This window comes from Psychroflexus sp. MES1-P1E (assembly GCF_002836055.1).
Lineage (GTDB): Bacteria > Bacteroidota > Bacteroidia > Flavobacteriales > Flavobacteriaceae > Psychroflexus.
In genome coordinates this window covers 57,672-115,342 of the sequence record NZ_PJBS01000348.1, presented here as the reverse complement: position 1 = coordinate 115,342, position 57,671 = coordinate 57,672, and the positions used below count along the sequence as shown (strand labels likewise).

At 35.6% G+C, this 57,671-nt stretch carries 50 protein-coding genes and 1 tRNA gene (2 of these 51 cut by a window edge); 24 read left to right on the top strand and 27 right to left on the bottom strand.

The features are described from left to right. Both CXF67_RS16225 and CXF67_RS16220 read right to left on the bottom strand, forming a co-directional pair. Positions 1-978, bottom strand: partial view of an ABC transporter permease gene (locus CXF67_RS16225; protein WP_102089691.1) — the 5' portion only. 267 nt of this gene lie to the left of the window's left edge; the window shows 978 of its 1,245 coding nt (coding positions 1-978); its start codon is at positions 976-978; the stop codon falls past the left edge of the window. Then, positions 971-1,672 carry an ABC transporter ATP-binding protein gene (locus CXF67_RS16220; protein ID WP_102089690.1) on the bottom strand — a complete coding sequence of 234 codons (702 nt, stop codon included), beginning with the start codon at positions 1,670-1,672 and terminating at the stop codon, positions 971-973. The genes CXF67_RS16225 and CXF67_RS16220 overlap by 8 nt, the downstream gene beginning before the upstream one ends. 156 nt (positions 1,673-1,828) lie before the next feature. Between CXF67_RS16220 and folB the strand changes: the two genes are divergently transcribed. Continuing rightward, on the top strand, positions 1,829-2,188 hold the full coding sequence (gene folB, locus CXF67_RS16215; protein WP_102089689.1) for a dihydroneopterin aldolase: 360 nt from the start codon (positions 1,829-1,831) through the stop codon (positions 2,186-2,188). Between the two features lie 63 nt (positions 2,189-2,251). Next, positions 2,252-2,322, top strand: a tRNA-Cys gene (locus CXF67_RS16210). 46 nt (positions 2,323-2,368) lie between these two features. Here CXF67_RS16210 and CXF67_RS16205 read toward each other — a convergent pair. The 6 genes from CXF67_RS16205 to CXF67_RS16180 all read right to left on the bottom strand — a co-directional run bounded on the left by CXF67_RS16205 (position 2,369) and on the right by CXF67_RS16180 (position 13,385). Continuing rightward, positions 2,369-3,061, bottom strand: a complete 693-nt coding sequence (locus CXF67_RS16205; RefSeq protein WP_102089688.1) for a LysE family translocator — start codon at positions 3,059-3,061, stop codon at positions 2,369-2,371. A gap of 43 nt (positions 3,062-3,104) precedes the next feature. Continuing rightward, positions 3,105-4,799 (bottom strand): single-stranded-DNA-specific exonuclease RecJ, encoded by a 1,695-nt coding sequence (recJ, locus tag CXF67_RS16200; RefSeq protein ID WP_102089687.1) that lies wholly within the window; start codon positions 4,797-4,799, stop codon positions 3,105-3,107. A gap of 12 nt (positions 4,800-4,811) precedes the next feature. Next, entirely contained in the window at positions 4,812-7,514 is a 2,703-nt protein-coding gene (locus tag CXF67_RS16195; protein WP_102089686.1) for a PD-(D/E)XK nuclease family protein, read from the bottom strand. Between the two features lie 61 nt (positions 7,515-7,575). Further along, the gene (locus CXF67_RS16190) at positions 7,576-8,949 is read right to left on the bottom strand and encodes an OmpA family protein (RefSeq protein ID WP_102089685.1); all 1,374 of its coding nucleotides are present in this window, start codon (positions 8,947-8,949) and stop codon (positions 7,576-7,578) included. Between the two features lie 73 nt (positions 8,950-9,022). Next, a complete protein-coding gene (gene kbl / locus CXF67_RS16185) occupies positions 9,023-10,225 on the bottom strand; it encodes a glycine C-acetyltransferase (protein WP_102089684.1) in 1,203 nt (400 codons plus the stop codon). 22 nt (positions 10,226-10,247) lie between these two features. Next, positions 10,248-13,385 carry a UvrD-helicase domain-containing protein gene (locus tag CXF67_RS16180; protein ID WP_180957995.1) on the bottom strand — a complete coding sequence of 1,046 codons (3,138 nt, stop codon included), beginning with the start codon at positions 13,383-13,385 and terminating at the stop codon, positions 10,248-10,250. A gap of 213 nt (positions 13,386-13,598) precedes the next feature. On the opposite strand from CXF67_RS16180, the gene CXF67_RS16175 reads away from it, so the two are divergent. Next, complete coding sequence (locus tag CXF67_RS16175; RefSeq protein WP_102089682.1) at positions 13,599-14,207, top strand: superoxide dismutase; 609 nt, start codon at positions 13,599-13,601, stop codon at positions 14,205-14,207. A 63-nt stretch (positions 14,208-14,270) separates the two neighbouring features. Here CXF67_RS16175 and CXF67_RS16170 read toward each other — a convergent pair whose 3' ends face one another. The 3 genes from CXF67_RS16170 to CXF67_RS16160 all read right to left on the bottom strand — a co-directional run bounded on the left by CXF67_RS16170 (position 14,271) and on the right by CXF67_RS16160 (position 16,921). Beyond that, positions 14,271-15,308 (bottom strand): glycosyltransferase family 9 protein, encoded by a 1,038-nt coding sequence (locus CXF67_RS16170; RefSeq protein WP_102089681.1) that lies wholly within the window; start codon positions 15,306-15,308, stop codon positions 14,271-14,273. Between the two features lies 1 nt (position 15,309). Beyond that, positions 15,310-15,918 (bottom strand): DUF4254 domain-containing protein, encoded by a 609-nt coding sequence (locus tag CXF67_RS16165; RefSeq protein ID WP_102089680.1) that lies wholly within the window; start codon positions 15,916-15,918, stop codon positions 15,310-15,312. A gap of 76 nt (positions 15,919-15,994) precedes the next feature. Next, entirely contained in the window at positions 15,995-16,921 is a 927-nt protein-coding gene (locus tag CXF67_RS16160) for a DUF6427 family protein (protein WP_102089679.1), read from the bottom strand. Between the two features lie 46 nt (positions 16,922-16,967). Between CXF67_RS16160 and CXF67_RS16155 the strand changes: the two genes are divergently transcribed. Next, positions 16,968-17,216, top strand: coding sequence for a DUF6341 family protein (locus CXF67_RS16155; RefSeq protein WP_102089678.1), 249 nt, complete (start codon positions 16,968-16,970; stop codon positions 17,214-17,216). Here CXF67_RS16155 and purD read toward each other — a convergent pair. After that, positions 17,208-18,491: a phosphoribosylamine--glycine ligase gene (gene purD, locus CXF67_RS16150; RefSeq protein WP_102089677.1), complete on the bottom strand. Its 1,284-nt coding sequence runs from the start codon at positions 18,489-18,491 to the stop codon at positions 17,208-17,210. The two genes, CXF67_RS16155 and purD, sit on opposite strands and share 9 nt — an antisense overlap. Positions 18,492-18,861: 370 nt before the next feature. Between purD and pdeM the strand changes: the two genes are divergently transcribed. Then, positions 18,862-19,491, top strand: a complete 630-nt coding sequence (gene pdeM, locus CXF67_RS16145; RefSeq protein WP_102089676.1) for a ligase-associated DNA damage response endonuclease PdeM — start codon at positions 18,862-18,864, stop codon at positions 19,489-19,491. 2 nt (positions 19,492-19,493) lie between these two features. On the opposite strand, the gene CXF67_RS16140 is transcribed toward pdeM, so the two are convergent. The 3 genes from CXF67_RS16140 to CXF67_RS16130 all read right to left on the bottom strand — a co-directional run bounded on the left by CXF67_RS16140 (position 19,494) and on the right by CXF67_RS16130 (position 21,439). After that, entirely contained in the window at positions 19,494-20,147 is a 654-nt protein-coding gene (locus tag CXF67_RS16140; RefSeq protein WP_102089675.1) for an HD domain-containing protein, read from the bottom strand. Positions 20,148-20,157: 10 nt separating this feature from the next. Beyond that, positions 20,158-20,895, bottom strand: coding sequence for a lysophospholipid acyltransferase family protein (locus CXF67_RS16135; RefSeq protein ID WP_102089674.1), 738 nt, complete (start codon positions 20,893-20,895; stop codon positions 20,158-20,160). Positions 20,896-21,028: 133 nt separating this feature from the next. After that, the gene (locus tag CXF67_RS16130; RefSeq protein ID WP_102089673.1) at positions 21,029-21,439 is read right to left on the bottom strand and encodes a BrxA/BrxB family bacilliredoxin; all 411 of its coding nucleotides are present in this window, start codon (positions 21,437-21,439) and stop codon (positions 21,029-21,031) included. Positions 21,440-21,587: 148 nt separating this feature from the next. Here CXF67_RS16130 and CXF67_RS16125 point away from each other — a divergent pair, with 148 nt between their 5' ends. Then, entirely contained in the window at positions 21,588-22,364 is a 777-nt protein-coding gene (locus CXF67_RS16125) for a TerB family tellurite resistance protein (protein WP_102089741.1), read from the top strand. A 2-nt stretch (positions 22,365-22,366) separates the two neighbouring features. On the opposite strand, the gene CXF67_RS18985 is transcribed toward CXF67_RS16125, so the two are convergent. The 4 genes from CXF67_RS18985 to gdhA form a co-directional block, all read right to left on the bottom strand. Next, a complete protein-coding gene (locus CXF67_RS18985; protein ID WP_257984729.1) occupies positions 22,367-22,522 on the bottom strand; it encodes a hypothetical protein in 156 nt (51 codons plus the stop codon). Between the two features lie 5 nt (positions 22,523-22,527). Further along, complete coding sequence (gene recO, locus CXF67_RS16120) at positions 22,528-23,085, bottom strand: DNA repair protein RecO (RefSeq protein WP_257984728.1); 558 nt, start codon at positions 23,083-23,085, stop codon at positions 22,528-22,530. 7 nt (positions 23,086-23,092) lie between these two features. Then, complete coding sequence (porZ, locus tag CXF67_RS16115; protein ID WP_102089672.1) at positions 23,093-25,384, bottom strand: type IX secretion system anionic LPS delivery protein PorZ; 2,292 nt, start codon at positions 25,382-25,384, stop codon at positions 23,093-23,095. A gap of 123 nt (positions 25,385-25,507) precedes the next feature. Further along, a complete protein-coding gene (gene gdhA, locus CXF67_RS16110) occupies positions 25,508-26,857 on the bottom strand; it encodes an NADP-specific glutamate dehydrogenase (RefSeq protein ID WP_102089671.1) in 1,350 nt (449 codons plus the stop codon). A gap of 986 nt (positions 26,858-27,843) precedes the next feature. Between gdhA and hemF the strand changes: the two genes are divergently transcribed. After that, on the top strand, positions 27,844-28,746 hold the full coding sequence (gene hemF / locus CXF67_RS16105; RefSeq protein WP_102089670.1) for an oxygen-dependent coproporphyrinogen oxidase: 903 nt from the start codon (positions 27,844-27,846) through the stop codon (positions 28,744-28,746). A 41-nt stretch (positions 28,747-28,787) separates the two neighbouring features. On the opposite strand, the gene accC is transcribed toward hemF, so the two are convergent. From accC to CXF67_RS16070, 7 genes are all read right to left on the bottom strand, one after another. After that, a complete protein-coding gene (gene accC, locus CXF67_RS16100) occupies positions 28,788-30,149 on the bottom strand; it encodes an acetyl-CoA carboxylase biotin carboxylase subunit (RefSeq protein WP_102089669.1) in 1,362 nt (453 codons plus the stop codon). Between the two features lie 44 nt (positions 30,150-30,193). Further along, a complete protein-coding gene (gene accB, locus CXF67_RS16095) occupies positions 30,194-30,688 on the bottom strand; it encodes an acetyl-CoA carboxylase biotin carboxyl carrier protein (protein WP_102089668.1) in 495 nt (164 codons plus the stop codon). A 19-nt stretch (positions 30,689-30,707) separates the two neighbouring features. Beyond that, a complete protein-coding gene (locus CXF67_RS16090; RefSeq protein WP_102089667.1) occupies positions 30,708-31,703 on the bottom strand; it encodes a beta-ketoacyl-ACP synthase III in 996 nt (331 codons plus the stop codon). 222 nt (positions 31,704-31,925) lie between these two features. Next, positions 31,926-33,479: an L-piperidine-6-carboxylate dehydrogenase gene (gene amaB / locus CXF67_RS16085; RefSeq protein WP_102089666.1), complete on the bottom strand. Its 1,554-nt coding sequence runs from the start codon at positions 33,477-33,479 to the stop codon at positions 31,926-31,928. Positions 33,480-33,540: 61 nt separating this feature from the next. Next, entirely contained in the window at positions 33,541-34,074 is a 534-nt protein-coding gene (locus CXF67_RS16080) for a 3-hydroxyanthranilate 3,4-dioxygenase (RefSeq protein ID WP_102089665.1), read from the bottom strand. Positions 34,075-34,141: 67 nt separating this feature from the next. Further along, positions 34,142-35,875 carry a M14 family metallopeptidase gene (locus CXF67_RS16075; RefSeq protein WP_102089664.1) on the bottom strand — a complete coding sequence of 578 codons (1,734 nt, stop codon included), beginning with the start codon at positions 35,873-35,875 and terminating at the stop codon, positions 34,142-34,144. 3 nt (positions 35,876-35,878) lie between these two features. Continuing rightward, positions 35,879-37,492 (bottom strand): M14 family metallopeptidase, encoded by a 1,614-nt coding sequence (locus CXF67_RS16070; RefSeq protein ID WP_102089663.1) that lies wholly within the window; start codon positions 37,490-37,492, stop codon positions 35,879-35,881. A 119-nt stretch (positions 37,493-37,611) separates the two neighbouring features. Here CXF67_RS16070 and CXF67_RS16065 point away from each other — a divergent pair, with 119 nt between their 5' ends. From CXF67_RS16065 to CXF67_RS15990, 16 genes are all read left to right on the top strand, one after another. Further along, entirely contained in the window at positions 37,612-39,087 is a 1,476-nt protein-coding gene (locus CXF67_RS16065; protein ID WP_102089662.1) for a DUF5687 family protein, read from the top strand. Positions 39,088-39,096: 9 nt separating this feature from the next. Beyond that, positions 39,097-39,801, top strand: coding sequence for an ABC transporter ATP-binding protein (locus tag CXF67_RS16060; protein WP_102089661.1), 705 nt, complete (start codon positions 39,097-39,099; stop codon positions 39,799-39,801). A gap of 96 nt (positions 39,802-39,897) precedes the next feature. Beyond that, positions 39,898-42,426: a type IX secretion system periplasmic lipoprotein PorW/SprE gene (gene porW, locus CXF67_RS16055; RefSeq protein ID WP_102089660.1), complete on the top strand. Its 2,529-nt coding sequence runs from the start codon at positions 39,898-39,900 to the stop codon at positions 42,424-42,426. 1 nt (position 42,427) lies between these two features. Beyond that, positions 42,428-42,832 (top strand): bactofilin family protein, encoded by a 405-nt coding sequence (locus CXF67_RS16050; protein WP_102089659.1) that lies wholly within the window; start codon positions 42,428-42,430, stop codon positions 42,830-42,832. Continuing rightward, complete coding sequence (locus tag CXF67_RS16045) at positions 42,807-43,022, top strand: AtpZ/AtpI family protein (protein WP_102089658.1); 216 nt, start codon at positions 42,807-42,809, stop codon at positions 43,020-43,022. Before CXF67_RS16050 ends, CXF67_RS16045 begins: the two co-directional genes overlap by 26 nt. Before the next feature lie 6 nt (positions 43,023-43,028). Continuing rightward, on the top strand, positions 43,029-43,424 hold the full coding sequence (locus CXF67_RS16040) for a DUF6168 family protein (protein WP_102089657.1): 396 nt from the start codon (positions 43,029-43,031) through the stop codon (positions 43,422-43,424). 243 nt (positions 43,425-43,667) lie between these two features. Beyond that, entirely contained in the window at positions 43,668-44,756 is a 1,089-nt protein-coding gene (atpB, locus tag CXF67_RS16035) for a F0F1 ATP synthase subunit A (RefSeq protein WP_102089656.1), read from the top strand. A gap of 28 nt (positions 44,757-44,784) precedes the next feature. Beyond that, entirely contained in the window at positions 44,785-45,009 is a 225-nt protein-coding gene (atpE, locus tag CXF67_RS16030; RefSeq protein ID WP_015024380.1) for an ATP synthase F0 subunit C, read from the top strand. Positions 45,010-45,087: 78 nt separating this feature from the next. Further along, positions 45,088-45,582 (top strand): F0F1 ATP synthase subunit B, encoded by a 495-nt coding sequence (locus tag CXF67_RS16025; protein WP_102089655.1) that lies wholly within the window; start codon positions 45,088-45,090, stop codon positions 45,580-45,582. A gap of 9 nt (positions 45,583-45,591) precedes the next feature. Continuing rightward, positions 45,592-46,122, top strand: coding sequence for an ATP synthase F1 subunit delta (atpH, locus tag CXF67_RS16020; protein ID WP_102089654.1), 531 nt, complete (start codon positions 45,592-45,594; stop codon positions 46,120-46,122). Between the two features lie 41 nt (positions 46,123-46,163). After that, entirely contained in the window at positions 46,164-47,744 is a 1,581-nt protein-coding gene (atpA, locus tag CXF67_RS16015; protein WP_102089653.1) for a F0F1 ATP synthase subunit alpha, read from the top strand. 10 nt (positions 47,745-47,754) lie between these two features. Further along, positions 47,755-48,624: an ATP synthase F1 subunit gamma gene (gene atpG, locus CXF67_RS16010; RefSeq protein WP_102089652.1), complete on the top strand. Its 870-nt coding sequence runs from the start codon at positions 47,755-47,757 to the stop codon at positions 48,622-48,624. A 131-nt stretch (positions 48,625-48,755) separates the two neighbouring features. After that, on the top strand, positions 48,756-50,009 hold the full coding sequence (locus CXF67_RS16005; RefSeq protein WP_102089651.1) for a peptidoglycan DD-metalloendopeptidase family protein: 1,254 nt from the start codon (positions 48,756-48,758) through the stop codon (positions 50,007-50,009). 211 nt (positions 50,010-50,220) lie between these two features. Next, positions 50,221-53,481 (top strand): TonB-dependent receptor, encoded by a 3,261-nt coding sequence (locus CXF67_RS16000; RefSeq protein ID WP_102089740.1) that lies wholly within the window; start codon positions 50,221-50,223, stop codon positions 53,479-53,481. Between the two features lie 189 nt (positions 53,482-53,670). Beyond that, complete coding sequence (locus CXF67_RS15995; protein ID WP_102089650.1) at positions 53,671-54,810, top strand: ATP-binding protein; 1,140 nt, start codon at positions 53,671-53,673, stop codon at positions 54,808-54,810. A 1-nt stretch (position 54,811) separates the two neighbouring features. Beyond that, complete coding sequence (locus tag CXF67_RS15990) at positions 54,812-55,540, top strand: metallophosphoesterase (protein WP_102089649.1); 729 nt, start codon at positions 54,812-54,814, stop codon at positions 55,538-55,540. Here CXF67_RS15990 and CXF67_RS15985 read toward each other — a convergent pair. After that, positions 55,537-57,315 (bottom strand): 1-deoxy-D-xylulose-5-phosphate synthase, encoded by a 1,779-nt coding sequence (locus CXF67_RS15985; protein WP_102089648.1) that lies wholly within the window; start codon positions 57,313-57,315, stop codon positions 55,537-55,539. The two genes, CXF67_RS15990 and CXF67_RS15985, sit on opposite strands and share 4 nt — an antisense overlap. Positions 57,316-57,463: 148 nt before the next feature. Here CXF67_RS15985 and CXF67_RS15980 point away from each other — a divergent pair, with 148 nt between their 5' ends. Further along, a protein-coding gene (locus CXF67_RS15980; protein WP_102089647.1) for a nucleoside deaminase crosses the window boundary here: on the top strand, positions 57,464-57,671 show its 5' end (the start). It continues 242 nt past the right edge of the window; 208 of the gene's 450 nt are visible here — the first part of the coding sequence; it begins with the start codon at positions 57,464-57,466; the stop codon falls past the right edge of the window.

The following is a 57,671-nucleotide window of genomic DNA, read 5'->3' as shown; positions in this document are numbered from 1 at the left end:
AGCTCCAAGAGCTTTTCTGATCCCAATTTCTTTGGTACGTTCTTTTACGATAATAAGCATAATATTACTTACTCCAATAATCCCAGCAAGTAAGGTGGCAATCCCAACACCCCAGAAAAATATTTTCATGGCATTTATCAGCAGATATATTTCTTTAGTATTTACTATATTATTGCTTATAAATAGAGCACTTTCATCTTTAGGATCTATCTGTAGTTTAGATTTTAACATTTGCTCGATCTGTGCTGCAAAAGCATTAGATTGCTTTAAAGCTAGGTCATAATTCTCTTCTTTAGGAAGGGTATAGCCCATAGATCTAATATCTGTTCCCGCTCCAAAAACAATTTGAGCTGTTGAAATAGGAACGTAGACTCTAGTTTCTTCTCTATCCCCACCTGGATCCGTAAATACCCCAATGACTTTAAAATTAAGTCCCGCTACGTCTATATATTCTCCTATTGGTGACTTATCTTTAAAAAGGTCTTTTTTGGCTCTGTTACCTATAATAGCATACTTTTCTTTAGCCTTTACATCGTTGATGTTGATAAATCGCCCTTCTATAATGTCTGCTTTCTCCAAAAATTGATAATCTGGTAAAATGCCTTCTACACGATAACTTCCAGACTCATTCCCATAAGATACTAAACCAGCAAAAATCTGATATAAGGGAGAGGCAAATTCAATTTCTTGATCGGTTTCTTTATTGACCAAAGCATAGTCTTCATTTGTAAATTGGATGCGGCGATCTTTATTAAATCCTTCATAAGCAATACTGGTTGAACCTGGATAAATATTGATAATATTCTCAGCATCACCCTGAAATTGTTTCTCAACACCATTTTGAAACCCTTCACTTACACCTAATAACACTACTAAAATGAATATCCCCGAACCAACGGAAACCCCGGTAAGAAAAGTCCTTAACTTATTTTTTGAAATGGTTTCAAACACCTCTTGCCAACGTTCTAAACTAAACATTTTGCATTGCTCTTACTTGGGTTATTTTTTTATCCTCTATAATGACACCATCTTTTAGGTTCACTATTCGCTTAGTCATTTGAGCGATATCTTTCTCGTGAGTGACTATTAAAACAGTCCTGCCTTCATCGTTTATTTTTTGGATTAAATCCATAATTTCATAGGATGTTTTCGAATCTAAAGCTCCGGTTAGTTCATCCGCAAGTAGAACTTTTGGATTACTCGCCAATGCTCTTGCAATGGCAACTCTTTGTTTTTGTCCTCCCGACAATTCATTAGGCTTATGAGTAGCCCAATCTGCAAGGCCTACTTTTTCAAGATAAGCCATAGACCTTTCCATCCGTTTAGCTCTTTTCATACCTTGGTAGAACAAAGGAAGAGCGACATTGTCTATAGCAGACTTGTAATTGATTAAGTTGAAAGACTGAAAAATAAACCCTAAAAACTTATTTCTATATTGAGCGGCAAGCTTCTCATTAAGATTTTTAATTGGCACACCGTCTAACGTATATGATCCTTGGTCTGCTTCATCTAGCATTCCAAGAATGTTAAGAAGAGTAGACTTACCAGATCCAGAAGATCCCATGATCGCAACTAATTCTCCTTCTTCTACGTTAAAATTAATCCCCTTCAACACATGAAGAGAATTCTTTCCCATTTTATAGGACTTATGCAAATCTTTAATTTCTATCATAATTCAGTAGTTACTTCTTCTAAGACTTATAGATGGCATAAACGTTACAGAGTAGCTTGTTATAAAATTGTTAAAATTATAATAATATTTATGAAACTATGTACGTTTAAAGTTTAGATAAATTGAAAGCAGCGTTATCTTTGCTTCAAAAAACATTTGGATACAATTAATTTAAACAACATAAGAGTTTATGCTTACCACGGGTGTTTACCAGAAGAAACTAAAATAGGAAGTGATTATAGAGTGGATATAAGCGTTGATGCAAACCTAGATATATCAGCGGAATCCGATGAGCTATCTGATACAGTAGACTATGTTCATCTCAATAAAATTGTAAAAGAAGAAATGGCTACAGCCTCCAAACTTCTGGAGCATGTCGCTAAGCGTATTTTAGATAGAATCTTCGCTGAACTCGAAATAGTGAAAAAGGCAAAAGTTAAAGTTGCTAAACTAAATCCTCCATTGGGAGGTGATGTGGAGGATGTCAACATTACTTTATCTAAAAAAAGAGGTTAAATCTAATTCATAGATTAGCATTGGGGATAAAAAAAAATTCTTAAATTTGCACTTCTCAAAAAAGGTGTCGTGGCCGAGTGGCTAGGCAGTGGTCTGCAAAACCATCTACAGCGGTTCGAATCCGCTCGACACCTCTCCTAACTAACTAAAAAGCCCAAAAAATAGTGGGCTTTTTTACATCTAAAGGTTATCGACCTTGTAAGAAACATTTTCTAAATCTTTTTCAATCTTTTCTATCTCCTTTGGAATGAGACCTCTCAGAATCAAAATCAATCCAAATATGATTAACAGAAAACTGATTCCCTTTTTAAATAATGTGATTCGCCTAGGAGTAAGTTTATTATTCAGTTTTTTAGCTAGTAGTATTTTTAAGACATCAACGAGTAAATACGTCACAATTATACTTGTAAAGAAAATAACTAGTCTTGATGCTTTCATTTCTAAAGAGGGGCCGAATATGATAAGTAGTCCTAGCCAAAATCCTAAAACCCCTATGTTGATAAAATTAATCAAAAACCCTTTAGCGACAATTCCAAGGTAGTCTTTGCGCTTCAGCTTTTGGACTTCAAAATCGGCATTGGTATAGGTGGCATTTTTAGCTTTTATGTAAGCGATAAGACCGTAAATAGTTAATACACCTCCTCCAAATATAAACAGGCCAGGGTCATCTTTTATGCTGCGAAGTAATTGATTTGTGCTAAAATAAGCGATAAATATAAAAACAATATCTGCAAGTATAACACCTATATCAAAGGTGAAAGCGGCTTTAAAGCCCCTTATGGCTGCAGTCTCTAAAAGAATAAAAAAAGCAGGACCAACCATGAAGGCTAAAAAAACCCCCAAAGGGATTCCTGAAAGTATATCTTGCAACATTTAGTTAGATCTATAAAGTTATTTCAAAGTTAGTAAATTGCTGCTAACTTGGTTTTTTTATATCCTTTAGATTCAGTTGTAATGTGACGTTTCCATCCCACTCATTCTCTTCTATAGTATATACAATATCAAACTTTTCATCTTCTTTCATCAGATCTTTTTTATCTCCCAGTCCAAACCCTATCGCTGTAAACACAGTTTCGCTTTGCGTTAAATTGGTTTTTAGATGTAGGCCGTCTTCTCCCAAGGTCTTTACAAAACCTGTTGTTGATACATTTCTAGACACAAAAGTGGGTTTCATATTTCTTGGTCCAAAAGGGGCAAACTGCTTGAGGATTCTTATAAGTTTAGGAGTAATATCTTTAAAAGTGATTTCAGAATCATATAAAATTTCTGGAATTAGAAGCTGAGGATCTATAGTTGATTTAACGACATCTTCAAATTTTCTTTTAAAATTTTCAAAATGTTTCTCTTCCAAAGTTAAACCAGCAGCATACTTATGTCCACCAAACTGCTCAATAAACTCAGATGAGCTTTCTAAAGCATCATAAACATCGAAACCTTTTACAGATCTAGCGGAGGCCGCTAACTTTTCTCCACTTTTTGTGAATACTAATGTAGGCCTGTAATAAGTTTCAGTGAGCCTTGAAGCGACGATACCAATCACTCCTTTGTGCCAATGAGGTTGATAAACGACTGTGGTACTTCTTCCTTCTTCCTTTTGCTCCTTAATCATATCGAGAGCCTCTTTGGTAATCGACTTGTCTGTCTCTTTGCGGTTAGAGTTGTATAACTCAATGTCTTTAGCCAAGACTTTCACTTTTTCGTAATCGGTTTCACACAGGAGTTCTGTAGCTAAAAGACCGTGCTTCATCCTTCCTGCAGCATTTATGCGAGGACCAATCATAAAAACAACATCGGTAATAGTCAGTTCTCTTTTCTTTGTGTTTTCTAAAATAGCTTTAAAAGCAGGGCGTTTTCTTGAGTTAATGAGTTTTAGTCCAAAATGAGCGAGGACTCTGTTCTCTCCAGTTATGGGGACAATATCAGAACCTATTGCCGTAGCCACAAGATCCAAATAAGTATAGATTTCTTGTTGTGGTCTATCGAGCTTCGTTTGTAGAGCCTGGACGAGTTTAAAGCCTACTCCGCAACCGCATAATTCATCGAAAGGATAGTGACAATCAGTTTGTTTTGGATCCAATACAGCTATAGCATCTGGAATACTTACTCCTGGTCTATGGTGGTCACAGATAATGAAATTTACGCCTATCGATTTCGCATAATCAATTTTATCAATAGCTTTTATACCGCAGTCTAAGGCAATGATTAGGTCTATTCCTTGTGCTTTGGCACAATCGATTCCTTGATATGAAATACCATAACCCTCATCGTATCTATCTGGTATATAGCTAACGACATCAAACCCTAACTTTTTGAGATAAGTAGTCATTAAAGCCACGCTAGTAGTCCCATCCACATCGTAGTCACCAAATACCATAACAGGTTTATTGCTTTCTAAGGTTTCTAAAATATGTGAAGTTGCTTTTTCCATGCCTTTCATTAGAAAGGGATCGTGGAGATCGTCCAAACTAGGTCTAAAAAAGGTTTTGGCTTTTTCAAAAGTTTCGACGCCTCTTTTAATGAGAAGTTCTGCTATGGGCAGACTTACACCAATAGCTTTCTGAAGGTGTTCAGCTTTTTGAATATCAGCTTCTTGAGTTACAGTCCAACGCATGATAGATTTCGATTAAACAAGTTTTTCTTTAAATGGGATTTCTGGATCTAAGATCTCCAAAATTAAAGATTTTAATTGAATTTTAAAATCTGGAAGAAGTGCTTTCAAGTTTAAATTTGTTTTGGTTTGAGAACACGTCATAAATCCGGATTTTAAATTCCTTAACGAAATGATTCCTGCCATTCCATTTTCTCCCAAGTCTTCTTCTTTCAGTAAAGAATAAAACAAGACTTGAAAGGCTTTAGAATATTTATAGTCCTCTATAAAATCAGTCCAATTTTCAGCAATTTTCAGATCATTACTCACAACTCTCCCCGTTTTATAATCGATAATTCTCAGTTGGTTGTTGCACAAATCTATTCTATCTACCGTTCCTTTCAATTTAATCGAAAAATCGATATCGTCAATAGTAATTGATTTTTCAGCTATATTCTCTAGTTCTAAAATTACTACTTGATTTGACTTTACAACCTCTTTTTCTTGAACTAAAAAACGCTTGATTTGTTGTTTAGCAATTTTAAAATCAATTAGATTTTTGCCATTTTGGAGAGCTTCTTTAGGAAACTTCTTTTCAAATAAAGTCTTGATAACGTTAGGGTATTCTTTAAGCATCCAGTCAATATCACTAGAGTCGAGGAGCTTACCCTTATAATTGCTATATAAAAAATCCAGACAATCATGAATAACAGTTCCATGTGCCCTGAAAGAAATATCTTCTTCGATATGGTCTACTTCTTTAATGTCCAAAACATACCTGCGATAAAAGTCAATGGGATTCCTGATGTAAGCCGCAAGCGCAGATGGAGAAATGCCATATTGAAAAAGTGACTCCAATTTTTCTATCATTGGAGGCGTTTTACGAACCTCTTTCAGAATGGTTTTCCTTTGCTGTGTGTTGGAAACTGCAGTGTGGTTCTTCACCGAATGTTGAGGGGCTTTAAAAATCTCCAATTGGGTCAGAAACCGACTTTTTTCCGCTTTTTCAATTCCTGAAGTTGCATTATTATAAATAAAGTGACAGTGACTAGAGCGTTGTATAAGCCTAAAAAAGTGGTAAGCATAAATAGCATCTTTTTCTTTGTAAGTAGGGAGGTTGTAAGCCTTTTTCAGATCAAATGGAATAAAGCTATTTTGAGATTTTCCAGAAGGTAAAACACCTTCATTTAAAGAGGTAATAATAACGTTTTTGAAATCTAATACTCGACTTTCCAGCATTCCCATTATTTGCAGCCCCTCGTATGGCGACCCTTCAAAATCTAGGGTTTCAGAAGACAATATGTCCATATAAATGAGGTGAAATACCTTGAAGTCTTTGACTAACTCTGAAGACTCCATCAAATTCTTTAATTTTGTAAAAAGTTTTTTAAACCCAAATAGATATTCCAGTTGAAGGACATCAGAGGAAAAATTTGGTTTCAAAATCTCAATGATTTTTAGGCAATTTGTAAGAAATTCATCAACAGAGCAATCTTTTATGAAAATACTAAGTTTGAAAATCAGTATCAAATCAGAATCAAAAGACCAGCAAGATTTTAAAAAGTCCTCTTTAGATTGAAAAATAATGTTGTTTTTATGTATTCGGGTCTCAATAGATCGGAGCTCTTTTTGATATGATTTTCTAAGGACAGGATGTCCACTTAGCTCCAACAGCGTTTTAAAATATAATCGATCTTCGTTTTGGGACCTTATTTTGAATAAGACTTCAAAAAAGGATACCATATTGGTCTGGTGTAATGGCAATCCCATGGTGACGTTCACTTTTTTTATATTGTCTGGGAGTGAATTGAGGATAGGTTGTAATAATGTTTCATCTCCTAAAATCAAAGCGGTTTCATTAAGCTCACCTTCACTCATTTTGGATAGAAGGTCACCTACAAGTTTTGCTTGTCCTATTTTTTTAGGAACTCCATAGACATTTATTTCTTTTTTATTTAGGTAGGAATTAGTTGAGGGCACCAAGCTTTCACGAGAATAGTAGGGCCACGTTTTTGAATAGTGTCTTAGAAACATGCCAGCAATGTGGTTATCATAAAGATAATTGTCGATATCCCAAAAAACCTTTCCCCTATTTTGGTCAATAATAGTTTGAAAGATGACTTCTTCGCAGGTATTTAGGGCGTTGAAGCCTAGTAAATAAAAGTTCCTTGAAGAGTTTTTGGAATAAGCTTCGATGTTTTTGACAGCTTCAAGATAGGCCATACCTTGGTAGGCCTTATTTTTTGATTTTAAGTTAGCCTTTAATTCATGGTAATACTTAGGTAATCTCTCCCAAAATTCAATATAATTTTCGACCAAATCTGTTTTCACATCGGACTTTGACCAATGTTCAATATCTTTTATAGCTTTAATATTACCAAAAAACTGATTTGCATCTATTTGATAGCGGTCTATTTCATTAAAATCTTGGATGATAGATTGACCCCAATTGTAAACGTGATCTATGGGTTCTTGGTGGTTTGGGTCTGTACAGTCTTTATAGACGTTATAAAATTCAAATAAAGTTTCCAAGTTGTTGATCAGTTGTACTTCAGAAACATCTTCGATGAATTCTTCAATACTTTGAATTGGTGGAACAATAAAGCTTTCGCCTTGATTTCTCTGCAACAATTCTTTTGAAAAGGCTTGCGCAGCCCTTCGGCTGGGTAGGACAAACCGGCAATGATCTAAGTTGACATCCTTTAATTGAGAAACCACGTGAGCTATAAAACTTTCCATAGGTTAAAAATAAAAAAACACCCCATATTGGGGTGTTTTAAAAATTATATTTTGAAATAAATTACTTCTTCAAGTTAATTTCAACTCTTCTGTTTTCTGCTCTACCCGCTTTAGTATCATTACTCTCAACAGGTTTTTGTTCTCCAAAACCTGCAGATGATAATCTAAATTCATCTACACCATTTTTAACAAGGTAAGATTTCACAGAAAGAGCTCTAGCTTCAGAAAGACTTTCGTTGTTTTTAGCACTACCTACACTATCAGTATGTCCTTCCACTGTAAATTTAGCATTAGGAAATTCGTCAAGAATTGATATGATAGCAGCTAAAGCTTTTTCAGAATCTTTAGAAATTGTTGTTTTACCAGTTTCGAAATTGATGGTTTTAGCATACTCATTCAATTCTTTTTGAATTTCTTCAGTAACTTCTGGACAACCATTATTTGCTTCAGTACCAGCCACATCTGGACACATATCATCTTTGTCTAATACACCGTCTCCGTCTGTATCAGGATAAGGACATCCGTTGTTTGCTTTTGGTCCAGCTTCATTTGGACAGTCATCATTTTTATTGGCTATTCCATCGTTATCTGCATCTGGACATCCATTTAAAGCTTCAGTACCCGCTTCGTTTGGACAATCATCATTTGGATCTGCAATACCGTCACTATCAGAATCTGCACAACCGTCAAATTCTTCTAATCCAGCAGTATCAGGACATTTATCGTCCTTATCAGTAATACCATCACCATCAGAATCTGGACAGCCGTTAAATTCAGCTAAACCTGGTACATCTGGGCACATGTCGTTTTTATCGTAAACACCGTCTCCGTCAGAATCCGTTCCACCAAATGCAATAGTTAAACCAGCAGAATGCTGGAAATAATCGAAATTATCATCTTCAAAAGCTGTTTTGAAAGATGATTTTACAGTGAATGCGACATTATCTGTAAACCAAAAATTGATACCTAAATCAGTATCAAACGTGGAGGCTCCATTATCCTCCATCCAATAATATCCAGCACCAACTCCTAAAAAAGGATCAATAACAGATGTGTTTAGAAGGTTTTTAAAATTATATTGAACACCAGCACCTAAATTATAAAAACTTAAGTCATCGGTAGAGATAGTTCCTAACTGATCAATTTGATTAAGGGATCCACTTAGTTTAGCAGAGAATCCATCACCAACATATCTTTGAATCTCGAGGTAAGATACCGATGGTAAGAAATTCCAATTATCGCTAGCATTAAAATATTCACTAAACAGGCTTCCACTTGACATTTCGTCTGGTATAAAGCCATTATCAGCAGCATAAAAATCCACTGCATTAGTTCCGATAACAACAGCCCAGGGGTTATTTTCATCTTGTGCTTGTGTACTAAACACGCCTAAAGAAAGTGCAAGTACCAAAAAAAGTTTGTTCAATTTTTTCATGTTTTTTTTAGTTTTAGTTTATTTTAAAATATAACAATAATTAACAAATGTAAAATTAAAATTTCTAAAAGCATTAACTTTCAATAACTTTTAAATGCTTACCTACTCTTATAAAGGCATCAATAGCTTTATCAAGTTGTTTTTGATCATGTGCAGCAGATAACTGGACACGTATTCTAGCTTTTCCTTTAGGGACAACTGGATAGAAAAATCCAATGACATAGATACCTTCTTCCAGAAGCATAGCAGCCATTTCTTGGGCTAATTTAGCATCATAAAGCATAACAGGAACGATAGCAGATTCTCCATCAATAATGTCAAATCCTGCATTTTTCATATGGGTTTTGAAATAAGATGTGTTTTCTGTGAGTTTTTTTCTTAAAGTGTTGTCATTTTTGAGAATATCAAAAACTTTTATAGAAGCTCCTACTATTGATGGCGCCAAAGAATTTGAAAATAAATAAGGACGGGATCTCTGTCTTAAAAGATCAATAACTTCTTTTTTACCAGTTGTATAACCACCCATAGCACCCCCTAAAGCCTTACCTAAGGTTCCTGTTATAATATCGACACGACCCAAAACCCCTTTTTCTTCTAAGGTTCCAATTCCCTTATCGCCTATAAAACCAGTAGCATGGCATTCGTCGATCATAACCAATGATTCATATTTATCTGCTAAATCACAAATTTTATCTAAAGGAGCAACTAAGCCATCCATAGAAAAGACACCGTCGGTTGCGATTAATATATGTCTAGCCCCCTCATTTTTGGCTTTTTGTAATTGTAGCTCTAGATCTTCCATGTCCCCATTTTGATATCGATATCTAGCAGCCTTACATAACCTCACTCCATCAATAACTGAAGCATGATTGAGCGAATCTGAAATGATTGCATCTTCTTTGGTCAGTAAGGGCTCAAAAACACCTCCGTTTGCATCGAAACAGGCCGCGTAGAGGATGGTGTCTTCAGTTCCATAAAATCCAGCGATTTCATGTTCCAGAGTTTTGTGTATGTCTTGAGTTCCACAAATAAACCTTACACTAGACATCCCAAAACCATGGGTGTCTAATGTGTCTTTTGCAGCTTTAATCACGTCTGGATGAGAAGATAAGCCTAAGTAGTTATTTGAACAAAAATTTAAAACGCTTTTACCAGAATCTAAAGTGATTTCCGCTCCTTGTGGAGAAGTGATAATACGTTCTTTTTTATAAAGCCCATCATCTTTTATATTTTGTATTTCATCTGTAAGTTGATGTTTTAGTTTATTTGAATACATATATTTTCATTTTATTGCAAATTTAAACAAACTTTACTTCAATGGATTCATTTAGATAAACGAGCAGTTTATTCTTAACATTATATTTTAAAGCTATCAAAGATTCAGCATACTTATTGATCTGATTAATATGTTGATTTGATGTTTTTCCAGTTTTATAATCGATCAGAACAGCATTTCCTCCTTTAATGTTCACCCTATCGGGTCTTAAAAGTTGATTTTTAAAAAAAACATCTTTCTCATTCCATATTTCATAGCCGTTGGAGAAGTAATCCTTGAGTTCATTATGTGTGACTATATTATTAAGTAATTTTCTATAAATACCTAGTTTCTCCTCTTCAAAAAATCCATTGGCATAATGCCATTCTAATGATGCATTAATATCGCTTGGAACATGTATTTTGGATAAAAGGGAATGGATTAAATTTCCTTTTTGAAGGGCATCTGTAAGATCTTCATTCCATAGTTTTCCAGCAGTTGTTACAAGATTTAGACTTAGGCTTGGGGAAGGAGAATGAAATTTAAAGCTGATGTTCTCTACTTCAGAAACTTGCCCTTTTTTAGGCAGAGTACTTTTACCCCATTCATATTCAATTAAGACCTTAATGGTTTCACCTTTAGATTCTAGGTAACTCATAAGTAATCCTGAGTAAGTATTAGGTTTTATCTTTCCACTCTTATCTCTATCATCTTCCGAAAGGATAAACAACTCTGACGCAGCTCGGGTCAAAGCCACATAAAGAATATTTATGTTTTCCATTTCTAATCCGTTTACTAAGTTGAGATAGCTGTCTGTATAATCAGGGTTATCTATATCTCTTCCAGGCTTAGTGATAAGAGCAAATGGGATTTGGAATTTTTCTGGTAGTTTTACCCAAAGATGACTTGTCCCCGTATAATCTATCTGTTGTTTAGCATAAGGGAAAATTACAACTGGAAATTGAAGTCCCTTACTTTTATGAATGGTCATGATTTGTACAGCATTTTCACTTTCTGTGCTCACGATGCTTTTACTGTTACCTTGGTTTGACCAATAGTCTAGAAAAGCATTTAGATTTCCATTCTGCTTTTGCGTGAATTCAAAAACTTCATCAAGAAAAAATTGGAGATATGCACTTGCAAATTTTTGAATTTGAAACCTGTGGATAAGATATTCTACAGCATCATAAAAGGGTAGGGTATGGAAGTGTTTGGAGTTAAAGGTGAAGCCGAACCGTTTTAAATTTTCCCAGAAGACATCTTCTCCTTTATGGAGTGTGGTTCTTAAAATAGTAAAATGCTCCTCTTCTGAAAATGATAACCTTGTCAAGATTTTCTCTAGAACCTCTGCTTTAGACAGCTCGTCTTTATCATCATTTAAAACATGTAGAAGAGCTAAAACAAACTGAACTTGATCGTCTGATTTAATCAGTAAAGTTTCAGAAGAAATTATTGGAATATTCTGCTGATTTAAATATTCTGCAATCGCAATACCTTCAGATTTTTGTCGAATTAAAATACAAATGTCACCTAGTGGAAAACCTTGTTCTTTCTTTTGAAGTATTATTTTTAGAATTTCTTCTGGATATACTTCGGCTCTTTCTTCATTGCTTGAGGCTTCTAAAAATCTAAGATTAACATATCCTTCTTCCGTTTTATGCCTCTTTTGTTTTAAGTGTTTTTCGCTAAACAAAATCTTTAGCTTTTCATCATTAAGCTGATGGCCAACAAATTCAAAAAAATCATTATTGAAAGAAACAATAGCCTTACTACTCCTAAAGTTACTGCTTAAGGTTTCCACACTTTGTTTTGTGGAGAATGGGGAATCACCTTGAGAAAGATCTATAAATTGATGAGCATCTCCACCTCGCCAAGCGTAGATGGATTGCTTGGCATCCCCAACAAGGGTTAAGGTGCCAGGTTTTTCGTCATCAAATAAAGCAGAAAGGGCATTTGCTGTTAATGGAATCAAATTATTCCACTGCAGCCTCGAGGTATCTTGAAACTCATCTATAAAAAAATGCTGAAATTTCTCTCCTAAGCGTTCAAAAATAAAAGGGGCGGGTTGCTTCTTTATTTCCTCACTTATTTTTTTGTTAAAATCTGAAATAAGCATGATATTTTGCTCCTTTTTGAGGAGTTCCATTTCCCCCTTAACGGCACCTAGTAAAGATAGTTGAGTGATGTTTCGGTGTACTTTCTCGTATAGTTTCTTATTGGAATAAAGAGATTTAACCGCTTCAAATTTTTCTACTATAATGCTTTTCATAGAAAATACCCTACTTTTTATTTCATCGTTAAGCTTTTTGGTGACATAGGTCTCTTCATCTTCTAGTGTGTTTTGCCATTGTGCAGAAAAAGTAAGCGTAGCGGTATCTTCGGTAAGCTTTTTAAAAAATTTTGGAATATAACCACCTTTGAAATCTTTTGCCTCTAGTCCATTATCCTGCATTCCGTTTAGAAAGGCGTTTCCGATAGAAAGCAGATGTTCATCGATCGACAAAACTTCTTTTTTAAGCTTAGTTTTAAGCTGTTTAAAGTCCTTCAGACTGTAATCTTTTAAAATAGCAATATAGGCTTCGTCTTTTTCACTTAGGAGAAGACTTGAAGCATTGATAATATCTAAAGTTATATTTCCGCTTTTATCATCTTCCACTTTTTCTGCAGCAAAATCAATGAGAACATCGGTTAGCTCTTCCTCTTTCCCTGCCTTTTCAACAACTCGTTCTACAGCCAGTTCCAAAACTTGCTTGGTATCCATTTCTATATCAAAATTCATAGATAGGCCTAAGTCTTTCGCGAAAGTTCTTATAATTCTATGCGTAAAAGCATCAATAGTAGAAACTTCAAAAGCGGCATAATTATTTAGAATTGCCTCAAGGACTCTTTTAGATTTCTTCTGAATTTGCTCTTTGGTTAAGCCCGTGCTTTTATGAACTAATAGGAGCATAGGATCTTTTTTCAAGGAGGTCTTACCTTCAGAAAAACTCACGAGATACTCCAAAATTCTAGATTTCATTTCTCCAACGGCTTTATTGGTAAAAGTGATGGCCAAAATATTTTGAAAGCTACTATTTTTAGGAGAAGAAAGAAGCAAGTTTAGGTAGCGCTCTGCTAATTTGAAGGTTTTACCAGATCCTGCAGAAGCATTATAAATGCTAAAATTCGACGTTGTCAACATCATTTAAATTTTAAGGGAAGGTATTAAATTTGATTTAAAAATCTTAAACCCTTTTTAATATTTCATTGAGAGTTTAATTTTCCTGAGGCTTGATCTGAGATTCTGAATTTAGGGTGTATAATCTGTTTTAAGTAAATAATAACATCAAAAAAAGTAAAAACAAAGTCTTAATACTTACTTTTGATTGTAATATATTAACAAAAAAATAAGATTATGGCTTTTGAATTACCAAAATTAGATTACGCTCATGACGCACTTGAGCCACATATTGACGCAAAAACGATGGAAATTCATCATGGTAAGCACCATGCTGGATACACCCAAAAATTAAATACTGCTTTAGAAGGTTCAGATTTGGGTGGCAAAACTATTGAAAACATACTTATTAATCTAGACCTATCTAATAATGCGGTGAGAAATAATGCAGGAGGTTTTTATAATCACAGTTTATTTTGGAAAGTAATGTCTCCAAAAGGTGGTGGAAAACCATCTGGAGAATTAGCAAAAGCTATCGATGAATCTTTTGGATCTTTCGATTCTTTTAAAGATGCTTTCTCTACAGCTGCTGCAGGACAATTTGGTTCTGGATGGGCTTGGTTAACCGTTCATAACGGTGGTAAGGTAGAGGTTTGCTCTACAGCAAATCAAGACAACCCGTTGATGCCTAACGTAGGCGAAGGGGGAACCCCTATTTTAGGATTGGATGTTTGGGAACACGCTTACTATTTAAATTATCAAAATAGAAGACCGGACTACATTAATGCATTTTTTAATGTCATCAACTGGGAAGAAGTTTCAAAACGCTATTCAGAAAATAAATAAGTCTTACAACTATTTATTAAAAAAGCTGCTTACATCTGTAAGCAGCTTTTTTGTTTTAATAGCCTAGTCTAAATAAGGTTTTAGTTTTTGAAAGACCTCATTAGGAGTGATGTCGTGCATGACCTTCTTATAAGCGGTTACTTTTTTATTCCCATAAACGGAAGTTGGTAACAAAGGATATTTTTTTAAATCGGGCAATAATTGTTGATCTTCAGTTTGTCCATAGGGGGCAAACCCTGTATGAGGATGAGTTGCGCCCCACAAAGTGATAACATCTACTCCAAACATAGCTGCCAAATGTCCATTTCCACTATCCATAGACAGCATAACTTCTAAATTTGAAATGAGCTGTAATTCTTCAGGAAAACTAAACTTCCCCGCGATAGAACAACATTTCTTAAAATCTTTAGCGAGAGATTCCAAGCGTTTTCTTTCTTTTGACCCACCACCGAATAACAAAACTTGCACCCCTTTTTCATTCAATTTTGTAATGACCTGCTTCATGAGCTTTAAAGGGTATTGTTTTGGAGAATGTGCTGCAAACGGCGCAATACCAATCCATTTCTGAGAGGTGTCTAGTTCCTTAGAGGAAGACATAGCTTTAGAAAGAACGAGTCTTTGCTTCTTTATTTGAAAAGTTTTATCCAGAGGCAAATTTAGCTTTTTGAATACCTCTGCATAACGTCTGTGTGTTGATTTCAGTGGCCTAAAAATTTTATTATCTGCGCGTGTTAAAGCTTTTTTCTCTGCTCGACCTTTGTATATCCTGTAGTAGTCATGCCCTTTAATTTTTAAAAAACCACATAAAATGCGAGACCTTAAAACATTGTGCAAATCTGCAATAGAATCAAATTCTAAATGATGAAGGCTTTTCGCTAATACCCAAAGTCCAGAAATCCCTTTATGTTTGGTTTTCACTTCTGCTTTTACCACCTGCACCCTATCTAAATGCTCAAAAATAGAGGCGAAAAATGGTTTTGTAAGAACAGTGATTTTTAATTTTGGATACGTTTCTAGTAGCTGTGTTAAGACTGGCACAGTCATAGCCGCATCTCCCATAGCAGATAAGCGTATAACTAGGATGTGTCTTGGGTGTTTCATGTTAGCGCTTACTTCTCAAGACTGGATTCATTTCATCGTCATTGTACATCTTCATTTGCTTGTAGACCTTCATATACTTATCGCCTACTTTTATGTCCTCCAAAAGTTGATCTATAGAAAGCGACAGATTTTTTCTCTGCTCCAATAAAACATCAAGTTTTGATTTACATGCCATTTGATGTTTTACGGAAGCATCAGTTCTGTTAGCCTCCTCATTCATATGGTAAATCTTTAAGGCCAAAATAGAAAGCCTGTCAATTCCCCAGGCTGGACTTTCAGTATTGATTTTGGCATCGGGTTTAGGTTCTAGATCATCAAATAAATTCAAAAAATAACTGTCCACATATTCTACGGTGTCAGTTCTATCTTGGTTGGAAGCATCTATTTTTCTTTTAAGAATTAAAGCCTTTTCAGGAGAAATATTAGGGTCTCTTATTAAATCTTCATAATGCCATTGGACCGTGTCTATCCAGCATTTTCTATATAGCAAGTGTTCTATAAGAGAGTCTTTTCTGTCGAATGGGTTAGCGAATTCTTGATGGACTTCATCTTTAATGTGATAATTTTCAATAACTTGATTGAATATTCTATTTGCTTTTTCTGAAAACATAAGATGAATTTTTATTAATTCAGGCTAATATACCAAGTGTTTTTAAAACAAGCTTACTTAAACGTTTTAGACTCAATTAAATTATGGCAGAAAAAACTATACCACCAAGTATAAGAGCATAAAAAACTTCTTTGATCCACTTTTTGGTAGAGTTTAGTTGGAAGTAATTCCCTATTAAAATAGATAAAGGAAAAATAAGATAAATAATATCCACAGAAATTGAAGTCTCGTTAAGTAAAAGTACTGCAAGAGAGACAACCAAGAAAACTAATATGAGGCTTATACTTTCGCTTACATGGAGTTTTGAGCGACTGTAAATCTTCGGAAATTGAATAACAATCCATAATAACAACAACAGAGACAAGCTTAATAAAAAACTGTATTTAAAATTGGTGAAGGGGTTTTCTATACTACTAAAACGAGGTAGATAAATGGAGTAGTTTAAGAAGCTATTTTCTACTATTAGAATAAAAGAGGTATACATTACAAAAGCTACAAGAATACCGAACAAAGGTATGATGAAGTGTCTATAATTTTGTGAGGCATACATGATGACTCCGAAATAGATGAAAATTAAAAATAAGAGATGAAAAGGGTCAAAGAGAATTGAAATCATCAATAAAAATCCAGAGTCAAAAATCTTTTGTTTTACATTTTTATTTGTTCTTAAACTTAAAATTTTTCTCATCGATAGGAGTAAAAATAAATAGCTTAAAATAAACTCGGAAGATCTCAACAATTCAGGGAAGGCAATGCTTAAAAAGACAAAGATCGACACTGCATAGGTGTTTGATTTATGGATCTTATTGCGTTTTACCATAAAGTTGAGCAGAAAAATGATGAACAAAAAAACGGCTAATAGACCTATTTTATTAAGGATGAAGCTCGTGCTCACTTCTACAGATTTCGATAGAAAATTTTCAATAAAAAAAGCCACAGTAAACAAGATGCTAATAATAGTAAAAGCAATGGGTTTTGAATGACTAAAAAACCTTGTTAGCATAGTCTAATTTGTTACTTTTGTAAAGTAAATATAATATACCACAGACATGAAGGATTTTTTTGAAAGTATTGCAAGTTTATTTCAAGATGTGTTGTTTTTACCTTACCACGCTCTTAGAGAATTACAGGAAGATTCTTGGTGGGCCGCTAATGGATTGAACTTTTTCTTCATATTCATCGTTTTTGTTGCTTTTCTTTATTGGATGAAACAACTAAAAAATGCTGATGATAATCATAAAGAAGACAAAAGCGTTAAGGCTCATTCATTTTTAGGAAAGGATGCGGAATTAGACTAAGTCTTGTCCAAGATCTCTTCTGAAATATTTTTTATCGAAGTTGATGTTTTCTACATTTTTATAGGCTGTTTGTAAAGCGTCATGAAAATTATCATCAAACGCAGTAACTGCCAATACACGACCACCGTTAGTTATAACTTGGTCGTTTTTGTTTTTGGTACCAGCATGACAAATAAATAGATCGTCTGTATTTTTAATATTTTCTAGACCGGTTATAATTTTCCCTTTCTCATAGGACTCTGGGTACCCTCCGGACACCAACATCACTGTCGAAGCATATTTAGGATCTATTTCTAACTCTATTTCAGAAATAGATCCTTCGCAGGTTTTTGAAAGTAGGTCAAGTAAGTCGTTTTTAATTCTTGGGATGACAACTTCGGTCTCTGGATCACCTAACCTTACATTGTATTCTACAACGAAGGGTTTATCTCCAACTTTCATTAATCCTATAAATAAGAAGCCTATATAGTTTATATTTTCTTTATATAAGCCGTCTATACTAGGTTTTACGACTTCTTCATCCACTTTTTTCATAAAAGCTTCATCAGCAAATGGAACAGGAGAAATGGCACCCATACCTCCCGTGTTTAATCCAGTGTCTCCTTCTCCTATGCGTTTATAATCTTTGGCATTGGGAAGTGTGAGGTAATGTTTACCATCTGTTAATACAAAAACACTCAGTTCTATTCCTTTTAAAAATTCTTCTATGACTACCTTTTCCGAAGCTTTACCAAACTTGTTGTTGGTCAACATGTTTTCAAGTTCCTCTTGAGCCTCTTTAAGGCTATTTAATATAAGGACTCCTTTTCCTCCTGCAAGTCCATCTGCTTTTAGCACATAAGGAGATTGCATGGTTGTTAAAAACACTTTACCAGCTTCCAAGCTGTCTTTGTCAAAACTTTGGTAGGCTGCCGTTGGTACATTATGGGCTTTCATAAACTCCTTTGCGCGTTTTTTACTTCCCTCAAGTAAAGCTCCATATTTAGAAGGGCCAACAATTTTTAAATTGGAAAACTCACTTTTATCGTCAAAATAATCTTTAATCCCTTCAACTAAGGGAGCTTCAGGGCCAACTATTAACATATCGATTTGGTGCTTTTTCACAGCTAGGGCTATCTCCTGAAAATTGAGAATATCCAATTCGAGATTTATAGAACATTGTGCGGTTCCAGCATTACCGGGAGCAACATATAAACTTTTACAAGAAGAGCTTTGTGCTATTTTATAAGCTAAGGTGTGTTCACGGCCACCGCTACCAAGGATTAAAACATTCATGAGTTTATAAACTAAAATTATGTTTCAAAAGTAAATGTTTGTAAATTGCTTGACTAATTAAAAGCATCGAAATTTCTGTGAATAGATTCAAAAAGTTATTAGGTTTAAAAGGCCTTCTCATCCAGAAAGCTAAAAAGGAACAGGAGTCAATTTTAAATAGTTATCTAGACTATATCCATAGTAAACGCATGGAAACTTTCAATTATCATTTGGAGCCTATTAGAACTTAGGTTTATTTTATAAAAAAACATCAAGTCAGTTTTTGGGATCGAATTTATGTGATGATAAATACCGGTTTACAGAAATATTTTTATCAGACCGATTAAGTAAAACCTAAAGAACTACTCATTAAAATAATAAATACGATACAGTGAAGCTTACTTACGGCAATTCTCAGTTTATTATGCATTCCAGTGGAAGCTTGTATTGGCCTTCCAAGAAAGTCCTTCTTATTGCAGATGTTCATTTTGGAAAGATCGACCATTTTCGTAAAAATGGAAGTGCCCTACCAAATGAAGTCAGTCTAGAAAATTTTAAAAAATTAGATCGGGTGATTGACGAATTTCAACCGAAAGGCGTCATTTTTTTAGGAGATTTATTCCATTCTACTCAGAACAGAGATTGGGATAGATTTACTGCTTGGGTAAAGGAGCAAAGCATAAAGATGACATTGATCGTGGGTAACCACGATATTATCCCTTTATACTATTTTGAAGATTTAGGTATTAAGGTTGCCTTGTCTTTAAACATAGACACCTTATTTCTGTCTCATCATCCAGAGAAAAAGCTAGGGTTTTGGAATATATGTGGACATATACATCCTGGTTATAGATTAAGAGGTGAAGGAAAGCAACAGCTAAAATTATCTTGTTTTTATAAAAAAGAATACCAATTGATTTTACCAGCCTTCGGAGCTTTTACAGGTCATTTTTTGATTGAGCCTGAAGAAAATGAAGATGTTTTTGTGCTTGCAGAAAATGAGGTGTTATCGCTTAGATAACATTAGAGCTCACCATGCCATTCTCTATAAAACTGATCTAGATAGCTAACCATATAATTATGCCGCTTTTCAGCAATTGCTTTTGCGGAATTGGTATTCATCTTGTCTTTAAGCAATAATAATTTCTCATAAAAATGATTGATGGTTGGTGAATTAGATTTCTTATAGTCTTTCTTGCTTTGCTGGGGATGAGCAGGAACGCTGGGATCGTAAATGGGATTGTTTTTGAATCCACCAAAATTAAAAGTTCTTGCAATGCCTATTGCTCCAAGAGCATCCAATCGATCTGCATCCTGGACAATTTCAAGTTCCTTAGAATGGAAGTCACTATGCGAATGTCCTCCTTTATAGGAGACATTTTCTATAATCTTTATAACATGCTCTAGATCTTTTTGCTCTATAGGTTGAGTCTCTAAGAATGCCCGAGCCTTTTGCGGTCCTATTTTTTCATCTCCTCCATGAAATTTTGAATCTGCAATGTCATGGAGTAAGCTGGCGACTTCTACAATAAATGAGTTCGCAGTTTCAGATTTTAAAATGTGTTTCGCATTCGTATAAACTCGTAAAATATGAAACCAATCATGACCACCTTCAGCCTCTTTAAGACTGTCTTGAACAAAGTTTTTGGTATTGGAAATAACGAGTACGTCTGACATAAATTGAAATCTAATTTTTTTGGACTTGACCGGATATTTGTTCTTCTAAAAGTTCAATTAACTCTGGAATTTTAAAATTCTTGGCCTCATGAGGTTTTAGGACTTCAAGTTTTAAAAATACGCCAACACCTAAAGGGAACATACCTTGATGCTGAAGTTTCCATGAGTTGTTTACACAAACTGGAACGACTATAGCTTCTGGACAAGCCTCTAATAAAGCGATAAGACCTTTGCTTGCAAATTTTTTGATTTGCCCTGTTTTGCTTCGGGTACCTTCAGGAAAGATGACAGCAGATCGCTTGGTTTCTGATATATATTTTCCTAGTTTTTTGATTTCTCCTAAAGCTTGCGCAGCATTTTTTCTATCTATTAGGACAGAACCTCCATGTCTTAAATTATAAGAAATTGAGGGAACACCTTTAGCCAATTCTTTTTTACTGATGAACTTGGGATGTAGTTTTCTCATGTACCAAATAAGTGGAGGAAGATCAAACATGCTTTGGTGATTACAAACAATAATATGTGGGCGGTCTGTTTCAAATGTAAAGCTATTATTATACTGAAAGCGCGTCCCCACAATATTTAAACAACGCAAAAGGAAAAAGTTTAAAATATCTACACTTTTTTTATGGGCTTGATAACCAAAGGCATTAAACGCAATCCATTGGTAAGCGTGAAAAACTAAAAGTGTAAAACCGAAAAATAAATAGAATATAATTGAAAGACTATATGAGAAGACTTTTTTCATCAATTGAATGCTGTAATGAATAAATCTTAAAATTACGATTTACCTATAAATATCTGGCTAAACTAAATTTAAAATTCAGCTATAAAAAAAAGCCACTTTCAATGAAAATGGCTTTTTAAAAATTTGATTGTTTTTAACAATGCTTATTGTAGGCATCCATAAGATTATCTGCAATCAATTCTGCAGGTCTACCTTCGATATGATGTCTTTCTAGCATGTGAACGAGCTCTCCGTTTTTGAAAAGTGCCATAGAGGGGGAACTTGGAGGGAACGGTACCATTTTAGATCTTGCTTCATCTGTCGCTTCTTTATCTACGCCTGCGAAAACAGTAACGAGATGATCTGGAAATTTAGAATTTTTTAAAGATTTTATAGCTCCAGGTCTAGCATTTGCCGCTGCACATCCGCAAACTGAATTGACCACAACCAAGGTTGTTCCTTCTTTGGCTATAGCTACATCAACATCAGCTTTGCTTCTTAATTCATTAAAACCTACAGCGGTAAGTTCTTGCTGCATTGGTCTTACTAATTCTGGTGGATACATATGCTTAATTTTAATTTATATTCATTTTAAATACAAATGTATAAAAAAAGTCTTCTATCTCTATTGGTCTTAACATAATGATTTCAATTCTATTAGTGACCGTTTAATCTATCTTAAAAACACTAACTTTTTAGAGATAAATTCAATGATGATTTTATATTTGTATTCTAAATTCTATAGTTTGAAGTGGATAGGTGCCATTCTTGGCTTTTTTTACATGCGTTTTGGAGGTGCTATCTTGGGCTTCATCATCGGTTCTATTTTAGATAGAATTTTTTCGAGCTCTTCAAAAGGCGGAAGCGGAGGCTTTGGAAAAATATTTCAAGAACAAAAGGGAGAAGTCTCCTCTGGTGATTTTGAACTTAATCTACTCTCTTTGGCTTCTTTAGTCATAAAAGCAGATGGCAAAGTTACTCAAAAGGAAATGGATTATGTAAGGTTGTATTTTGTTCAAGCTTATGGAAAGGAAAGAGCCAATGCAACGTTTAGAACCTTTAATGATGTCATTAAAGACAGGGAGATTTCCGTCCCTAGAATTTGTGAATACCTTAGACCAAGAGTTCGTTATGAGGTTAGGCTTCAAATTCTTCATTTTCTTTTTAATATCTCCAATGCAGATGGACATGTCTCTGAGTCCGAACTACAAGTACTGCTTTCTATTTCTCAAAATCTTCGGGTAGCTAATTCAGATTTTGAAAGCATAAAAGCCATGTTCTTCAAATCTGCGGACAATGCTTATAAAATATTAGAAATTGAGAAATCCGCTTCAGATTCTGAGCTAAAGAAAGCTTACAGAACTATGGCCAAGAAATACCATCCAGATAAGTTACAACACATGGACCAGGCCTATCAAAAGGGTGCTCAAGAAAAATTCAATAAGGTTCAAGAAGCCTACGAACAAATTCAGAAAGAAAGAGGCTTATAGTTTTAAAAGAGTTGTTGTAAAATTTCAAGAGATTTAGGCTTTCTAAACCCTTGCAACTGTAATTCATAATAGAGCATCATAAAGTCCAGAAAACTCTTTCTTCTCTCTTGGTTTAGTTTTAAATTTTCAGTTTCTCCATAGTTTTCGAGTTTTATCAATTCTTTTAATAAAACTGAATTTGTATTATTGAAAGAGTACTTATTATATTCTTTAAGCTGAAAACACCATTTAACATATCGAAATAGGGAAAGGCTTCACTGCTTTGATCTGGAGAAAATCCTAAAAAACTAGTTAGTTTCACTATAAAATGTAGGTGAAAATTTTTAATAGAATCTACTTGATCTAGATAGATAAGACTCTCCTTTAGAAACTTGAACAAGCTTTCATTTTTTTCCTCTTCCTGGATACTGCTTTTTAAAACTTCAGCCAGAAACATCACAATGGTAGATTTGAAAATATCAGTATGTAAAGTTTGTAAAGGATAATCTACTCTTACTTCTTTTAAATATTGTAAATTTTTGTTTTCTTTATAGGTAGCTTCAATTTCTAAGAGAGTCAATGGCTGAAATAAAGAGACTCTCATCCTTCCTTTTTTCGATTTCCGAATCCCTTTCAGCATAAAGGAAACTACTCCCTTTTCAAGCGTAAAACATTTTACAATTAAATCTGCCTCCCCAAATTTTACATTTGAAATAACAATGGCTTTTGTTTTAAGTTGCATTTTTAGGCTATCGTATAATCATTATTTTCCCAACCTTCGTTTCAATTTGATCTTCACCTGTCACTACAATAAAGTAAACGCCTGATGCGACTTTATGCTTTCCAAAAGCTCTAGTATCCCATTGAAGAGATCCACCATCAACAAACTCTTCAAACACTAGATTACCACTAACATCTGTAATTTTAACATTAGCTCCATTAGTAAGTCCGTCTATAGTGACAAGTCCAGTGTAGTTGGGTCTCACAGGGTTAGGATATGCTCTTAAGTTTTCTAGAGTTTTATTTCCTGAGGTAACTCGGCTAGAATAAGATAATAACCCACTCGGAGTACCAAAGAAAACTTCACCTGTAGCTTGATTAATCTCTACCGTTCTAACGCTATTGGTAGGAAGTGGAGAATTTTCAACATTAAAGATATTTAAAATGTCCTGACCGTTTGCAGAAACTTGAAATACTCCTGAATCTGCCGTAGAAATCCATTTGTTGTTAGCGCCATCTGTAGTAATATCTGTAATAAACTGCTCAAAAAGTAACTCTTGTGGTAGGCCATCTACATCTTCTATGATAATTGGGGAGACGCTTACATTTTGACTTTCGTTAAAAATAGCAGTTGGATTCGACATCACCCTTAGGCCTGCTTGAGTGCCAATCCATAAACGAGAATTTTCGTCTATTTCTAAAGCTGTAATATTAGGATTAGCATTGAAGGTGTCAGGAAATTCCACGCCTTGTATATTACTAGAAATTAAAGCCGAGGTTCCTGTACTTGCACTGTAAGCGACTACTCCATCTCCAAGGGTTCCTATAAAAATATTGTTATTGTTATCGATGACCATTTTTGAAGATGAGGTTTCTGTTGGATTTAAGTAACCGTTCGACATGTCGATATTTTCAAATTCCCCATTAGCATTTAAGCGTTTGAGCTGGTTTTCTGCAATTGAATTGGTAAAGTATAAACGACCTTGGGTGTCAAAAACACTAGCACCTATCCTATTGTCGTTGAGGTTGCCAGGAACTCCTTCAATACTACTGTTGGAAGAATCATATTGTTGGATAAGTTCATTATTTTCAATCTCTAAAAGCCCATCGAAGAAGCTGCCTACAAACACACGATTGGGATTCGACGGGTCTATAGTGACATTAGAAAGCTCTCTTGCATTATTTAAATTCTCCACATCAATATTTATCCATTCTCCTTCTGTAAGGTGGCTAAGGCCTCTAGAATTTAAAGGGAAAGGGTTTAAAAACTGATCAAATTCCCCAAATGTGATCCAAAGGTCGCTAGACGATGCTTCCAGACTGAAAATCCTATTTAATAAAGGTCCAGCTGGACTCAATTCTGAAAATGTAGTTGTAGTAGAGTTCTGAAGATTGAGAAGACCTAGACTCCTATGCCCCAAAAAATATTGTCCATTACTTGATACCGATGTGTTTATGGAAAACTCTGTATTTTGAAGTTGGTCTATAAAAGCTTCCATATTAAGTTCAGAATTAAAAGCCGATACTTGATTGGCAGCGGTGATAACAAGTTGGTCTCCACTTACGTTAAAGCCAGTAACGTTCGAACCTACAGCTTCAAAAATTGAAGCAGTTCCATTTTCTAATGTGGAAATTGTGTTGTTATTTCTCAATCCAAAAATAGTATTAGAAAAATTTAAAATACCTTTCCAATTCCCTGTATATTCAGTTTGCCAAGCCTCAAAATCTATTAAATTGGGATTTGTAATATCTGCAGATTTAATGCCTTCTAGACTTGTGGCTGCATAAATTTTCTCCCCTAAAATGGTAATCTGATTGATTTGAATTTGGCTTCCATTTTCTCCTATAAAAAAAGAGTCTCCAAACTCTAGATTTTGAAGACTGTATTCAGCAATCCCAAAATCGGTAGACATATATAACTTGCCTTCAAATTCAAAAAAATTGTTGATGCGTTTATTGTTTGGCGATATAGAAATTTTATCTCTAATATCAACCACCGAAAATATATTTTGGTTGTTATCCATTACAATTTGAATAAGACCATCCTCATAACCTATACAGGTTAAGCCATAGTTTTTTGAATGGTATATTTTAGAGATTTTATTACCTGATAAGCCTTCTATTGAGGTGACTGTTTGGATGCTTTGAGTAGGGATGTCGTAAATGAAATAGGCGTTCTCTGCAGCAGCATAAACCTTGTTATCGCTTTCATCTAGATCTGTAATATTGTAATAAGAAAAGTAACCTTTCCACCGATCGGAAAAGTCTTGGCTTAAAACAATGGAGGGGAAAATAAGAAAGATTAAAACAAAATTCTTCATTGATATAAAATCTAGGGCTTTAAAACTTATAAAAAGGTGAATTTATTGTAAAAAAATCAGTTCTTAATAAAAAAGCCAGTTGAAGTTATCTCGAACTGGCTTAATAGTATAAAAATTTTTAGATTATACGGCTCCTTGTGCAATCATAGCATCAGCTATTTTCACAAAACCAGCGATATTTGCACCTTTTACATAGTTGATTTGTGCATCGTCGCTTTCGCCATATTTTACGCAAGCCTCATGAATATCACTCATGATTTGCTTGAGCTTAGCATCTACTTCTTCCGCACTCCAATTGTAACGCATTGAGTTTTGAGACATTTCTAAACCAGAAACTGAAACACCCCCAGCGTTGGATGCTTTACCTGGAGCAAAAATGACGCCTTCCTTATGGAAATGCTCTACAGCTTCGGGCGTACATGGCATATTCGCACCTTCAGTTACTGCTTTTATTTTTTTGTTAACAAGCTTGAAAGCGTCGTCTTCATTCAATTCATTTTGGGTTGCACATGGTAAGGCGACATCAATTTGAGCAGCGACATCCCATGGTTTTTTACCTTCAAAAAATTGAACATGATCAAACTCATCAGCCATTTCATCAATACGACCACGTCTCTCATTTTTGAGATCTTGGAGGTAATCAAATTCCTTGGAGTGGAAACCATTTTCGCTATAAACATAGCCAGTTGAATCTGATAATGTTACAACAATAGCACCTAATTGAATGGCCTTTTGAAAAGCATACTGAGCTACATTACCTGAACCAGAAATAGCTATTTTTTTACCTTTTAAATCATCATTTTTACGATTGAGCATTTCTTGGGTAAAGTAAACAACACCATAGCCAGTGGCTTCTGGACGTATAAGAGATCCCCCAAAAGAGGGGCCTTTACCAGTTAAAATGCCAGTAAATTCATTTTGAATGCGTTTGTACTGGCCAAAAAGATAACCAATTTCTCTGCCACCAACACCCATATCTCCTGCAGGCACATCTGTATTGTTACCGATATGTCTGTACAATTCTGTCATAAAGCTTTGGCAGAAACGCATAACTTCATTGTCTGATTTTCCTTTAGGGTCAAAATCAGATCCACCTTTACCGCCTCCCATAGGTAGTGTAGTAAGGCTGTTTTTAAAGACTTGTTCAAAAGCTAGAAACTTTAAAATACTTAAATTTACAGAAGGGTGAAATCTAAGTCCTCCTTTGTAAGGTCCTATAGCAGAGTTCATTTGGACTCTGAAGCCTCTATTAACTTGAATGTCTCCTTGGTCATCTATCCAAGTTACTCTAAACATGATTACCCGTTCTGGCTCGACCATTCGCTCTAGAAGCTTATGGTTTTTATATTTAGGATTATCTTCCATAAAAGGAATAATAGTTTCTGCAACTTCGTGGACTGCTTGTAAAAATTCAGGTTGGTTTGAATTTCTTTGAGATACAGTATTTAAAAATTCTTTGAGTTCTTTATTCATTTTGTTATTCTTATTATAAAGATGATTTTTTAATAGTTCCGCAAAGATATAATTTCGATTTTAGAGATAACATAAAAATTGATTAATATTTGTTTGATTTCTAAGAGCTTACAACTCTTATTTTAAACTTTTTTATCATTTTAGTCTTGTTTTTTCATTACTGTTTGTAACAGATCTTTATAAATCAAAATCAAACGTTATCCTATCACGGTCTTTCCAGTGTTTCCAATCTCAGGAACCTCGGAATTTCATACTCAAGTCTATCATGAAGTTGTCATCATGGTTGGCTTGGTTTCTTTCAGGGCTCACTATAGTTTAATGCTAAATTAAACCTATAAGGTCTCAATAAATCGTTTCTTTTTACTCACAGTTTTATCAAAAATAATTACCGTAACTAATGCTATGCTAATCATTTTAACCTCAATCCATCAAAAAACCTGTGCTGAGTTACGTCGTTACACAATTCAATAGTCTTCATTCTTTGTATCCCTATTAAGTGAAATGTTTTTCCTAAATTTTCATATTAGCATTGAACAATCTACAAGTTCTACTAGATAAGTCATTGGTAGAAATGATTTCATCACTAGGTTTTTAAAGTTTTTATAATAGCTGCTATAGCTGAAAGTCCCTGAGCAAAAGACTAACTTTTGCTTAGCGTTCTTATTAGAGTAAATATATTTTTCTAAGGCAGAATGGATTGGATTCCCATTTCTAGAATATTCGAAACTCTCTTGGCTTCAAGGTGTCTTTTGACTATTAGTAAACGTCTGATAAATTGGAGTTATAACAGATACATAAGTTGGATCGGCACTCTGTTGATTTCCAAGTGTAGGTTTGGTATTAAATTTTATATGAAATAGTTTACGATAAACGTAAAGGCCGCTGTCTTTAATTGCTACTGCGGATTTTAGTTTATCCTATTCTTAACAAACACCAGTGATTTAGGTTTTAAAATCTTTATTTTGCAATTACTTTAAAGACATAAAATGAAAGATAAGTTCTATAATTATATACAAAACCTTCAGGATACAATCACTTCTAAGCTAGAGTCTGTGGATAACACTGCAAGATTTTCCGAAGACATCTGGGAACGGAAAGAAGGAGGAGGAGGACGAACACGTGTGATTGAAAATGGATCTGTTTTTGAAAAAGGAGGGGTGAATATTTCTGCAGTTCACGGAGATTTGCCAGAAGCTATGCAAAATTACTTTAATGTTCAGGATTGTGATTTTTTTGCCTGTGGAATTAGTATAGTTCTGCATCCAAAAAACCCAATGGTACCCACTGTCCATGCCAACTTTAGATATTTTGAGATGTATAATAAGCACGGAAAAGTTGTGGATCAGTGGTTTGGAGGAGGGCAAGATTTGACACCTTACTATCTTTTTGATGAGGATGTCATACATTTTCATAGAGTTTTAAAATCGGCCTGCGATCCTTTTGGTGCAGATCTTTATTCAGATTATAAAGACAATTGTGATCGGTACTTTTGGAATGCTCATAGAAATGAAGCTCGAGGTGTAGGAGGCTTGTTTTTTGATTATTTAAAACCAACATCAAAGCGAAGCCTAGAGGAGATATATAATTTTATCACGGCGTGTGGTGATCGCTTTTTGGAGGCATATGTTCCACTAGTTGAAGCAAGAAAAACACTAAATTACACAAAAGAGCAAAGAAATTGGCAAGAGATAAGGAGAGGCCGTTATGTAGAGTTTAATCTTGTGCACGATAAAGGCACTTTGTTTGGTCTTAAAACAAATGGTAGAATCGAAAGTATTTTGATGAGTCTTCCACCACATGTCCAGTGGCAATACAATCACCACCCAGCATCTGGTTCTGAAGAGGAAATATTACTTAAAGTTTTACAGAGTCCAAAAAGTTGGATATAAAAAAAGGCTGCTTTTTTAAAAGCGGCCTTTTTTGATTTAAATTAGTATTCATCTTCATCGACAACATCCTCAAGGACAAAATCTTCCATAAATTTTGTGGTATAATTTCCTTCAATGTAATCCGGATGATTCATTAATTGAGCATGAAAAGGGATAGTCGTTTTCACACCTTCTACCACAAATTCACTTAATGCACGCCTCATTTTACTAATAGCTTCTGGTCTGGTTTGAGCAGTTGCTATGAGTTTTGCAATCATAGAATCGTAGTTTGGTGGTATAACATATCCGCTATATACATGGGTATCTACTCTTATACCATGACCGCCAGGTAAATGTAGAGTTTCAATTTTCCCAGGGGAAGGTCTGAAATCGTTAAAGGGATCTTCCGCATTTATTCTACACTCTATAGAATGTAATTTGGGGTAATAATTTTTACCTGAAATAGAAACTCCAGAAGCAACTAGAATTTGCTCTCTTACCAAGTCATGATCTACCACTTCATCTGTAATAGGGTGCTCTACTTGAATACGCGTATTCATTTCCATAAAATAGAAATTTCTATGCTTATCCACCAAGAACTCTATAGTTCCAGCACCTTCATACTTGATATATTCAGCAGCTTTTACAGCAGCATTACCCATTTTTTCACGGAGCTCATCTGTCATAAATGGAGAAGGGACTTCCTCCGTTAATTTTTGATGCCTTCTCTGTATAGAGCAATCACGTTCAGACAAATGGCAAGCTTTTCCTGTTTGGTCACCAACTATTTGTATCTCGATATGGCGTGGCTCTTCAATAAGCTTTTCCATATACATATCGTCATTTCCGAATCCTGCTTTTGCTTCTTGCCTTGCAGACTCCCAAGCACCTTCAAGCTTATCTTCAGTCTTTACAGCACGCATACCTTTCCCTCCGCCACCAGCTGTAGCTTTTAGCATAACTGGGTAGCCAATTTTTTTTGCAGTCTTTTTGCAGTCTTCGAAATTTTTAAGAATGCCTTCAGATCCAGGAACACAAGGGACACCAGCAGCTTTCATGGTAGCTTTAGCGCTAGCCTTATCTCCCATTTTATCGATCATATCTGGCGTAGCACCGATAAACTTTATATCGTGCTCTTCGCAAATTCTTGAAAAGGCAGCATTTTCAGACAGAAATCCATAACCTGGATGGATAGCATCTGCATTGGTAATTTCTGCCGCTGAAATGATGTTTGGGATTTTTAGATAAGACTCGCTACTTTGTGGTGGGCCTATACACACAGCCTCATCTGCAAATCTTACATGAAGACTTTCTTTGTCTGCAGTGGAATAAACTGCCACTGTCTTAATACCCATTTCTTTACAAGTACGGATGATACGTAAAGCGATTTCACCACGATTGGCTATGAGAATTTTTTTGAACATGAACGTTTGTTTTAGTTAAAGATAAAATCCAAAGCGTAAAATATTTACGATGGATCTACTAAGAAAAGAGGCTGATCGAACTCTACAGGAGAAGAGTCATCAACAAGCACTTTTACAATCTTACCAGACACTTCGCTTTCAATTTCATTGAAAAGTTTCATAGCTTCTATTGTACATAGAACATCTCCTTCTTTTATTTCACTGCCTACTTCTACAAATACTTTTTTGTCGACAGAGGGCTTTCTGTAAAATGTTCCTATGATTGGTGATTTGATGGTTATGTATTTATCATCATCATTGGCTTTTGCAGGTGCTGTTTCTTCAGCAGAAGGCGCAGTAGACTGTGGGTTGTAAGCAGGGGCTTGCGGTTGCATTTGTTGCTGAGGCATACCCATCGGCATCTGTTGGATATAAGTTTTTCCATCATCCTCGCTTCCGGTTTTGATGGTGATTTTAATATCGTCCATTTCGAGTTTGACTTCACTTGCTCCAGACTTTGCAACAAATTTAATTAAGTTTTGAATTTCCTTTAAATCCATAGTTCTAAGTTTTTTAGGGTTACGAATTATATGCCCACTTCAGATAGATAGAGCCCCATGAAAAGCCTCCACCAAATGCAGCAAATATAATATTATCTCCCTTTTTAAGTTGTTTTTCGTAATCGCTTAATAATAATGGTAATGTTGCGGAAGTAGTGTTTCCGTAACGTTGTATATTCATCAGTACTTTTTGAGAATCTAAATCCATTCGTTTGTATATAGCATCAATAATCCTTTTATTAGCTTGATGTGGTACTAGCCAATCTACATCTTCTGCATTAAGATTATTCTTCAACATAATTTCTTTACTTACATCAGCCATTTTCGATACTGCAAACTTAAACACAGTTTTACCATCTTGAAACACAAAATGTTGTTTATTTTTAACGGTATCTTCAGATGAAGGGAGTAGAGAGCCTCCAGCGTCTATTTTTAAAAATGGACGACCATCACCATCAGTTTTTAATATCTCATCTTGAAGGCCTAAACCTTCTTCATTGGCAGAAAACAAAACAGCACCACCACCATCTCCGAAGATGATAGACGTGCTCCTGTCTGTATAATCTATGATGGAAGACATCTTATCTGCGCCTACTAGAAGAATGTGTTTATATTTTTTTGATTCAATATAGGCAGAAGCTACTGACATACCATACAGAAAACCTGAACAAGCCGATTGCAAGTCGAAGGAAAATGCATTAACGGCGCCTATTTCAGTCGCCAAAAACGCAGCTGAAGAGGCTATTTGCATATCTGGTGTAGCAGTCGCAAAAATAACGAGATCTATTTCTTCAGGTCGAGTTGTTGCCTTACTTAACAAATCTTCACAAGCCTTTATACCTAAAAAAGAGGACCCTTGATGGGGTGGTTTCAATATTCGCCTTTCCTTAATGCCAGTTCTGGAAGTAATCCAGTCATCGTTTGTCTCTATTATACTCTCCAATATCTTATTGGTAAGAACATAGTCTGGAACATATCCGCCTACGGCAGTGATGGCAGCTTTTACATCACCCATAAATATAAATTTCTTTTTTATTATGAAATAATTGAATCAAAATGGCAAGTATAATTATGCAAATTAAGTTGTTTTTTGGTTGCCGACAAAAATTCCTTCAAAACATTTAATTAACAATTTATGAAGGACAATTTTGAAAGGCTACTAAAAGTAAAAATAGATTTTTTATATAAATTTCAAGCCTTCCATCGTGATGAAAGGCCTGAAATAGAATATTCTAATTTAGAGATCAAATTTTATACCTTGAGCTAAAGGCAGATCTTTTGTGTAGTTGATGGTATTGGTTTGCCTTCTCATATAAACTTTCCAAGCATCAGAGCCAGATTCTCTTCCGCCCCCTGTTTCTTTCTCTCCTCCAAAAGCGCCTCCAATTTCTGCTCCAGAGGTGCCAATATTTACGTTTGCGATACCACAATCAGAGCCTTCAACAGATAAGAACAGTTCAGCTTCTCGGAGACTATTCGTCATAATTGCAGAAGATAATCCTTGCACAACTCCGTTCTGAAGTTCTAATGCCTTATCAACTTCTCCAGAGTATTTCATGATATAAAGCACAGGAGCAAAAGTTTCATGTTGAACAATATCAAAATGATTTTCAGCTTCCGCGATAGCGGGTTTTACATAACAACCACTTTCGTAACCTTCACCTTCCAAAACGCCACCTTCTACCAGTATTTTTCCTCCTTCTCTTTTGACTTCTTCTAAGGCATGAAGATAATTTTTGACGGCATCCTTGTCTATTAAAGGTCCAACATGATTATTTTCATCCAAAGGATTACCAATTCGGATTTGCTTATAAGCATCAACAATGGCATTTTTTACCTTATCATAAATCGATTCGTGAATGATGATGCGTCGAGTTGAGGTACATCTTTGTCCGCAAGTTCCTACAGCTCCAAAAACAGCACCAATCACAGTATTCTTAATATCCGCATCTGGAGTAACAATAATAGCATTATTTCCTCCAAGCTCTAGCAAAGACTTCCCTAAGCGTTTAGCGACTTCTTGTGCAACAATTTTACCCATTCTAATGGATCCCGTAGCAGAAACAAGTGAGGTGCGTTTGTCTTGGGTCATATATTCCCCGACTGTATGATCTCCTGTAATTAGTGAAGAAATACCCTCTGGGACTCCATTAGCTTCAAATACTCTTGCTGCTATTTTTTGACAAGCTACAGAAGTTAAAGGTGTTTTTTCTGACCCTTTCCAAATACAGGCATCCCCGCAAACCCAAGCTAAAGCGGTGTTCCAAGACCAAACAGCTACAGGAAAGTTGAAGGCTGAAATAATACCAACAACTCCAAGAGGATGCCACTGTTCATACATTCTATGTCCAGGGCGTTCACTATGCATAGTAAGACCATGTAGTTGTCTAGAAAGTCCAACAGCAAAGTCACAGATGTCGATCATTTCTTGAACTTCTCCAAGACCTTCTTGATAGGATTTACCCATCTCGTAAGACACCAGTTTGCCTAATGGAGCTTTCAATCTTCTAAATTCGTCATTTAATTGGCGAACGACCTCACCTCTTGCTGGTGCTGGCCAAGTTCTCCATTCTTTAAAACTTTTGTGAGCGTTACTCGCCACCTTTTCATAATCTTGTTGCGAAGTAGCCTGCACTTTTCCAATGGAAGCTCCGTCGACTGGAGAGAACGATTCTATCATTTCTCCACTGGCAAAAAAATCTTTTCCTATAGAGGTTCCTTTATTTTCCTTTTGGATGTCGAGTTGCTTTAAAGCTTCATCGATGCCAAATTCTTTTGAAATATGACTCATAACTATTTTGATATTTTTAAGATTTGTGGCGAATTTAGTAAATTTAATTTAGCTTTATAGTCTAGACTGTAAATCGCTCATCTACAGGCATTACTTCTCCGCAATTATTGCAGGTTCTTAGCGAGGTATTGGAATAAAAATCTTTGAAGTGTCTCAGAAAATCCTTTTCAATATCTTCTAGAGGAAAATAAACATCATGCAATTTGTGGTTACATTGGTCGCAATACCATAATAAGCCATCCTTTACCTCCAAGTTTATTCTTTTGCGCTCTATCACCAAACCTATAGAGCCTTTGTGTCTTACAGGAGAATGTGGAACTTTAGCGGGATGTAAATACATATCGCCAGGCCCTAAAGTCATGGTTTTCTTTTCCCCATCTTCTTGAATATGAACTTCAATATGTCCTTCCAACTGATAAAACAACTCTTCGGTTTTATTATAATGGTAATCCTTGCGGGCATTTGGTCCACCAACGATCATAACAATATAATCTCCTGAGTCTTTGTAAAGATTTTTATTACCAACGGGTGGCTTTAACAAGTCTCGATTGTCTTTTATCCATTTCGTTAAATTAAAGGGTTTGCTTATGCTCATTTTAATTTTTATTTTAAAAGTAATGAAACCAAATCTTCTAAGGATGTGGCTTAAGTTTAGATTAGTATTATTTACTCCAACTTGCTTTCCCTCCTTTTGCAGAGTCTACATTTATTTTATAGTTACGGCCGCCCGAAATGATCCATCTTACTTTTACAGTTTCCATTCCTGGAATATTTGGAACTTTTATAGTTTCAGGGGAATGGACTTGCTCTTTAACTTTATTAAAATCGTCGTCTTCTACAATCATTCCCGCTACTACATCAGCATTGGTGATGCTAACTAGGTCTGGTCTTTCAATTTTGAATTTCAAATCTTGGCCACTATGCGTAGGCATTAATCTTTCATTATATAAAGTAGCGGTCACTTCTTTAAGACCATTACCTAGATTATTTTCTTCAACATTTGTAATACTCAGCTTTGGGGTTTGATAGGCATGATAAATAGTGAACGCCATATTTCTATGGGCATCTTGTTCTAGAAGGAAACCAGGATGAGCCCTGCTAAAATTCTTTTTAAAACCACCTACTTCTATGCTGCCATACTGAGGGTGTTTGTATTCTTTCCAATCTATAAAGGCATCTCCAAAGGTAAGATACTTGTCTACTTTTAACTCTTCTTCTTGGTTGGCTCTTCCTTCATTTTTATGGAAATAAAGATAAGAAACCATGAGTTCATTCGTGTAAGTGTAAATTCCTCTGCCGCCATAAAACCAATCCAATTCACCACCAAACACGGAATATAAATCTTTATAAACGGTCAGATATCGATAGCCTGGAATCATTTCCTCTCCTTTTTTTGCTATCGCATCATAGATTCTTACATCTTCTTTATTGTAGGTATCAACATCTTCTTCAGCTCCTGGACCTCTCAAAATCATACCCCCATAATTATGGTAACTCTGAGCTCCTGCAATATTGGGGTGTTTCATCACAAAATCTGCAACAGCTCTACTTTCTGGTAAACTAAAAGGGTACTTATAAGCGCCGCGTTGTACATGATCTGGTTGCCATTTCCATCCCCAATCTCTATTAGGGTCATAGTAACCTATCCCATCTTCATTAACCTCACCATCGCCATCTTTATCTATTCCTTCAAAACCAAGCATCTCATACTCTCCTTGTTCTTCTGCAGCAACTCTTATTAATCTTCTTTGATCTTGAGGGTCTTTAATAAATCGACCAGTAGGCGATTTCCGAATCATATAGGTAATATGATTATCTCCGTTGAGATCATCAAAACCATCCTCTCCAGCCTCACCATCGCCATCGGTGTCTAAGACAAGCATTCCAGACCTTGGAGAGTGAGGGGTATTAGGTTCTTTCATATAATTATCTCTAGCATCAGGATTGATGGTGGGGACTATATAAAAGGTTTTATCTTTTAATAATTGATTTATAAATTCTAAATCACCAAACATTTCAGTGAGATACCAAGCGGTATATAGTGAAAATTCTGTTCCCTGTATTTCATTAGAATGGATGTTTCCATCTATATACATAGCAGGCTTTTCATCTGGATTCCCAGTATTGAAATCAGAAATAGTTAACATATAAATAGACCTGTCTTCATAGGATTTACCGATGCTTTCTAATCGGGCCAATTTTGGATAAGCCTCAGCGATCTTTTCCATAATATCTACAACCCCATCGTAGGTATTGTAGCGGTTCCAGCTAACTTCTACTTTAGGCTCATGAGGGGTTCCGATAGCTCTAAAAAACTTTTCCTGTGCCTTACCCACAGAACCCACTGTCATTGCTATAATGAGACATAATACGGAGGTGTAATCAATCGTTTTCATAGCTTATAAGTTTAGGTTCAATTCGGTAAAGCCAGTGTGAGGAGCTCCAGCCTTTATAGTCACTTTTCCATTGGCTTTCACAATCCAAGACAAGGATATACTTTCTAATGATTTCATTTTTTTTACTAATTCAATTTTATTTCCAGCAAGGATATCGTCTTTTGGGGTGTCAATTTCAATTCTTATTTTTTTGAGCCACCTCGATCGTTCTCCAAGATCGGAGTGTGTAGGAAGGTTTGCACTGTTTAGCAAATCTACAGTAACTCGTTTAAGACCTCCTTTTAGGTTTTCAACCTTAAGGTTATGGAATTCTAGTTGAGGTTGCTGCTTTGCTAATTTCAAAATGAAATCAGTGTGTTCAATAGCTATACTGTCTACTTTATTAAAAGGAGGGTTATCCATGACAAAAGGCCTTACACCGCCAACTTCAACCCTTTGATTTTTGAAATCTGGAAGATCAATTTTTTCCCAGTTTACAAACACGTTATCTAGATTCTCTTGTTCTGCCCATTTTAAAAAATTAGAAACCTTTGTCTCTTTAATTTTTGTTTCTGAAGTTGCTGTGGAATCTTTTTTTGCTTCTGGAACCCACCATCCAGGCGTACTAAAGCTTAATCTCCCAAAATGGAAATAGACCCACTGAAATAAATCACCATCAGTTCCCCTATTTTCTTGCAGATAAGGCTTCTGCGAAATAGTTGAGTTGTAGAGTTCTGAAACCATTTTGTTGATAGCAACATCTCCTTCTAGAGGTGAAGACACTAGTCTCTTTTTAGCCTCTTTGGCGTTATACTTAAGAGGGGATGACAGATTATTAGCAGGACCAAAAGTTATAAACGCATAAATATTCCATTGTTTAAAAAGATAATCAAGCAGGGCTCTACTTTCTTTTTGAGAAACAGCAAAATCGCCTGCAAACGGCTCAAAAGCAGGAAAGTTATAAGTCAAACTTTTATTGAAAGCTACGCCTTCTTCTAGGTCTTCATTAAACTTTCCGTCCTTATCATTATCGATTCCTTCTGAATACAATAGGTAACGTTTTGTGGATTGAGAACTTGTATCCACATGTATCATGACTCTAGAATCATGAGGGTGGGAGGTGTATTTCCCTAAAGGACTCTCGACACGCATTTGAGTAATAACGCCATCTTTATTAAGATCTTCGTAAGGGTCCTCATTTGATGTTCCATCCCGATCGTGATCCAAACTTGCTGTATTACCTCTTCTCTCGTACTTGAGTTGGTTATGGTATTGCGAATAGGCTTCTGGTGATAGGTTAGGAAATATATAAAAAGTAGTTTTTTCTAGGGCTGAAGACTCATCTTTTACCAGACGTTCAGCAAATTGAAGTGCCAATTCCACACTAAGAAGATGATAACCTTCAACTCCCCCAAGAACAGCAAAGGCAGGTTTGTTGTCAAGATTTCCTGTTCCTATTTTAAGAACATAGATATCATGTCCTCCCTCAGTTTTAGTGATCGATGAAAGGTTTACTTTGGAATCTTTATTCAAAGCTTCCAGCCTTTTGGTGTATTGTTCTGTATCTGGATAATCATTTTGGGAAAAAGCCAAACTTTGAATCGCCAACACTACTAGAACTGTAATGATTTTCTTCATTATATAAAATTTTCATAAAAATAATTTTATTTTTCCCTTATAAAGTAAAATTTTGAATTTAATTTCAACTCCTGTAACAATCTATAAGTCTTTAAGACCTATAGTGTAAACTTCTTCTTATGAGTATAAAGCAGTTCCTAAGTTTAGAATGGAAGCAATTTCGACGATCTTCTTTTTTTGAAAAAGGATTAGTTATAAAAATTTTGATGTTACTCGCGGCTTTATATTTTGCCGGCATAGCCATTTTTGCTGGTGTAATAGTCTTCTTTATTTTAAAAAAAACTTTACCAGAAGAGGATCCTTTCAAAATAATCAACAACTTTTTAATCTACTGGGTCATTGGAGACTTGGTATTGAGGTATTTTCTTCAACAATTACCAGTGCTGAATATCAAACCCATGTTGATTTTACCCATACAAAGAAATGTAGTGATCCGCTTTTTATTATTAAAAACCTCCTTTTCGTTTTTTAATATTCTACCTCTCCTTTTTTTTATTCCATTAACCATTGTGCTCATCGTTCAAGGTTATTCTCCATTCATGGTTGTGCTTTGGTTTTTGAGCATTATCTCTATAAGCTTCAGTATAAATTTTCTAAACTTTATTCTGAATAAAAACAATCCTATTTTTTATGGAGTTATTGTTTTTCTGGCTTTAATTTCAGGAATGCAATACTTTGGAATTTTCGATATATCACAGTATTTGGGTGTTGTGTTTTATTCTTTTTATAGTTTGGGGTATACGCTTATTATTCCAGTACTCTTGGTAATTCTTTTGTTTAAGGCTAATTATAGAATGCTCAAAAAGAATTTTTATGTGGACGGCGCAGTTCTGGCTAAAAAGCAAAGTTTTAGTAATTACAACCTAGAATTTTTAAATAAATTTGGAAAGTTGTCTATCTTTTTGAAAAACGATATAAAGATGATTACTAGAAACGCAAGGCCTAAACAAGTCTTACTCATGTCCTTTTTCTTCTTGTTTTATGGATTGATTTTTTATACCCAAGACACGTATAGAGATCTTCCCATTGTTTTGGCTTTTGCCTCCATTTTTGTGACGGGAGGATTCCTCATTTCTTTTGGCCAATTGGTCCCTTCTTGGGACAGTGAATACTATAAATTGATGATGAGTCAAAATATTTCCTATAAAAAATACTTGGAGTCTAAATGGGTTTTGATGGCGCTTGCTTGTGCAGTTTCATTTTTGTTGAGCACGCCTTATATTTATTTTGGTTGGGATATTTTTGCTATGATCGCTGCAGGGGCTTCTTTTAATATTGGCCTTAATTCTTTTATCACCCTTTATGGAGGAGCGTTGAACAGAGTGCCAATCGAGCTCAACCAAAAAGCCAAAGCCTTTAGTAATACTCAAGGCTTTAATCCCACACAGCTTCTTATTAGTTTGCCTAAGCTTCTTGGCCCTATGCTTATTTTCTATATCCCCTATAAACTTATCAACTTCAATGCTGGTATTATTGCTTTAGCACTAAGTGGAGTTTTAGGCTTAGTTTTTAAATCTTACTTTCTTAACCTTATTGAAAAGGTATACCAAAAGACCAAATACAAGACTATTTCAGCTTATTCAGAAAAAAAATAAAATTTATATATGGAAACAATTATCCACGTTCAAGACTTATCCAAAAGTTATAATGCAGACAAAATATTAGACATAGAGTCCCTAGAGATTCCCAAAGGTCAAAGTTTTGGTTTGGTAGGAAACAACGGTGCTGGAAAAACAACTTTCTTTAGTTTGTTTTTGGACCTAATCCCGCCGACTACTGGTCAGATAGAAAGTAAAGGTGTTATCGTGAACCATAGCGAAGAGTGGAAGCCTTTTACCTCCTCATTTATAGATGAGAGTTTTTTGATAGGCTATCTTACCGCTGAAGAATATTTTTATTTTATTGGAGATTTAAGGAATACCTCCAAAGCAGAGGTGGACGAACTTTTAAGTGAATTTGAAGATTTTTTCCATGGTGAAATATTAAACCAAAAGAAATATTTAAGAGACCTTTCTAAGGGAAACCAGAAGAAAGCCGGAATAGTAGCGGCGCTTATAGGTCAACCTGAGATTGTGATTTTGGATGAGCCTTTTGCTAATTTAGACCCCACAACTCAGATTAGGCTTAAAAGGATTATTAAAGACCTATCCGCTCAAAATCAAGTTACAGTACTTATTTCTAGTCACGACTTGACGCATATTACCGACGTTTGTGAACGTATAGTTGTTCTGGATAAAGGAAAAGTCGTAAAAGACATCAAAACCAGTGAGGCGACTTTGAAGGAGCTCGAGCTTTATTTTGAGAGATAACCTCTTTATTTTCAATTTCTGAGATAATATGCATTTATATTTATCAAAATATACGATTTTCATGCAAATCAAGTTATTAATGTCATAGAATTGTACATGCGATTAAAACTACCCTTATATCTCTTAGTTGGAATACTTATTCTAGCTTCTTGTTCAAGAAAGAAAGATAAATTCTTAAATAAGAATTTTCATGCCATAACGACTTACTACAATATAGTCTACAACGGTAATCTGGCCTTGGGGAAAGGTCAGATGGAAGTTGAAGAGGCCTATATCGAAGACTATTGGAAGGTGTTGCCGGTGGAACGTATGACCATAAAGCAGAATCCTAAAGAGAAAAATAGTGCCTCAGAAAATTCTTCTTTTGAAAACGCTGAAGAAAAAGCGACTAAATCTATTCAAAAGCATTCCATGTATATGGGAGGTAAAGAATATAATCCACAAACAGATGAGGCTTTCTTGCTTTTGGGTAAAGCGCGGTATTACGACCAGCGTTTTGTCCCTGCTAAAGATGCTTTTAGTTTTATTTTGAATCACTATCCAGAAAGCTCTACTTTTAATGAAGCCAAAATTTGGGTAGAAAAGGTAAACTTAAGATTAGAGTATTTTGAAATGGCTATTGATAATCTTACCGAATTGATCAATACCACTCAACTTACGCCTTTTGAAAGCTACGAAGCAACTTCTACACTAGCCCAGTCTTATATTGCTGATAACAAAGAACGTCAAGCACTATCTCCTTTAAAAATTGCTATACAGAATGCTCCAGATGACAAAAAGAGGGCAAGACTACTTTATATTAGAGGTCAATTATTTACCTCGTTAGGCCAAAAAGACAGTGCTAGAGTAAGTTTTGATGAAGTTATAGCTTTAAATAGAAATTCACCTAGGAGTTATATGATTCACTCTGAGTTAGAAAAGCTCAATCTGAAAGATTTTAAAAACGCCTTATGGTATGAGACTGAATTAGCATTTCAAGAGTTAGCAGAAGACAGAGAAAATAGACCTTTTTTAGACTTTATTTATTATGATACAGCGATGTTTAATTTAGCAAAGGACTCGATCAGTTTTGCTATTGAACGCTTCAATAAATCGTTAAAAGAACAGCCTAAAGATAAGTATCTTAAAAGTCAAAATTATGTCAATTTGGGAGAAATTTATTTTGATAAATCTTCTTACGAAACCTCTGGGAAATATTACGATAGCACCTTAACCAATCTCGTAAAGGGTAGTCGAGAACACAGGCAAGTGAAACGAAAGAGAGAAAACTTAGAAGACGTTATTACTTTTGAAAGAATTGCAACTGAAACCGATAGTGTCCTTAACTTAGTAAAAGCACCTGAGGAAGAACGCGTTAAGTTTTTCAAAACCTATATTGAAAAACTTAAAGAAGAAGAAAAAAGTGTATTTACCAATAAAAGTCCCTCTCGAATTATCAATTCTAGGTTTGGTAGACAAAAGAGTCAGATAGGCGGGGGACAAGTTAACTCGACCACTTTTTATTTTTATGATATTACCCAAAAACAAAGAGGGGAAGAGTCTTTTAGAAAAATTTGGGGAGATATAGAATTAGCAGACGACTGGAGAAGGAATTCTACTCAGAAAAAACTTTTAGACACTGAGGAAGAAATAGTCCAAGAAGATCGCTTACGACCAGAATACGATCCCCAGACTTATATTGCAATGATCCCTACAGATCAAAAAGTGATTGACAGTATTTCAGACGAAAGAAACTTTGCTTATTACCAATTGGGAATCATTTACAAAGAAAAGTTTAAGAAATATGACTTGGCGATTTCAAAACTCGAGTCTTTACTTGAAAGCAATCCTCAAGAACGTTTAATCCTACCCTCCAAATACTATCTTTTCAAAATATATGATGATCTAGGAAATACTAAACAGGCAAATTCTTGGAAAAATGACATTTTAAACAAGCATTCAGATTCTAGATATGCCAGTATTTTAAGAAATCCAGAAGCTTATCGAAACGATGTGAATAACCCACAGAACATCTATTCTAGGCTTTACAAAGAGTATAAATCTGGTCAATATCAGCAGACCCTAGACGAGATAGAGACCTATACAAAGGTGTTTGTGGGAAACTCCATCTTGCCAAAATTAGAATTGCTGAAAGCTAGAATTCTTGCAAAACTTGAAGGAGCTTTAGTATACCAAAAAGCGCTGAACTATGTGGCCTTAACCTATCCACAGTCCAAAGAAGGGAAATACGCTCAAAAACAATATACAGAATTAGAGCAAAAACCTTTTTCGACTGATTTTGACTTTAGCCAAGATCCTGAAGATGAATATATTTTAGTTTATAATTTTTTTAATGATAATATTGAAGAATCAAAATATGAAGAGTTCAAGTCAGATTTGGCCTTAGCTGTTGAGGATGAAAGTGGTTTGGATTTGACTTTAACTGAGGAACTTTACAATAAAAATCAAATTTTAGTGACTATAAAGGGTCTTAAAAGTAAACTTGGAGCGCAGGGATTAGCAGAAAAGTTCATTAATAATGATAAAGTCAACAAAAATTACCCTTATTTTGTGATGTCACAAAAAAATTATAAAATCGCTCAGATCAATAAAAATCTAGATGATTTTTTAAATAAAACTAATTAATATGTTTTCAGATAAAAATAAAACCGTGAACAACTCAGACTTGACAAAAGAACAGAACAAAATTGCTCAAGGAACCGTTTTTAAAGGAAGCATAGAGTCGCAAGGCAGTTTTCGGATAGAGGGTAAAGTCATAGGAAATATCACAACCCCAGGGAAAATTGTCGTAGGTAAAACAGGTTATATCGAAGGAGAAATAGACTGTGATAATGCTGATTTTGAAGGCGAATTTAAAGGACAATTAAAGGTTAAGTCTCTATTGACTCTTAGAGCTACTGCTAAGATCGAAGGAGATGTGTTCACAGACAAGCTTTCTATTGAGCCTGGAGCTAAGTTTAATGCAACTTGTAGTATGAAAGGAGCTGTAAAATCTATCTCTGAAAATGCCAAAAAAGAAAAATCAGCCTAAACCGTGGCTTTATTTTACTGGACTAGGTTTACAAATGGCAATTATCATTATTGGCTCTGTTTTTTTGGGAATTTGGTTAGATGAAACCTTTATGGAGTCTTCAAAATTGTTTACGATTATTATCTCTCTTTTGAGCATATTTATTTCTATGGCTCATGTTATCGCTTCTTTAAAACACTTTAAGGATTAAACTTTTATGAAAAAAAAATTACAGAATCCTTACGTTTTTATTCTTCTGATTTCAGCGGTTATTTTTATGATCCACTATTCGATAGATTTAGTTTTTAACGTTGTCACTTATTACTCTTTATTCTCAATTTATATATTCCATACTATTTCTGCACTTTCAGTAGCAGGGATCGTTCAATTGGTATACAAAAATTCCCAAGATCATGCAGGTTTTGCTTTTATGGGGACTAGTCTTTTAAAAATGCTAGCAGCCATTTTATTTTTATTACCAGGATTTCTATCTGACGATAAGCCAAGTTTCACCAATATTTTAAATTTCTTCATTCCTTATTTTGTGTTCTTAATATTTGAAGCCATCCAAGTCATTAAGCTTATCAATCAGGAGGAAACCCCAGTAAAGTGATTTTTTTAATTTTCTCATTACGTATTTAATCTGTTTACTTGCTGTTTAGCACGCCGAGATGTGCTAGAAAACTCTAATTTTCTCTAAACTTCCATCTTACGATCTTGCTCAAATAGTCATGATTTTACCAATAAGTTCGCTTTTCGTAAGAGAGTAAATATTTTTTTAAAGCTTTCATTTAAAATTAAAAAGTAAAAACATACATTTGCACGAAATTTCGAATTGATACTAAGTCAACTATTTATGGCAACACACAAATCTTCAAAGATTACAGTGGCTTTAATGCTAATGCTCATTTTGAATTCCTTTGCTTCATTCGCTCAGCTAGACACTGAGGGGGCTGTTGATGAGAGCTTCAACCCAACAGAAATGATAATGCATCATATTGGCGATTCTCATGGGTGGCACTTTTTTGGTGAAGGTGAAGATTCTTTTACATTGCCATTACCAGTTATTTTATGGACAGATAAAGGTATTGCAACTTTTATGTCGAGTGCATTTCATCATGATGTCGAAGGGAAGCATGTCGTTGAATCTAATGGCCAAAAATTTGTAAATTATCACGAAAAAATCCATGTCTTAAATGAGGGTGAAGCGATGTTGAAATACGATGAAGAAGCTCATGCCGCACTCAATGCTAATGTTGCTTTCGATCTTTCAATTACCAAAAACGTAGCTTCAATGCTTCTCACAGTGGTAGTGATGTTAATCCTTTTCATAGGATTAGCAAGCCATTATAAAAAATCTAAATCGGCTCCTAAGGGCTTTAAAAACATCCTTGAAACTTTAGTCATCTTTGTACGTGATGAGATCGCGAGACCACAGATTGGTGACAAGAAATTCATGAAATTCATGCCTTTTCTACTTACCGTATTTTTCTTTATCTGGATTACAAATTTATTGGGTTTGCTCCCAGGAGCAGCAAATGTCACTGGTAACATATCTGTTACTGTTGCATTAGGGCTCTTCACTTTAGCGCTTACTATTGTTAATGGGAACAAGGATTATTGGAAGCACGTGTTTTGGATGCCAGGTATTCCAACTGCAGTAAAACCAATTTTGGCCATTGTCGAAATTCTAGGAGTCTTTATAAAGCCAATTGCGCTTATGATTCGTTTGTTTGCGAATATAACGGCGGGCCACATTATTACTTTAAGTTTAATAGGGTTGATATTCATATTAGAAAATGCGGGAGTTGCCGCGATATCTGTCCCGTTTGCCGTATTTATTACAGTTTTAGAATTATTAGTTGCATTTTTACAAGCATTTATATTTACATTATTGTCAGCGCTCTTTATAGGGATGGCAGTGCAAGAACATGAACATCATTAATCTTTAATTTTTTAAATATTTATTTACTATGGAATTATTACACGTAGGTATTGCAGCTTTAGGAGCTGGTTTAGCAGTTTTAGGAGCAGGAATTGGTGTTGGTAAAATCGGTGGGTCCGCAATGGAAGCTATCGCTCGCCAACCAGAAGCTTCTGGAAAAATTCAAACCGCAATGATTATTGCTGCTGCACTTGTAGAGGGTGTTGCTCTTTTTGGAGTAGTTACAGCTCTATTAGGTGTGTTAACCACTTAAAATGATTACAAACCCTCATACCCAACGGTTGGTTGGATGAGGGTTTTATTTTTTTAGAATTTAAAACACTTATCATATATGGATTTAATTACTCCTGAATACGGATTATTTGTTTGGCAAGTTGTTGTCATGCTTATCCTTATTTTCTTATTAACTAAATTTGCTTGGAAGCCTGTAATGAAGGCCGTTGGAGAAAGAGAAGCTTCAATCAATGATGCCTTAGCTTCTGCAGAAAGAGCGAAAGAAGAAATGGCCAATCTGAAAGCAGATAACGAGAAATTGCTTCAGCAAGCAAGAGCCGAAAGAGATGAAATGTTGAAAGAGGCTCAAGACATGAAAAAATCTATCATTTCTGAAGCTACAGAAGATGCAAATGAAAAGTCTGAGAGAATTCTTGAAAAAGCCCAAGTCACTATTCAAAGTGAGAAAAAGCAAGCCTTACTAGAAATCAAATCTCAGGTTGCAGAATTATCCGTTCAAATTGCAGAAACAGTTGTGAAAAAGCAATTGGACGATAAGAAAGAGCAAATGATTTTGGTTAACAAAATGCTAGACGACGTTAAACTTAACTAACAATATCCTATGGGAAGTAGAGCGGCAGGAAGAAGATATGCCAAGGCCATTATAGAATTAGCACAAGAGGAGAATTTAGAAGATAAAGTCCTTGGCGACTTTACGCTTATCCATTCTACAATTGATGAGAATAAAGACTTGAAGTTGATGTTATCTAGTCCACTTATCGAAGTAATTAAGAAGCAATCTGTTCTTTTAGAGGTATTCAAATCAGTTCAACCTCTAGTTCAAAAGCTTATAAAAACCCTTGCGATCAACAATCGCATCTCAATTCTAGAAGAGATATCTGAAGAATATATTTCGCTCTATAATACACAGCATCATATCCAATATGCATCTGTTATTACAGCTGCCAAGATGACTAAGGATATCGAAGAAAAAGTTCAAAATAAAATTAAAGAAATAACCGGATATACAGCAAATCTAACCAACCAAGTAGATGAATCTATACTTGGTGGATTTGTACTCAGGTTGAAAGACCTTCAATTTGATGCAAGTGTATCTACTAGTCTTAACCGATTCAAAAGACAATTATTATAATATTAAACGGTATGGATTTACCATTTAACACACAATAAATTATGGCTGAAGTAAACTCTGCTGAAGTTTCAGCAATCTTAAAAAAACAAATCTCTGGATTCGAATCTGAATCTTCTCTAGACGAAGTAGGAACAGTTCTTCGTGTTGGAGATGGTATCGCCAATGTGTACGGGTTAACCAACGCACAGTTAGGTGAGCTTGTTGAATTTGAGGGAGGACTTAACGGTATGGTACTGAACTTAGAGGAAGACACTGTCGGTGTAGTTCTTTTGGGAAAGTCTAATACTATTAATGAAGGAGACTCTGTTAAGCGAACTAAGAAAACATCTTCTATCCAAGTGGGTGAAGGTATTGTAGGTCGTGTTGTTAATACATTAGGCCAAACCATCGATGGTAAGGGAGAGATTGAAGGAGAAACTTTCTTAATGCCTATCGAAAGAAAAGCGCCTGGAGTTATTTATAGAGAGCCTGTTACCGAACCAATGCAAACGGGAATCAAATCTATAGATGCTATGGTGCCTGTAGGTCGTGGACAAAGAGAATTGGTGATTGGAGATAGACAGACTGGTAAAACTTCTGTATGTATCGATACCATTCTTAATCAAAAGGAATTTTACGATAAAGGAGAACCTGTATATTGTATCTACGTAGCGATTGGACAGAAAGCGTCTACAGTGGCTGGTATTGCAAATCTTTTAGAAGAAAAAGGAGCATTAGCCTATACTACTATTGTTGCTGCAAATGCATCAGATCCTGCTGCAATGCAGGTGTATGCCCCACTTGCTGGAGCTGCAATTGGTGAATATTTCAGAGATACGGGCCGTCCAGCTTTGATTATATATGATGATTTATCTAAGCAAGCTGTTGCTTACCGCGAAGTGTCTTTACTATTGAGAAGACCTCCAGGTCGAGAAGCCTATCCCGGGGATGTTTTCTATCTTCACTCCAGATTATTGGAACGTGCTGCAAAAATTATCAATGATGATGATATTGCAAAACAAATGAACGATTTACCCGAAGCTTTAAAGGGTAAAGTAAAAGGAGGAGGTTCTTTAACGGCACTTCCTATTATTGAGACCCAAGCGGGTGATGTTTCTGCCTATATTCCTACCAACGTGATTTCTATTACAGATGGTCAGATTTTCTTAACGTCAGATTTATTTAACTCTGGGGTAAGACCTGCTATTGATGTAGGGATCTCAGTTTCTCGTGTGGGGGGTTCTGCTCAAATTAAATCTATGAAAAAAGTAGCTGGTACTTTAAAATTAGACCAAGCTCAATATAGAGAATTAGAAGCTTTTGCTAAGTTTGGATCAGACTTAGATGCTTCGACTCAAAATACGATTGAAAAGGGAAAACGCAACGTTGAAATTCTTAAGCAATCGGAGGCAAGTCCTTTCGCTGTTGAAGATCAAATCGCCATTGTTTTTGCAGGAACCAAAAATTTGATGAGAGATGTTCCCGTCAACAAGATTAAAGAATTTGAAAAAGATTATCTGTCTTTCCTAAACGCTAAGTACCGTGACGTCTTAGATCAATTGAAAGCCGGTAAACTAACAGATGAAATTACAGATGCACTCGCAAGTGCTGCTAAAGAAATTTCCTCAAAATATAAAGCATAAAGCTTAATTTATGGCTAATTTAAAGGATTTAAGGAGTAGGATAACTTCGGTATCATCAACGATGCAGATCACAAGTGCTATGAAAATGGTTTCTGCTGCTAAGTTGAGCCGTGCACAAAATGCAATTGAGAACATGCGTCCCTATGCAGAAAAGCTCAACGAGCTTTTGCAAAGCTTAAGCGCATCCTTAGACAGCAATACAAATAGTCCTTACTCCAATCAAAGAGAAGTCAATAATGTATTAGTTATTGCTATTTCTTCAAACAGAGGTTTGGCAGGAGCGTTTAATACAAATATTATCAAACGCGTAAGAAATCTGTCCTCAGAAGGGTATTCAGGAAAGTCGATTAAGGTTCTTCCTATCGGTAAAAAAGCAGGAGATATCCTTCGCAAATCATTCGATATGGAGAAATCGTACAGTACTGTGTATGAAGATCTATCTTATGATGCTGTTACAGAAATTGCTGAATACCTAATGGATCTATTTAAAACTCATAAGTTTGATAAAATAGAATTGGTGTACAACAGCTTCAAAAATGCAGCCACCCAAATTATTACGACAGAACAATTTTTACCCATAAAACCTGCAAGCGAAAGGGTTGGAGAAGCTAAGTCTAAGGACTATATATTCGAACCTAACAAGGCTGAAATTGTAGAAGATTTAATTCCTAAGTCTTTGAAGATTCAATTGTTTAAAGCAATTAGAGATTCTGTAGCCTCAGAACATGGGGCTAGAATGACAGCGATGCATAAAGCTACAGATAATGCTACTGAGTTGAGAAATGATCTTAAGTTGTCTTATAACAAAGCTAGGCAATCTTCTATTACAAATGAGATCTTAGAAATTGTAGCTGGAGCTGAAGCTTTGGCAGATAGTTAATAATCTTTAAGATGAGCACAACAAAACCTCTGTAAAGGGGTTTTGTTGTATATAAAAGTCTGTGAGGTAGTTTCCTTCTTGATGACCTAATAATAAAATGTATTTTTGACGTTTACTTTTAAATTTTGATATTGAGAACAGCCTTCGCTTACTTTGTTTTAATAATTCTTTCTTTTACAGTATTGACCTCTTGCAATGAAGATGTCGAAAAGGTATCCAAAAAGGAAACCATTGAATTGGAAGTTCAGAAAAAACCTGAGTCAAAAGTATATGGGTTTAAGTTAAGTGATTTTGAAGTGATTTTAGATACTGTAAAACGCGGTGAAACTTTTGGGTTTATCATGGATAGACATGGAGTTACCCCAGGACAAGTTTTTCAAATCACACAAACTATCCCAGATTCTGTAATGAATTTCAGGCGCATCAATTATGGTAAGCCTTATATGCTCTTAAAGAGTAAAGATTCTACAAGACGGGTTGAGCATTTTATATATCAAAAGTCTGTCATAAACTATGCAGTTGTTAGCCTAGACAGTATCCACGGTCTAGCAAAGTCTAAGCCAGTTACAATTAAACAGAAGACGACCTCTGGAGTCATTTCTTCATCGCTCTCAGCAGCTATAGATCAAGCGGGTTTAGATTATTTATTGACCAATAGATTTGCTGATATTTACCAGTGGAGTGTAGATTTCTTCAAACTTCAAAAAGGAGATCAATTTAAACTTATCTACAAAGAAAAATATATAGACGATACCATTTATGCCGGACTCGAGACTATAGATGCTGCAGTCTTAAAACATAAGGGGAGAGAGTTTTATTCTTTTAATTTTGAAATTGATAGTTTAACTGGACGCACAGACTTTTTTGATGAGGAAGCAGGTACGTTGAGAAGTTTCTTTTTAAAAGCTCCTCTAAAGTTTAGTCGTATATCTTCAAGATATACTGGACGTCGTTTCCACCCCGTACAAAGACGTTGGAAAGCTCACAAGGGGACAGATTACGCAGCAGGAACAGGAACTCCAATCTGGTCTACAGCGGACGGTGTTATCACCAAAGCTAGCTATACCAGTGGCAACGGAAATTACGTTAAGGTAAAACACACCAATAAATACTCTACGCAATACCTTCACATGTCTAGAAGAGCTGTAAAAGTTGGAGAATACGTTAAGCAAGGTGAAATTATTGGGTATGTAGGACAAACCGGTCTAGCAACGGGACCTCATGTCTGTTATAGGTTTTGGGTGAACGGAAAACAAGTAGACCCTTATAAACAAGACCTACCAGATGCAGAACCTATGAAGGAATCTTTAAAGCCTTCCTATTTTGAATATATCAAGCCATTGAAAATAAAAATTGATGAGGTTGGTTATAAAAGGATTTTATAATTGGATGACTTAAATCTTGCTCTATTTTGTTAAAATTAGTGTCTCTTTTTTTTTAATAAACCTACCGGTTTAGGAATTTAGTATTAATTTCTGCCGTAATTTCAAATCGAAATTTAATTTTTTAACAGTTTTTCTTAACATTGGCTTAATATTAAAACTTTAAATGTGGGTTTACTTTGCACCAAAATATAAACAAAAAAAACGTTTTCAAATGAAAAAATTGCTACTTGGCTTATTCTTAGTAATGGGAATTGGTATTTATGCACAAGGGGTAACTACTTCCTCTATTAATGGTAAGATCACAGACAATATTGATCAACCTCTTCCGGGGGCAAATATTATTGCTGTGCATACACCTACTGGAACACAGTATGGTGTTGTAACAGATTTTGATGGTTTCTATAGGATCCCTAACATGCGTGTTGGTGGACCTTACACTTTAGAAATCACTTACATCGGTTTTACCGATATCAGATTAAGTAACTTCTTTTTAAAATTAGGCGATTCGGAAAGAATTAGCAGACAAATGTCTGAGTCTGATAACGCCTTGGATGAGGTGGTTATTTCAGCGTCTAGAAATGGTATTTTCGATTCTGGACAAACAGGATCTAATACAAATATTTCTCAAAGACAGATTTTGAATCTTCCATCTGCAACTCGATCTTTAGGAGATTTCATCAGAACAACTCCAGAAGCTCAGGTAGGAGAAAATGGAAGTATTTCTTTGGGTGGCCAAAACAACAGATACAATGCCATTTATATTGATGGAGCGGTAAACAACGATGCTTTTGGACTTGCAGGTTCAGGGACCAATGGAGGACAAACTGGGGTAAGTCCAATTTCTATTGATGCCATTGAATCTTTTCAAGTCAACCTTTCTCCATTTGATGTGAGACAATCTGGTTTCGCCGGTGGTTCTATTAGTGCTATTACGCGTTCTGGATCTAATAATACAGAAGGTTCTGCTTACTACTACTTAAGAAATCAAGATCTAGCAGGTAAGACACCTACAGCGCTTAGCGAAGACGAGAGAGAGAATTTGACAGACTTTACTGCAAAGCTTTTTGGAGCTAGAGTAGGTGGAGCAATCGTTGAAGATAAATTATTCTACTTTATCAACTACGAAAGACAGGATGAGGAAACGCCACAGCCTTTTGTCTTCGATAATTACCAAGGGGATACTCAAGATAGACAAGATTTTACAGACCTAAGACAAGGTCTTCTCGATACCTATGGGTACGATCCAGGTGTATTTGATAACAATACAAGTAGTTTGGTGAGTGATAAGTTAATCGCCCGTATTGACTGGAACGTAAATGATAAAAATAGCATTACACTTAAGAATAGTTATGTAAATGCTGAAAATACATCTCCAAGACAAAGTGGCGATAGAAGCATCAACTATACTAATGCAGGCGTATTTTTTCCTTCAAGAACCAATTCAACTACTTTAGAATGGAGTACAACCAATGGTTCTGATATGTCCAACAACTTAATTGTGGCTTATACCGATGTATTGGACGATAGAAATCCAACGGGAAATCCATTTCCTTCTGTAACTTTATTTGATGGTGAAGGAAGTATTAATTTTGGTTCAGAGGCCTTCTCCACAGCTAACTTGCTAGAGCAAAAAGTATTAAATATTACAAATAACTTCGAGCTTTATAGAGGACGTCACAAATTAACTTTTGGAGTTAACTTTGAATATTTTGATTCTAAAAACGTATTCTTTAGACAAAATTATGGTCAGTACAGATTTAATTCGTTGGATGAATTTTCAACATATTTAGACGATATAGATGGAAACGAAGTGCCTGCTAGGAATTTTGATAGAGGCTATTCTCTATTAGGAGGTACTGGTGATGCCTCTTTAGGAGCAGCGGAATTTTCATATTCTCAGTTAGGGTTTTATGTTCAGGATGATGTAGACTTATCTGACGATTTTAAAGTTAGTTTAGGTCTTCGTGTTGATGTTCCCTATTTCGATGATGGTTTAGTAAACGATGATTTCAACACAAGAACGGTAGAGCTTCTCGAAGCTAATGGAAAAGATTTACAAGGAGCGAGAGTTGGTAAGGCTATAAAAAGTCAAGTCCATTTTTCTCCTAGATTAGGGTTTTCTTGGGACGTAGGAGGTAATAAATCAACTCAAGTAAGAGGTGGTGTAGGAGTCTTTACGTCTAGAATTCCTTTGGCTTGGCCAGGAGGAGCCTATAACAATAACGGCTTAACTGCAGGATTCGTTGATGAAAGAGCAATAGATGGAGATATATTTTTTAATGGAGATCCCTTCAATCAGCCTGTACAGCCAGGAGCTGAGCCAGGAACAGGAGCAAGAGGTGGACAAATAGATATCTTTTCCCCGGACTTCAAATTACCTCAGGTCGCTAAGTATAACATTGCAGTAGATCAAAAACTACCAGTATGGGGTTTAATCGCTTCCGGAGAATTTCTATATAATGACGTTTTAAATGCGATCTTTTATGAGAACCTAAACGTTAGAGGCCCTGTAGGAAATCTTAATGGAGCAGACAATAGACCTTATTACAATAGACGTGACTTGATAGATGATGCTTATTCTAATATCATTTTAGGCTCAAATACAAGTGAAGGCTATTCTTATAACGCTACGTTCAAACTAACAAAGCCTTTTGAAAACGGTTTCGCAGGTCAATTGGCCTACACTTATGGTGAGTCTTATAATGTTTTTGAAGGAACCTCTTCTCAAAACTCATCACAGTGGAGAAATTTAGAAACGGTAAACGGTAAAAATGCAAACCCAGGTATTCAACGTTCTAACTTTGCATTAGGATCTAGAATCACAGCTAACATGAGTTATGAGTATGAGTGGAATGACAATGTAAAAAGTACTGTTTCCTTATTTTATGCTGGTGAAGAAGGGTCTCCATTTACCTATGTATACAATAACAGACCGTCAAACCTTCTTAATGATGATTCAAGAGACAACGCTTTAATTTATATTCCTAGAGATGCTTCTGAAATCAATTTGGTTCCAATAATTGCAGAAGCTGAAGATGGTACTGAATTTGTAAGTGCTACTCCAGCAGAACAATGGGAAGCTTTAAATAGCTATATTGAAAGCAGCGATTATTTAAAAGAGCGAAGAGGACAATACGCTGAGCGTAATGGCGAAAGAGGGCCATGGAGTCATATTGTAGACCTTAAATTTTTACAAGACTTTAGTATGGACTTAAATGATAAGAAACATACGTTTCAACTCTCTTTTGATATTTTCAACTTCACAAATTTAATAAACAAGGATTGGGGTCGTAGACCATTTATTCCTGGTGGTGTTGGAATATTAAGTGTAGAAGAAGGTGGTCCAGATCCCGCGTTTAGTTTTAATTCTGATCAATTTCAAACTGAAGCAGATATTGAAAACTTTGATGATTCAGGAATCCTATCTTCAAGATGGCAAATGCAAGTTGGTGTGAGGTATATCTTCAACTAAACAACTTAAGAATTTATATTTTAAAGGGGCTATCTCATACCATTGAGATAGCCCCTTTTTTTTATCTTATTTTGTCTCACGACTAGTATCTCAATTTTCTCACGTTATGATAAGAGGCTGATTTTTCACAATTAATTCAAATTTGTTGGTGCTTACATTTGGTTTTTTCTTGTAATTTTATCCGAACTTATGATTAACAAGCGCCTCCTTATTAAAAACCTACTTGCCCATAATGGGGAAAATAGCTTCTACGATAATAAATTACTTATAAACATAGGGAGTAAAGAGGGAAAAGCTAAATTCTTAAAACACGTGTGTTCCCTTTCTAATACCAATCCAATAAGTAATAGTTACATCGTTATTGGGATTGAAGATGAAAGCAATAAAATCGTTGGGGTTGACTTTTTTGATGACAGTAAAATCCAAAATTTAGTGAATGCCTATTTAGAACACCCACCAATCGTGTCTTACGAAAACATCCAATTTCCCCATTTGCCAGATGATAAGGTGGTGGGGCTCGTGAGCATTCGTCCCAAAAGAGATCAAAGCATATGCGCTCTGCGTAAAAATATCTGGAAGTATTGGGGAGGTACTGTTTTTATGAGAGAAGGAAGTATTAGCAAGCCTAAGGTATTTGATATTGAAATAAAAGATATCAATTCTGAAATTGTTGCTGCTATTGAACAAAACTCACAGAATAATATTGAATTAACTCTAGACAGTTTTCATGATTTCCTTTTAAACAGTAAAGACTTCAATCCAAGATATAAAGTCTTTAAAGAATACTTTGTCTTATGCTGGGCGGGAAAGCCAAAAACCGTTGGTGATAAAACCTTTTATTCTAGGGTCAACATTCAGTTGATCAATGAGCAAGTCAAGTTGTTTTATTCTGATTTGGATGAAGTTGAAATTCAATATGATGAAGATAAGTTTCAAATTATTGAATACGTACATTTGGGTCTTCAAAATCGATTCAATTATTACCCTTTAGAAAAAGTCATGATCCATTTCAGAGATAATATGCATTACGATATCGAATCCAAGCTTATGTTTGAGCCCCCTCAATTTGATCAAAAAACGCTAAGGCATTATCTCAACCATAATGACAGTCTCTTAAAAAAGCTTAAAAACAAGGTCGCCTTAAATTCAGCAGAAAAAAGAGAGCTTGTTAATTTGTCTACGATTTATCTCATCGCTTATCTCAATGGTTTTGCTTCTTCCTTAGAAAAGCTGGAGGAGGCCAAGCCTTTATTAAAGGCAGCACATCCTAAAGCTTATCAACGGCTAAAAGACAATTTAAGAATTTTACGAAAAATAAAATACAACTAGAATGAGTAGGACACTGGCGATAGGAGATATACACGGAGGTTTTAAGGCTTTAATTCAAGTCTTAGATCGCGCCAAAGTGACGAGACAAGATCGATTAATTTTCCTTGGCGATTACGTCGATGGATGGAGTGAGACTCCAGAACTTCTTTCGTACCTCATCCAATTGAAGGAAGAGCGAGACTGTATATTCATAAGGGGGAACCATGATGACCTTGTACTCGGTTGGTTTAAGACTGGCAATTCCAATCCCAAATGGTTACAACATGGAGGAGACAGCACGATAAAAGCTTACGAAACCGTAAATCCAACTTTAAAAAATCTCCATCACCGATTTTTAGAAAACCTCACCAATTACCATATCGATAGTCAAAACCGACTTTTTTTGCACGCGGGGTTTGCCAACATGCATGGCCCAGCTTCAGAATTTCATTCCAATACAGTATATTGGGATAGAACGCTCTGGGAAATGGCCTTAGCTATGGATACGTCTTTAACACCCAGCGACCTCACTTATCCAGATCGCTTAAAGTTATTTAATGAAATTTATATTGGCCATACGCCCACCACACGCATTGGAGAAACTAAACCCATGAACTTGGCTAATCTTTGGAATATCGATACTGGAGCAGCTTTTAAAGGCCCTATAAGTTTGGTGGACATCGACTCTAAGCAGGTGTGGCAAAGTGATCCTGTACATGAATTATATCCTCAGGAAACCGGCCGCAATTAGGGGTTTAAAACTGCTTTAATTTTGTCTTTAATTTTTTTGGAAGAAATGCCTGCAAGATCGTAAAGCTCTTTGGTATCTCCTTGTTCAATAAATTTATCTGGAATGCCGAGCTTATGAATACCACCTTTATAAGAAGAGGTTTGAGCATAGTCCAATACTGCATCTCCAAACCCTCCTTTAATGCATCCATCTTCAATAGTGATGATATTTTCGAAACGGTCAAAAACTGACTGAAGGAGCGTCTCGTCCAGCGGTTTTAAAAATCTTAGGTCGTAATGCGCTATGCTGAAGGACTTATCGAGAGTATTTAAGGCCTCTTCAACCTCACTCGAAATACTGCCGAGGCTTAAAACAGCAAGGTCTTTTCCATTTCTAAGTTTTAGGCCTTTGCCTATCTCTATGGCTTTAAAGTCTTGTTGCCAATCTTTCACCGTTCCTCTACCTCTAGGATACCGAATAGCAATAGGATGCTTTAAACCTTTAGAGGCTGTATAAAGCATCTGACGCAGGTCAATAGCATTGCTTGGAGCACACACAATCATATTTGGAATAGAGCGTAAGAAGGCCAAATCGTAAACTCCATGATGAGTTGCGCCGTCGTTGCCTACCAAACCCGCTCTATCTATGCAAAAGATAACTGGTAAATTTTGAAGCGCTACATCGTGAATCACTTGATCGTAGGCCCGTTGTAAAAATGTGGAATAGATCGTGCAAAAGACCTTATGGCCTTGTGTAGCCATACCTGCTGAAAGTGTCACCGCATGCTGCTCCGCTATACCCACATCGAAAGCTCTGTCTGGAAATTCCTCCATCATGAATTTTAGGGAACTTCCCGTAGGCATTGCTGGCGTAATTCCTACAATAGAGATGTCTTTTCTGGCAAGCTCCAATAGAGTGAGTCCAAAAACATCTTGAAATTTTGGAGGTAAGCCTTCATTATTCTTAGGCAAGACTTCTCCGGTTGTTTTGTCAAATTTCCCTGGAGCGTGATAACGCACTTGGTCGTCTTCAGCTTGCTTTAAGCCTTTGCCTTTTTTGGTAATAATATGAAGAAGCTTAGGCCCTTTTATGGTTTTAAGGCGCTCAAAAACTTTGAGAAGCTCAGGTAAATCGTGACCATCTATAGGCCCTTCGTAGCTAAAGTTAAGCGCTTCTATAATATTGTCTTGTGGTGGTTTTTTACCGATTTTAGCTTTGGTCAAATAGGTTTTAAGCGCTCCAACACTAGGATCAATTCCTATAGCATTGTCGTTGAGAATCACAAGCAAGTTGGTGTTAGTCACCCCAGCATGGTTAAGGCCTTCAAAAGCCATCCCAGAAGCTATGGAAGCATCACCTATCACAGCAATGTGTTGCTTATCAAAATCTCCTTTTAATTGTGAAGAAATGGCCATGCCTAAGGCTGCAGAAATAGAAGTGGAGCTATGGCCTACGCCAAAAGTATCGTACGGGCTTTCGTCGCGTTTGGGAAATCCGCTAATGCCATTCAGTTTTCGATTGGTGCCGAACACCTCCCGGCGTCCAGTTAATATTTTATGGCCGTAGGCTTGGTGACCCACATCCCAAACCAACAAATCCTCAGGGGTATTAAAACAATAGTGTAAGGCGATGGTGAGTTCAATAACCCCAAGGCTGGCGCCCAAGTGACCTTCTTTGGTAGAAACGATATCGATGATGAATTCTCGAAGTTCTCTAGCCAATTGTTCAAGCTGACTGGGCTCCAACTGCCTTAAGTCTTTAGGCGAATTGATGTTAGAAAGTAATTCTAAATGCATGTTGCAAAGTTACCAATAAGAAATTGTATTTTCGATAGGTATGAATTATTGATTATAAAAATTTGAAGAGATGAAGTTTTAAACAAAAAGGTTCTCACTTAATCAAAATAGATATATTGTAAAGTCATAAAAACACCTCTTTTTTCCTATGCTAACTCCTTTTGACGACCATTATTTTATGAAGAAAGCTTTGCAAGAAGCTCAATTGGCTTTTGATAAAGGCGAAATCCCTGTGGGAGCCGTGGTGACCCACAACAACCAGATTATCGCTAGAAGTCACAATCTTACCGAGCAACTCACCGATGTAACCGCCCACGCCGAGATGCAGGCCATAACCGCTGCTGCTAATCATATTG

Excerpts from the sequence above, each read along its gene's own strand:
- accC (WP_102089669.1), bottom strand. The coding sequence starts at position 30,149 with ATGTTCAAAAAAATTCTCATAGCCAATCGTGGTGAAATCGCTTTACGT.
- CXF67_RS16125 (WP_102089741.1), top strand. The coding sequence starts at position 21,588 with ATGATTTTATATTTGTATTCTAAATTCTATAGTTTGAAGTGGATAGGT.
- CXF67_RS16220 (WP_102089690.1), bottom strand. The coding sequence starts at position 1,672 with ATGATAGAAATTAAAGATTTGCATAAGTCCTATAAAATGGGAAAGAAT.
- CXF67_RS16045 (WP_102089658.1), top strand. The coding sequence starts at position 42,807 with ATGCCAAAAAAGAAAAATCAGCCTAAACCGTGGCTTTATTTTACTGGA.
- porZ (WP_102089672.1), bottom strand. The coding sequence starts at position 25,384 with ATGAAGAATTTTGTTTTAATCTTTCTTATTTTCCCCTCCATTGTTTTA.
- CXF67_RS16070 (WP_102089663.1), bottom strand. The coding sequence starts at position 37,492 with ATGAAGAAAATCATTACAGTTCTAGTAGTGTTGGCGATTCAAAGTTTG.
- kbl (WP_102089684.1), bottom strand. The coding sequence starts at position 10,225 with ATGTATTCAAATAAACTAAAACATCAACTTACAGATGAAATACAAAAT.
- CXF67_RS16195 (WP_102089686.1), bottom strand. The coding sequence starts at position 7,514 with ATGGAAAGTTTTATAGCTCACGTGGTTTCTCAATTAAAGGATGTCAAC.
- CXF67_RS16090 (WP_102089667.1), bottom strand. The coding sequence starts at position 31,703 with ATGGGTGATGTAAAAGCTGCCATCACTGCCGTAGGCGGATATGTTCCA.
- CXF67_RS16180 (WP_180957995.1), bottom strand. The coding sequence starts at position 13,385 with ATGTTGACAACGTCGAATTTTAGCATTTATAATGCTTCTGCAGGATCT.
- CXF67_RS16140 (WP_102089675.1), bottom strand. The coding sequence starts at position 20,147 with ATGTCAGACGTACTCGTTATTTCCAATACCAAAAACTTTGTTCAAGAC.
- CXF67_RS16050 (WP_102089659.1), top strand. The coding sequence starts at position 42,428 with ATGTTTTCAGATAAAAATAAAACCGTGAACAACTCAGACTTGACAAAA.
- atpA (WP_102089653.1), top strand. The coding sequence starts at position 46,164 with ATGGCTGAAGTAAACTCTGCTGAAGTTTCAGCAATCTTAAAAAAACAA.
- CXF67_RS16075 (WP_102089664.1), bottom strand. The coding sequence starts at position 35,875 with ATGAAAACGATTGATTACACCTCCGTATTATGTCTCATTATAGCAATG.
- CXF67_RS16025 (WP_102089655.1), top strand. The coding sequence starts at position 45,088 with ATGGATTTAATTACTCCTGAATACGGATTATTTGTTTGGCAAGTTGTT.
- accB (WP_102089668.1), bottom strand. The coding sequence starts at position 30,688 with ATGGATTTAAAGGAAATTCAAAACTTAATTAAATTTGTTGCAAAGTCT.
- CXF67_RS16130 (WP_102089673.1), bottom strand. The coding sequence starts at position 21,439 with ATGTATCCACCAGAATTAGTAAGACCAATGCAGCAAGAACTTACCGCT.
- CXF67_RS16160 (WP_102089679.1), bottom strand. The coding sequence starts at position 16,921 with ATGCTAACAAGGTTTTTTAGTCATTCAAAACCCATTGCTTTTACTATT.
- CXF67_RS16080 (WP_102089665.1), bottom strand. The coding sequence starts at position 34,074 with ATGAGCATAAGCAAACCCTTTAATTTAACGAAATGGATAAAAGACAAT.
- atpB (WP_102089656.1), top strand. The coding sequence starts at position 43,668 with ATGGCAACACACAAATCTTCAAAGATTACAGTGGCTTTAATGCTAATG.
- CXF67_RS16135 (WP_102089674.1), bottom strand. The coding sequence starts at position 20,895 with ATGAAAAAAGTCTTCTCATATAGTCTTTCAATTATATTCTATTTATTT.
- hemF (WP_102089670.1), top strand. The coding sequence starts at position 27,844 with ATGAAAGATAAGTTCTATAATTATATACAAAACCTTCAGGATACAATC.
- purD (WP_102089677.1), bottom strand. The coding sequence starts at position 18,491 with ATGAATGTTTTAATCCTTGGTAGCGGTGGCCGTGAACACACCTTAGCT.
- CXF67_RS16165 (WP_102089680.1), bottom strand. The coding sequence starts at position 15,918 with ATGTTTTCAGAAAAAGCAAATAGAATATTCAATCAAGTTATTGAAAAT.
- CXF67_RS16175 (WP_102089682.1), top strand. The coding sequence starts at position 13,599 with ATGGCTTTTGAATTACCAAAATTAGATTACGCTCATGACGCACTTGAG.
- CXF67_RS15990 (WP_102089649.1), top strand. The coding sequence starts at position 54,812 with ATGAGTAGGACACTGGCGATAGGAGATATACACGGAGGTTTTAAGGCT.
- CXF67_RS16060 (WP_102089661.1), top strand. The coding sequence starts at position 39,097 with ATGGAAACAATTATCCACGTTCAAGACTTATCCAAAAGTTATAATGCA.
- amaB (WP_102089666.1), bottom strand. The coding sequence starts at position 33,479 with ATGAGTCATATTTCAAAAGAATTTGGCATCGATGAAGCTTTAAAGCAA.
- CXF67_RS16040 (WP_102089657.1), top strand. The coding sequence starts at position 43,029 with ATGAAAAAAAAATTACAGAATCCTTACGTTTTTATTCTTCTGATTTCA.
- CXF67_RS16170 (WP_102089681.1), bottom strand. The coding sequence starts at position 15,308 with ATGAAACACCCAAGACACATCCTAGTTATACGCTTATCTGCTATGGGA.
- CXF67_RS15995 (WP_102089650.1), top strand. The coding sequence starts at position 53,671 with ATGATTAACAAGCGCCTCCTTATTAAAAACCTACTTGCCCATAATGGG.
- atpG (WP_102089652.1), top strand. The coding sequence starts at position 47,755 with ATGGCTAATTTAAAGGATTTAAGGAGTAGGATAACTTCGGTATCATCA.
- CXF67_RS16190 (WP_102089685.1), bottom strand. The coding sequence starts at position 8,949 with ATGAAAAAATTGAACAAACTTTTTTTGGTACTTGCACTTTCTTTAGGC.
- recO (WP_257984728.1), bottom strand. The coding sequence starts at position 23,085 with ATGCAACTTAAAACAAAAGCCATTGTTATTTCAAATGTAAAATTTGGG.
- CXF67_RS16205 (WP_102089688.1), bottom strand. The coding sequence starts at position 3,061 with ATGTTGCAAGATATACTTTCAGGAATCCCTTTGGGGGTTTTTTTAGCC.
- CXF67_RS16065 (WP_102089662.1), top strand. The coding sequence starts at position 37,612 with ATGAGTATAAAGCAGTTCCTAAGTTTAGAATGGAAGCAATTTCGACGA.
- CXF67_RS16000 (WP_102089740.1), top strand. The coding sequence starts at position 50,221 with ATGAAAAAATTGCTACTTGGCTTATTCTTAGTAATGGGAATTGGTATT.
- CXF67_RS15985 (WP_102089648.1), bottom strand. The coding sequence starts at position 57,315 with ATGCATTTAGAATTACTTTCTAACATCAATTCGCCTAAAGACTTAAGG.
- atpE (WP_015024380.1), top strand. The coding sequence starts at position 44,785 with ATGGAATTATTACACGTAGGTATTGCAGCTTTAGGAGCTGGTTTAGCA.
- atpH (WP_102089654.1), top strand. The coding sequence starts at position 45,592 with ATGGGAAGTAGAGCGGCAGGAAGAAGATATGCCAAGGCCATTATAGAA.
- porW (WP_102089660.1), top strand. The coding sequence starts at position 39,898 with ATGCGATTAAAACTACCCTTATATCTCTTAGTTGGAATACTTATTCTA.
- CXF67_RS16155 (WP_102089678.1), top strand. The coding sequence starts at position 16,968 with ATGAAGGATTTTTTTGAAAGTATTGCAAGTTTATTTCAAGATGTGTTG.
- recJ (WP_102089687.1), bottom strand. The coding sequence starts at position 4,799 with ATGCGTTGGACTGTAACTCAAGAAGCTGATATTCAAAAAGCTGAACAC.
- gdhA (WP_102089671.1), bottom strand. The coding sequence starts at position 26,857 with ATGAATAAAGAACTCAAAGAATTTTTAAATACTGTATCTCAAAGAAAT.